We start from the raw sequence: 54,654 nt of genomic DNA on the forward strand, positions 1-54,654 counted from the left end.
GCCATACCAGCCCTGAAGGTATTTCTTCACCTCGTTCGTGATGGACTCGTAGCGCTTGCCGGCAAGCACGTTGATCACCGCCTGGGTACCCACAATCTGGGAGGTGGGTGTTACCAGTGGCGGGTAACCGAGATCCTTCCGCACCCGGGGAATTTCCTCGAATACGTCCTGGATGCGATCCAGCGCGCCCTGCTCCTTCAACTGGTTGGCGAGGTTGGACATCATGCCACCGGGCACCTGGGACAGCAGCACCGAGGTATCAACACCGTTATACGCACTCTCGAACTGGTGATACTTCTTGCGCACTTCCCGGAAATGGCGTGTGGCCTTGTCCAGCAGCTCCAGGTTCAGCCCGGTCTCCAGACCGGCATCGTGCAACGCCGCCACCAGGGATTCCGTGGGCGGATGGCTGGTGCCGCCGGCAAAGGCCGACAGCGCGGTATCGATATGATCAACGCCGGCTTCCATGGCCGCCCACTGGCACATGGGCGCCATGCCCGAGGTGGCGTGGGAGTGCAGGAACACCGGCAAATCCAGGGTCTGCTTCAGTTTACCGACCAGCTCGGCGGTTACCGCCGGCGTCAGCAGCCCGGCCATGTCCTTGATCGCGATACTGTCCGCGCCCATGTCGGCCATGGCTTTGGCCTGTTCCAGATAGGCATCGGTGCCATGCACCGGACTCACGGTGTAGCAGATGGTGCCCTGTGCATGCTTGCCAGCCTTCTTGACCGCCTTGATGCTGGTCTCGAGATTGCGCACATCGTTCAGGGCATCAAAAATGCGGAACACATCCATGCCATTCTCGGCGGCCTTGGCGACAAACGCCTCAACCACGTCATCGCCATAATGGCGATAGCCCAGAAGATTCTGGCCACGCAGCAACATCTGCAGGCGGGTGTTCGGCAGGGCCTTTCTCAGCGTACGCAGACGCTCCCAGGGATCTTCCTTCAGAAAGCGCACGCAGGCGTCGAAGGTGGCACCGCCCCAGCACTCCAGAGACCAGTAGCCAGCCTGGTCCAGCCATTCACAGGCAGGGAGCATGTCTTCGGTACGCATGCGGGTGGCAATCAGGGACTGGTGGGCGTCCCTGAGAATAACGTCGGTAATATGAATCTTGCGCTTGGTCATTGGGATCTCTCCGATGTTCTTTTACAGGCCCGCCTGGGCTGCGATGGCAGCCGCTATGGCAGTGGCGATGGATTCAGGGCGGGTCTTGGTGCTGTACTCAAGCAGTTGGGGATTGCTCTCCACGAAGCCGGTGTTGAAGTTGGCGGCCTGGAAATCCGGGTGCTCCAGAATCTGCTTGTAGTAGGGAATGGTGGTCTGCACGCCGTAAATGCCCATGTCCCCGAGAGCGCGCCGGGAGCGGGCAATCAGCTCGTCCCAGTCCATGGCCCAGACAATCAGCTTGGCGCACATGGAATCGTAATAGGGCGGAATCTCATAGCCCGTATACATGTTGGCATCGGTGCGCACGCCCGGGCCGCCGGCGGAATAGTAGCGGCTGATGCGGCCAAAGCTGGGCAGAAAGCCGTTCTTCGGATCTTCAGCGTTGATCCGGAACTGGGCAGCAAAGCCCCGGTAGGATATGTCTTCCTGCCTGAGGCCCAGTGGTTCGCCGGCAGCGATCCGTATCTGGGCCTTGATGATGTCCACCCCGGTAATTTCCTCGGTGATGGTGTGTTCCACCTGCACCCGGGTGTTCATTTCCATGAAGTAAAAGCTGCCGTCGTGGTCCAGCAGGAACTCGACGGTGCCGGCATTCACATAACCACACTGCTTCGCCACCCGTTTGGCCAGATCGCCGATGTATTCGCGCTGGCTTTCCTCAAGTTGCGGCGACGGCGCCAGCTCAATCAGCTTCTGGTTGCGGCGCTGGATGGAGCAGTCCCGCTCGTAGAGATGCACTACGTTGCCGTGGGTATCGGCAAGAATCTGGACCTCAATGTGTCGGGGCTCGATGATGCATTTCTCCAGGAACACCTCGGCACTGCCGAAGGCTTTGGTGGCCTCGGAAATGACCCGCTCGTAGTTCTGCCGAAGCTCCTTTTCGTTGTCGCATCGGCGGATACCCCGGCCGCCCCCGCCGGAGGTGGCCTTCAGCATCACCGGATAGCCGATATCCGCGGCCTGGGCCACAGCATCTTCCACATCTTCAAGGTTGCCATCCGATCCGGGAGTCACCGGCACGCCCGCAGCAACGGCGGTCTGGCGCGCCTGGGTCTTGTCTCCCATGGATGAAATCGCGTTTGCAGAAGGGCCCACAAAAGTGATCCCCCGCTGCTCGCAGATGGCTGCAAGCTCGGCATTCTCGGACAGAAATCCGTAACCGGGATGCAGCGCATCGCAGCCGGTTTCCACTGCCATATTCACAATATGGTGGGGGTTCAGGTACCCCGACAGGGGGTCCTTGCTGATCTGATAGGCTTCGTCGGCTTTCTTGACGTGCAGGGAATACTCGTCAGCCTCCGAATGAATGGCAACTGAGCGGATGCCCAGTTCGCTGCAGGCCCGGGCAATCCTGACCGCAATCTCTCCGCGATTGGCGATCAGCAGCTTCCGTATAGCCATGGAAAATCCTCCAGGTGATGGAAGTCGTTTGAGTCGAAAAGTTGGTGCTAAGGGCAGACACGCCCTCTTGGCTTGGGGGCTCAGGTGGCAGGTGGCGCCTGCGGCAAGATCGGAAAGCTGGCGCAATGCACTAATCCCGAGAAGCCACTGGCTCCTGAGAGGGTGCTGTTCTGGTGCAGACTGAAATCCCGCAAGCGGTTGCCATGGGAAAGTCCTCCCTCCTGACCACCGTCGTTTGTCACATCCGACAATAACGGGCAGAAAGCCGACTCACAGAACAGGGGTGCTGGCGCAGTGTCCGAGGAATGGGCCGGCAATGAAACCAGGGCCAATGCCAGAATCATGAAAAGGCTTAACACCCGTGTCCGGCATTTTTGTTGGGCGTCCTGCATGGGCGTCCTTTGGTGTGACTAAAGTCGCAATGAGTGTCACGTGATTGCAGCATCGATTCAATACGGTTTTCTGGGCCGAAAGCATCGATTTTTTCGAGCAATGACTCGCTACAGGTAGCTTTATTATTTCGCCTAGCGGTACCGACTTTTGCATTTATGTTGACATGTACCGCTGCTATCTCCGAATATGGAGATATTCTGCCACGCGGTATATGTTTTCGCTTTCTAGCAAGAGAGGCTATTCATGAACTTGAATTACACCACCGAGGAACTCGCGTTCCGTGATGAGGTCCGCGCGTTCCTGGAAAAAAAGCTGCCCGAGGATATCGCCGCCAAGGTGAAGGGGTTCCGCAGGCTCTCAAAGGAGGACCACCAGCGCTGGCAGAAAATCCTCAGCGAACAGGGTTGGTACGCCACCCACTGGCCGGAAGAATACGGCGGTGTGAACTGGAGCCCGGTTCAGAAACACATCTGGGATGAAGAGTCCTCTCGCTACGGGGCACCGCGTTCCGTGCCATTCGGCGTCAACATGGTGGCGCCGGTGATTATCAAGTTTGGCACCGAAGAGCAGAAGCAGAGATACCTGCCCAGAATCCTCAGCGGCGAAGACTGGTGGTGTCAGGGCTATTCCGAGCCCGGTGCCGGTTCAGACCTGGCGTCACTCAAGACCCGGGCCGTGCGCGAAGGCGACCACTATATTGTGAATGGCCAGAAGACCTGGACCACCCTGGGCCAGCACGCCAACATGATTTTCTGCCTGGTGCGCACCAACACCGAAGTGAAGGCCCAGGAGGGCATCTCCTTCCTGCTGATCGACATGAACACGCCAGGGATTACCGTACGCCCAATCATCACCCTGGATGGCGAGCACGAGGTCAATGAAGTCTTTTTCGAGGACGTAAAGGTCCCTGCTGAAAACCTGGTAGGCGAGGAAGACAAGGGTTGGACCTACGCCAAGTACCTACTGACGTACGAGCGCACTGGCCTGGCCGGCATTGGCATTTCCAAAGCTGCTCTCGAGCACTTGAAAGGGTTGGCGAGCCGTCGTCTGAAGAACGGCAAGCCCCTGATCGAAGACGCAACCTTCGGCCAGCGCATCGCCCAGGTTGAAATCGATCTGATGGCCGCGGCGATCAGTAACCTGCGGATCATTGCATCCGTAGAAGGCGGCGGTATGCCGGGAGCGGAAAGCTCCATGCTGAAAGTCCGCGGCACCGAGATTCGCCAGACGATCAATGATCTGGCTCGCCGGGCCATTGGCCCCTACGCCATTCCCTTCGTGGAAGAGGAACTGGATCTGGGTTATGACGGCGATTTCCTCTCTGACGAGAACGCTGCGCCGGTGGCCCCCCAGTACTTCAACAACCGCAAGCTGTCGATTTTCGGCGGGTCCAATGAGATCCAGAAGAACATCGTGTCGAAAATGATTCTCGGGCTTTAAGGAGGCGACCATGGATTTCCGACTGAATGAAGAGCAGCAGATGCTGCAGGACACCGTGGCCCGCCTGGTGCGCGGTGAATACAGCTTTGAGAAACGCCTGGAATACAGCGAATCCGAGCTGGGTTTCAGTGCCGATTTCTGGAAGCAGCTGGGTGAGCTGGGCCTGACGGCTGTGCCCTTCCCGGAAGAACTGGGCGGCTTTGGCGGAACGGGCGTTGAAGTACAGAGCGTGATGACCGAGCTGGGTCGCGGCCTGTGCATTGAACCCTACCTGCAATCGGTGGTTCTGGGCGGCGGGCTGATCAGCCAGGCCGGCAACAGCGAGCAGAAGGAACAGTGGCTTGGCGGCATCGCCACCGGCGAGGTGCGTGCGGCTGTTGGCCTCCAGGAGCCTCAGAGCTTCTATAATCTGAACGATGTCGAAACCCGTGCCGAGAAGTCTGGTGACGGCTATGTGCTGAACGGTCGAAAGGCCGTGGTGATCGGTGGCCATTGCGCCGATGTTCTGGTGGTATCTGCCCGGACTTCTGGCGACAGCCGCGATGCCGATGGCATCAGCCTGTTCCTGATTCCCGCTGACGCGGAAGGCATCGAGCGCCGGACTTATCCGACGATTGATGGCTTCAAAGGCTGCGACCTGTTCCTGAACAACGTCCAACTGGGCCCCGACGCCCTGCTTGGAGACGAAGGCAAGGCAGCCGAAGTGATTGAATATCAGACCGGGCGCGCCATTTCCGCCCTGTGCGGCGAAGCCGTGGGCGCCATGGAAGTGGCCTGTGACCTGACTCTGGAATACCTGAAGCAGCGCAAGCAGTTTGGTGTGCCCATCGGCAGGTTCCAGGTGCTACAGCACCGGATGGTGGACATGATGTCCGAGCTGGAACAGGCCCGCTCCATGGCCATCCTGGCCGCGAGTGTTGCCGACGAGCCCCAGAGCGACGAACGGCGCCGGATTCTCGCTGCCGCCAAGAACGTAATTGGCCGCAGCGGCCAGTTCATCTCCGAACAGGGTATCCAGTCCCACGGTGGCATCGGCATGACCTGGGAGTACAACTTCGCCCACTACGCCAAGCGACTGGTGATGATCAACCATCAGCTCGGCGATGACGACTTCCATCTTGAGCGCTACGCAGCGATGCTGCAGGCGAGCTAACGGGCTTGTCGAGTCACCGGCCCCGCTATCCAAAGGGGCCGGTGACCCGATGCGCCTCAGGTCGTCGAGGCCCCCTTCTTCCACTCCTCTTCCTGCAGCGCACGCCACATCAGTTTCCCCGTGGGCGACTTCGGTAACTGATCTACAAAGTCGATCATAGTCGGCACCTTGTAGGTCGCCATCTGTTCCTTGCACCAGGCAATGATGTCTTCGGCGCTGGTCTGGCCCTCGGCTTCCGGTGTCAAAACAATGCAGGCCTTTACCGTCTCGCCCCGCTTGGGGTCCGGCGCGGAAATGATACACACCTCATGGATTGCCGGATGCCGGTACATCAATCCCTCGACTTCCGATGGCCAGACCTTGTAGCCGGAAGCGTTGATCATCCGCTTGACGCGATCAACCATGAAGAAATAGCCGTCCTCGTCGTAATAGCCCAGATCGCCGGTGCGGAAGAATCGCTTGCCGTCGATTTCCACAAACGCCGCTTCGGTTTCTGCAGGACGGTTCCAATAGCCCTGGGTAACCTGGGGCCCACAGGAAACAATCTCCCCGGTTTCGCCCGGACCCTTTTCCTCAAGCGTGTCGACATCAATGATCCGGCTATCGACATCGAACACAGGAATGCCCAGGCACTGGGATTTCGGGTGGGCGTTGGGATTGATGTGGGTGGCCGCCATGGTTTCGGAAAGGCCGTAGCCCTCGATGTAGTCCAGCCCGGTCATCCGCTTGAGCTTTTCGGCCACGGCAGAGGGCATGGTGGCACCGCCGCCACCAATCATGTTGAGGCTGCTCAGATCGTATTGGCCGATATCGGGATTGGAGAGAAAGTCCACCGCCATGGTGACGATGTTGGTCCAGCCAGTGACTTTGTAGCGCTCGATCAGCCTTGATGCAGTGGTCCGGTCCCAGCGTGTCATAATCACTGAGGCCGCGCCCGCCGCAATGGGTCCATTCATGGAACCGGTCATGCCGGTAACGTGGAAGAACGGCAGGGTGGCGAGCTGAACGCTGTCCGGTGTGGTCAGGTTCCAGAATATCCGGTGGATGGCCGTGGCCATCACCGACCGGTGGGTGTGCATGCAGCCCTTGGGCGCACCGGTAGTACCGGAACTGTAGGGAATCACCGCCAGATCATCCGGCGTGGCCGTGTGGGGGCCCGGCGTGTGTCCGGCGGCCATCGCCGCTTCCCAGGTAATAACCCCAGGCATTTCCTGTGACCAGGCCGGTGCCGCCACTTCAGCCGGAAGGTCCAGATCCGTCTCGGGATCGATGTAGGTGCTGTAAGAAGCCACCACCACCTGTTCAAGATTGCTGTCGCCAATCATCGGTGCAATGAAACCCGCCAGTTCCTGGCCGGCCAGGCAAACCGAGGCGCCGGTATCGGCTATGAAATGTTCCAGCTCCGCCGCCCGGTTCATCGGATTGACCGGTATCACGACAGCATCGGCCCGCAGGATGGCGTAATAGGAGATCACATACTGGGGAGAGTTCTGCATATACAGCAGCACCCGATCGCCCTTCTTCACGCCCTGCGCCTGCAGGTAGCCCGCCATCGTCTCGACTTCCTCGTTGAGACGCCGGTAGGTTATCGGCGCATCGTAGAAGATGATGGCGGTATGGTCCGGATAGCGCCGCGCCGAAATCTCCAGGTTGGTGTAAACGCTGGTTTTCGGAAGCGTCATGGTTTTCGGCAGTTCTTTGGGCCAGACCTTGTAGTGACGATCAAACATCTTGTTATTCTCCAGGGTAAATCTGAACTCTCAGTGCTTCGAACCTTCGCAGGCAATCTTCCACCCGGTATCCGCCAGCAAGCTTGCCCGCTTGCCGACTTCCAGGGCGTTGGCATTGGCGGCATTGCCATCCAGCGCCCGCTTGTAGACGCCCTGCAAAATCGCCGCGAGGCGGAATAACGAGAACGCCAGAAACACATGCCAGTCCCCAATGCCTTCCCGGCCCGTCTTCTCGCAGTAGCGGCGGATAATGGCCTGCTCGTCCGGAAGACCCAGCGCCTCAAGGTTTTCACCCTGTAATCCGCGCATCCCCTCCATGTCGGCGGGCAGGTAAAAGGGCAGGCAAAAATAGGCCAGGTCTGCCAGGGGATGACCCAGTGTGGACAGTTCCCAATCCAGAATGGCGATCACCTCCGGTCGATCCGCAGCCAGCATCAGGTTTCCGAAGCGGTAATCACCGTGGGCGATGGCGGTTTCGTCCTGTGCTGGCAGATGTTCCGGCAACCAGGCCATCAGTTTGTCCATGGCCGGCAGATCATCGGTTTTAGAGGCCAGGTACTGCTTGCTCCAGCGCGCAACCTGGCGCTCCACATAGCCCTCGGGCCGGCCGTAGTCGCCCAGGCCAACGGCGTTCACATCCACTTTATGAAGCGCTGCCAGGGTATCGATGGCGGAATGGTAAGCCGGCAGACGGTCCTCACGATCAAGATCCCGCAGCGCCGAATGGGTGATGATCCGCCCCTCCAGAAAGTCCATGACGTAAAAGGGCGTACCAATCACACCGGCGTCTTCACACAGCACCCGAACGTTGGGCACTGGTACCTCTGTATGTTCGCCCAGCGCCCGCATGACCTTGTATTCCCGCTCGACCATGTGAGCTGACGGCAAGGTTTTCCCCGGCGGCTTTTTGCGCAGCACATAGCTTCCGCTTTCGGTTTCCAGCAGGAATGTGGGGTTGGACTGGCCACCCTGGAATTGCCTGACCTCCATTCGGCTACCAAATTCCGGCAGCGAATTCTGTAGCCATGCCAGAAGTCGGGTTTCGTCGAACTTGTGGGCCGGGAGAACATCGACCAATTCTGGGGTCATACTCATTTTTATTTTAAGCCTTCAGTCATCTCTGAAATTCGCTGGCCGACGGGTGGGGGTGCCTTTGTGCAGGGAACAAAGGTGTCTGAGCGCAGCGAGTTCTTTTTCCCGGAACAAAGGCACCCCCACCTGTCGTGCCTCCCCATTGCATATGTCAAACCTCAGCAAATAGTCTCCCCGCCATCAGCGACGATTACCTGTCCGGTGATGTAGGCACTGGCTTTAGTAGACAAAAACACGGCCAGGCCGGCGATATCCACCGGATCACCAATCCTACGTAGCGGAGTTTTGTCTTCCGCCTGCTTTGCACGGACCGGGTCGTCCCAGAGCGCTTTGGCAAAGTCGGTTTTGATCAGGCCAGGAGCAATGCTGTTGATCCGGATACCTTTTGGTCCCCACTCAACCGCCAGATTACGGGCCAGAGCGGCTTCGGCGGCTTTGGAGACGCCGTAGGTGCCGATCACCGTGTTGCCTCGAAGGCCTGCAATGCTGGAGAGCAGAACGACCGCACCCTCGCCTTTTTCCGCCATCTGGGGCAGCACCATGTTGGTCAGCCAGAAGGTGCTTTTGACGTTGGTGTCCATGATCTTGTCCCAGGCGTCGTCGGTCATTTCTGCCGTGGGTCCGTAGACCGGGTTGGTGGCGGCGTTGCACACCAGTACATCGATGCTGCCCCAGGCTTTGTTGGTTTTCTCTACCAGGTTCTGCAGGTCTTCTTTCCTGCCCACGTGACAGGGAACGGCCATGGCCTCGAAGCCCTGCGCCTTGAGTTCCTCCGCCACCTGCTCACAGGCCTCGGCCTTTCGGCTGGAGATAACCACTTTCGCGCCACAGACGGCCATTTCCCCGGCGATGGCGCGGCCGATTCCTTTGGTGGAACCGGTAATCACCGCGACTTTGCCGGTCATATCAAACAGTGGATTGTTCATCGTCAGGTCCTCGCGCACTGTCTCAGAGGTGATCGATTCAGCGATACTGCCGAAGCTCCATCTTGGCGATGGAATCCATGTGCACTTCGTCCGGCCCGTCCGCCAGGCGCAGTGTCCGAACCTTGGCCCAGGCCTCGGCCAGGAAGGTGTCCTGGGAAACCCCTGCACCACCGTGCACCTGAATGGCCCGATCGATGACCTTCAAGGCCATGCTCGGTGCAATCACCTTGATCATGGCGATTTCCTGACGGGCCACCTTGTTGCCGACGGTGTCCATCATGTGCGCAGCTTTCAGGGTCATCAGGCGGGCCTGCTCAATCTCCATACGGCTACGGGCGATGTCCTTGCGAATGGAGTCAAACTCCGAGAGCTTCCGGCCAAAGGCCTCACGGGCGTTGGCGCGTTTGCACATGAGCTCCAGGGCACGCTCCGCAACGCCGATGGTGCGCATGCAGTGATGGATCCGGCCCGGCCCGAGCCGGCCCTGGGCAATCTCGAAACCACGGCCCTCGCCAAGGAGCATGTTGCTAGCCGGCACCCGCACGTTGTCGTAGTGAATTTCCGCGTGGCCGTGTGGCGCATGATCGTAGCCGAACACATGCAGCGGGCGGATCATCTTCACACCGGGCGCATCCAGAGGCACCAGAATCATGGACTGCTGCTTGTGTTTTTCGGCATCAGGATCGGTTTTGCCCATGACAATGGCGATTTTCGAGTTTCGGGTCATGGCGCCGGAAGACCACCATTTACGACCGTTGACCACGTACTCGTCGCCCTCGCGGCGGATTTCGCAGGCGATGTTGGTGGCGTCTGAAGATGCCACGTCCGGCTCGGTCATGGAGAAGCAGGAGCGGATTTCGCCATCAAGGAGCGGCTTCAGCCACTGCTCCTGCTGCTGGGCGTTGCCGTAGCGGGCAATCGTCTCCATGTTGCCGGTGTCGGGGGCCGAGCAGTTGAATACCTCGGGGGCCATGGCCGAACGGCCCATGATTTCGCAGAGGTGGGCGTACTCGAAGTTGCTGAGGCCTGCACCGAATTCGCTGTCAGGCAGAAACAGGTTCCACAGGCCGGCGGCTTTGGCCTTCTGCTTCAGTTCTTCAATAATGGGGACCGGCGCCCACCGGTCCTCGGCATCTTCGATCTGTCGATGATGAGCCTCTTCGTTCGGGTAGATGTGGGCAGCCATGAATTCGTTTAACTCAGACTGCAGCTGTTTCGCCCTGTCAGACAGCTCGAACATTGCCGTTTCCTCTTGTTGTTTTGGTTCGCGACCGCCATCAAACCGGCAATCACCTGTTCCGATCACGCCAATCAGATCGGCACGCCCTCCGGCTTCTCGCTGCCGGAGCGAATGCGAAACGTGGCCTCGGCAATAGCCAGAAGGTTGCCCTGATCGTCATGTACTTCGCCCGTGCTGTTGAAGATCCGGCTTCCTCCGGCGCGTTTACGACCGGTTACCCGGATCACACCTTCAGAACACTGGCCGGTAAACGTGGTGGTGAGGGACAGGGTGATAGCCTTGCGCATCCTGCCCGGATACGGGCAGTAAGTGCCCGCTAGCGCCATGGCAATGTCCAGCAGGGAGGTCAGTACGCCACCATGAATAACGCCGCCCAGATTCAGATGCCCGGGCCGAAGCTCCAGCTCAATGACCGCTTCGTTTTCTTCCCAGGAAGCCTGACGGTAGCCAAGAAGACTGTGGAAGCCAGGCAGATCCTGCCCGTGGGTGGTGTGGCGGTTTTCCTCATTCATCAGACAATCATTCCTGGTGGGCCAGTGCTCTTGTTGTCTTTGTAATTTGTCACGCCTTACGGTTTTGAGTCAATATATTTGAAAGGTTGTTTCGACTAGCAAAACACAGCCCGCCAGGACCAACGAAAAATGAAAGATACAATGGATAGCAGACCGATGTTTCTGTCTGCCATTGCCGCTGAACACATCGGTTGGGCTGGCGTGAGGCGTTGATATCGCGCCTTCCCGGGTCAGAAGAAGCTGGCCTGATGAACTACCCTTGAGTGAAGGACAGCTGCAAACCCGAACCACAAACATCCTATTGCAAAGCCCCGATGTTGTGATAGATTCAGAGAATAAAATTCACCCTGCAGTTACGAGTTCTGCACAGTGAAACACGAAGCAAAGCCACTACAACAATGAACGAGGCACGCTCATGAAACTCTTTGCTACTGCTCGCAAGACTCTGACGGTGTATGCGTCAGCCCTTACTCTCGGTATTACCGCTGCGCTCTCGGCGGCACCCGCTGCGGCCCAGGACACTTTTACCTGGAAGGTGCAGTCCCACTGGCCGGGTTCCAGCAGCTCCTACACAGACAGCCTTGGCCGGATCAAGCGGGTTCTGGAAGAGCGCACCGATGGCCGCCTGAAACTGCAGCTCTACGAGGCTGGCGCCCTGTTCAAGGCTACGGATACTTTCAACGCGGTGAGTCGTGGCATCCTGGAAATGGGCACCATCTCCCCGGCCTATGCCCAGGACAAGATCTCCCTCGCCGGCATTGCCTCTGGCCTGCCGTTTGCCTTCCGCAACGTCTGGGAGGCCGCCTACTTCCACCAGAACCTTGGGTTCGAACAGATGCTGCGAGATGAAGCGGCAGAGCATGACGTTTACTGGGCCACGGACAAAGTCTACCCGACTGAAATGGTGGTCAAGGAGCCGATTGAAAGCGTTGAGGACTTCAACAGCCTGAAGATCCGTTCCTCCGGCGCCCTGCAAACCTTCCTGACCGAAGCCGGAGCCGCCGCCTCCTACATTCCTGGCAGTGAACTCTACTCAGCGCTGGATTCCGGCATCGTGGACGGCGCCCACTGGGGTGCAGCCCAGGGTGCCTACAGCATGGGCCTGTATGAAGTGGCCAAGTACCATGTGCAGCCCGCCCTGAACATTGCTGGCACCGACGTGATCATCGTCAGCCAGAAGGCTCTGAACAAGCTGCCGGAAGACATGCAGAAGATCGTGAAGGATGCCCTCAGCGAACAGTTCTGGATCCGCACCAACGAGTACCAGTACAAGGAACGTATCACCCTGGCCAAGGCCATCGAGGAACAGGGTGTGCAACTGAATGTCCTTCCGGATGAAGTCCAGGACAAGCTGGTTGCTACCGCCCAGGCCATGTGGGACGAGGAAGGCAAACGCAGCGAAAATGCCAAGAAGGCGCTGGATATGCTGAAAGGCTATCTGGCCGATCTCGGCTACCTCTGATCAGCCTTTGCTCTGACCCGGGCCGGAGTCACCGACTCCGGCCTTTCCACCCCCGAAGCCAACCTGCATACAGTGGGAGACTGCCATGAGCGCGATGATCGCCGCCTTCATGAGAGGGGTTACCCGCCTCAATGATTTCGTTGGCCGGTGGGTGGCCCTGCTGATTTTCGCGATGTTCGTGTTCCTTCTGCTCGAGGTCGGCTTCCGCTACCTGCTCAATTCTCCGACGGTCTGGACCAACGAACTGACTCAGATGCTTTTCGGCATCTACGCGGTGATGTCCGGTGGTTACATCATGGCTCATCGCGGCCACGTCAACGTAGACCTGCTGCATTCGCACCTGAGGCCTCGGAAGCGCGCAGCACTGGACATTGTCACCTCTGCGGTCTTTTTCATTTTCACCCTCGCCCTGCTGTGGTTCGGGATCGACATGGCCCGGGAATCCATGTCCAGCTGGGAGACATCCTACTCGGCCTGGAACCCGCCCATCTGGCCGGTGAAACTGGCCATCCCGATCGGTACCGCACTGCTGGTTCTGCAAGGGTTGGTCAAACTGCTTGAAGACATTGCCGTGGCCTTCAACCTGGATTACTACACACCCGAAGAGACGGGCCCTGAAGGAGAGCAGCTGTGAGTATTGAAGCCCTGACTCTCCTGTTTTTCGGTTCGCTGCTGTTTTTCCTGCTGCTGGGCCTGCCACTGGCGTTTGTTCTGGGTGGCGTCTCGGTGGTGTTCCTGTATTTCACCTGGGGGTTTGATTCCTTCTATATGGTTGCCTCCCAGATCTGGGGCACCATGGAAAGCTTCACCCTGGTGGCCATTCCCCTTTTTGTATTCATGGCCATGATTCTGGAGCGAACCGGGGTGGCCCGGGATCTTTACCGGATGATGCATCTCTGGTGTGGTGGTTTGAGGGGCGGCCTGGCCCTGGGCACCCTTGGCATCTGTGCGGTGTTTGCCGCCATGGTGGGCATCAGCGGTGCGGCGGTGGTAGCCATGGGCACCATCGCGCTGCCCTCCATGCTTGAGCGGGGCTACGACCGCAAAATGGCCCTGGGTGTGATCAACACCGGCGGTGGCTGGGGCATTCTGATTCCGCCCAGCATCCTGATGATTCTCTACGCCCTGATCACCGGCGTTTCCGTCGGCCAGATGTTCGCCGCGGGCATTATGCCCGGCATCCTGCTGATGGTGCTGACTGCCATCTACATCCTTGTGCGCTGCCACCTGCAGCCCGAGCTGGCACCGGCGCTGCCAAAAGAAGACCGGGGTACCTGGCCAGAGAAGCTCCGGGCTTTGCGGGCAGTGCTTCTGCCAATTGGCGTGGTGGTCATGGTACTGGGCTCAATTATCGGCGGTATCACCACCCCGACTGAAGCGGCTGCCATGGGCGTTCTGGGCGCCCTGATCTCGGCCGCAGTGTACAAGCAATTCAAATGGAGCATCCTGAAAGAAGCCGCCATCCGCACCTTCAAGCTCACCGGCATGATCATGTGGATCCTGTTTGCCGCCCACGCCTTCAGCGCCGCCTACCAGAGCATGGGCGCCCAGGAACTGATCGAGGGCCTGATGAACATGGTCCCCGGTGGCCCCTGGGGCATCATCATCGCCATGATGGTGATCGTGTTCCTGCTGGCCATGGTGCTGGACCCGGTGGGCATTATGTTGATCACCCTGCCGGTGTTCATGCCGATTGTCGAATCCCTGGGCTTTGATCCGATCTGGTTCGGTATCCTGTTCGTGATCAACATGGAAATCGGCTACATGACGCCCCCCTTCGGCTTCAACCTGTTCTACCTGAAGGGCATTGTGCCGCCGTCGATCACCATGAAGGATATCTACACGTCAGTGATTCCTTTTGTGTTGGTGGAGATCGTCGGCATTATTCTGATCATGATGTTTCCGGAGATTGCCACCTGGTTGCCCGATCTGTTGTTCTGAGACTGAGTGAACCCAAAATTTTGGCAGTGAATCCGTGAAAGCGCTAATCTCATAGGGCTCCCGGCACACGGAATCCGGGGCCCAACACAAGGAGAGACGCTTATGCACGGCCCATTTCCGGCATCCCTGCACACTGCAGTAATCACCTCACTGTTTACCCTGTTCGCGCTATTTTCCACGGGCACCCAGGCCCAGGGCCTGTCCGACCGGGTTATCTCATCGTTTATCGATAGTCTGAAAGCCGCAGAGCAACTGAGCTCCGAATTTGATGATCTGAGCGATGAGATGGACGCTCCAAACGATGGCTCAATGCCTGACTTTTCCAGCATGTTTTCAGATTCACTGAGTGAACTGGAAGGCCATCAGGCCTATGGCAAACTTGAAGACCTGGTTCAGGACCATGGTTTCGGAAGTCTTGAAGAGTGGGCCACAACCGGCGACCGGATTTTCCAGGCCTGGATGGCCATCGAGATGGAGCAGCAGAACCCGGCTGCTCGTCAGGAGATGGACGCAGCTATGGCGGAAATCGAGAACAGCCCCCACATGACAGCCGAGCAGAGAGCCCAGATGCGGGCCATGATGCAAAGTGCCATGGGCGCAATGGAAAGTGCGAGCAACGCGCCGCCAGCAGATGTAGAGGCAGTACGCCCCCACGTTGAAGCCCTGAGGGAAGCAGGCAACTACTGATATCTCGGGCCAGGAAAACAAAAGCCCGGCGGTAACCCGCCGGGCTTTCTTGTTTTGCTAAACAACCATCAGGCTGTCCAGGCAGCAGCCATCACGACATCAGGTTGTAAACAAACACAATAGCAACCGCGATGGGGGTAACAAACCGGATCAGGTTGTACCAGAGGGTGAAAGCACCGCCCTGAAGCGCCAGATCGGTTTTCAGTGACTCCTTCGCCACGAACCAGCCGACAAACACCGCGGTCAGCAGACCGGAAAGGGGAAGCAGCACGTTGGCCGTGAAGAAGTCCAGCAGGTCAAAGATGGTCTTGCCCTCAAAACGCTCGAACATGGCCAGCGGGGCCACATCGGCCCAGACGTTGAGCGACAGGATCGAGGCAATACCCAGCGCCCAGCAAAGCACACCCACCAGAACAGCACTGCCTGTGCGTGCGAAACTGGTTTTTTCCTCAACCCATTCAACCACCGGCTCCAGCAGGGAAATACCGGAGGTCCAGGCGGCGAACAACAGCAGGATAAAGAACAGGGTGCCAAACAGGCCGCCCATGGGCATATTGCCGAAGGCCAGCGGCAGGGTCTGGAAGATCAGGCCGGGGCCGGCACCGGCTTCCAGGCCGTTGGCAAACACCACCGGGAAGATGGCCAGGCCGGCCAGCAGCGCCACAACGGTATCCATGATGGCGACGCCTACGGCGGTACGGCCAATGGACACATCCCGGCCCAGGTAGGAGCCGTAGGCCATCATGATCGCCATACCCAGGCTCAGGGTAAAGAAGGCGTGACCGAGGGCGATCAACACGCCGTTAATGGTCAAAGCCCCAAAATTCGGCGTGAACAGGAAGCTGACGGCCTCTCCGAAATGGCCCGTTGTGGTGGCATAGCCAACGGCCACCAGCAAGAGGATAAACAGGGCCGGCATCAGGATGGTAACAGCCCGCTCCAGACCGCCTTTCAGTCCCTGGGAAACCACCAGGATAACCAGTGCCATAAAGACGGTGTGCCAGAGCAGCAACTGACCGGGGCTGGCCAGAAGGCCACCGAACAACTCACCAATGGAGTCTGCCGTGCCACCGGTAAAATCACCCATGGCGGCATGTCCTACGTAGGACGCGGCCCAGCCACCAATCACCGAATAAAAGGAGAGGATCACAAAGGCCGCAATCATCCCGATGATGGCAGAGATCCGCCAGCCCGGGGCGCTGAGATTGCGCTCGGCTACCAGGCGCATGCTGGTAATGGGGTTGTGGCGACCATTACGGCCGATAAATACTTCCGCCATCATGATGGGAATACCGATTACTGCAATACACAGCAGGTAAACCAGCACAAAGGCGCCACCACCATTTTCGCCGGTAACGTAGGGGAACTTCCAGATATTACCAAGACCGACGGCCGAACCGGTTGCCGCCAGAATAAACGCCAACCGGGAGGACCAGAGACCACGGGCGGCCCCTGAACCGTTGCCCGAAACCGAGTTGGACTGAGTCATGTTGTGTTCCTGTGCTTTTGGCTGAGGAATGTCTTGAAAAAGGATAGCCGCGGCGTTGCCGGGGCAATTGGGGCGGGATTCTGCCAGCACTGGCGCGTTGATGCCAGTGCTGGCGCCCTCCCGGGCCGGGTTGATCCGGCGGGAAGAAAGGAAAGTAAAAGCTAACTAGCCGTTTTTGCTGATAAACCTGGCGATCAGGTCTTTCAGGCCACGGGACATGGCGCTGAGCCGGTCACTGCTTTGCTTGGCGGAGTCGGCCTGGGCATCACTGTGATCAGCCAGCTCGGCAATGTTGGTGATCTGACGATTGATCTCATCGGACACCTGGCTTTGCTCTTCAAAGGCCGCAGACATGCTGATAAAGCTGTCGGAAATGGTCTCGATCGATGTCACGATATCCTTCAGGGAGTTTTCGGCTTCGCGCACCTTTTCAAGCCCCTTGCCAGCCACTGCCTCGCCGTCACGGGTTGCCTGAACCGCCGAGTCCACCTGCTGCCGGAAGTCGTCGATAACGTTCTGGATCCGCACGGTGGATTCCCTCGTGCGGCGAGCAAGAGAGCGCACCTCGTCCGCCACCACAGCAAAACCGCGACCCTGTTCACCCGCCCGGGCGGCTTCAATAGCTGCGTTCAGAGCCAGCAGATTGGTCTGCTCGGCAATCTCGGAAATCAGGTTGGCGGCCTCACCAATGCTGTTGGTGGACTCACCCAGCTTGCTGATGGTCGAACCAATACCGTTCACCCGGGTTACCAGCTCCTCGATGGCCACCAGTGCCTCGGCGCTCCGGTCGCTGCCCACCCCCGCCAGGCGATTGGCTTCTTCGGCTTCACGGGCATTGCTGTTAACTGACTCGGCCACTTCCTGGATTGACGCGGTCATTTCATTGATGGCCGAAGCGGTCTGGTCGGTTTCCGCCCGCTGCCGGGCGATCGCCGCTGCGCCATCGCTGATATAGCCATGGGAAGCCCTTGCCTGCTCGTAGAGCAGTTCCGCCTGGTCATCAATACGGGCCAGAGCCGTACGAACCCGGGCTTCTTCACTGACCAGCAACAACGACAGCTGCGAGAACAGACCCCGCTCGTCACTGTAGGTACGGGCGACGATGGGATCGCGGAAGGCATCCGGGCGAAGGTCCAGCAGCTTACGCAAGCGAGCGGCCAGGGAATTGAAGACCAGGCCGAACCCAAGCGCATGACCCACAACAATCAGGCCTGCGGCCAACCAGGGTTGATTGATCTGGAGGGCACCGAGGCTGAGTATCAGCGACACCAGAAACGGCCAGCCGGAACGAAGCATCGACAACGCACGGTTACTGAAGGATGAGGTCAGTTTGCCGGCAGAAATCTTGCCATAAAGACGCTCAGCACGGGCGATCTGCTCGCGGGTTGGCTCGACCCGCACCGACTCGTAGCCCACCATCTGGCCATTCTCACGAATCGGTGTGACGTAGGCGCTGACCCAGTAATGGTCGCCACTCTTGGCCCGGTTCTTGACCACGCCCATCCAGGCCTTGCCGGCCTTCAGGTAGTCCCACATATCCTTGAACACGGCCTGGGGCATGTCCGGATGGCGGATGATGTTGTGGGCCTGGCCCACCAGCTCTTCCTGGGAGAATCCGCTGATTTCCACGAACTCATCGTTGCAGTAGGTGATTACGCCCTTCAAATCCGTGGTGCTGATCAACCGCCCGCCTTTACGCATCTTGATTTCACGTTGGGTAACCGGGAGATTCTTGCGCATAAACGGACCTTCTGACTGGAGCTGACCACAGGAATAAAACAGGCAGCAAGGGTAAACCCCAATGAACATCAATGATATTCATCAACGGTTACCCTGCGTATGAGGAGTGTAACGGCAGCCCTTAAGAGAACCTTAGTCCGTGCAGATACTTATGCCGAAACGGCCAGCCGCGCCCGGGGATGGAAACGGGCATTGACCCAGAGGGAGAAGACAATCACGCCACCGCCGATCGCCAGCCTCAGTAAATCGGCATCGCGGTTCCAGATCAGCAGGTTCACGACAAGGCCCGCCGGCACCAGGGCATTGTTCATGATGGCCAGGGTACCGGCATCAACCACACAGGCACCGCGATTCCAGAGGAACAGGCCGAGGCCGGAGGCCGCAAGGCCCAGCCATGCCAGAATGCCCCATTGCACCGGCGTGGTTGGCAGCTTGTCGGCATTGCCAAAAATCAGGAAGGAAGGCAGCGCGATAATCAGGGCACCGAAGAAGAAATAGCCGAAGGTGCGGTAAGCAGGCATGCCGGTAGGGTAATGCTGCATCACATGCTTGTAACCTACCTGGCCGGCAGCAAACGTGAAGTTCGCCACCTGGAGCAACAGAAAACCGGTGATGAAGTCCTCACTGAGGCCGTCATAGCGTATGATACCTGCCCCGACCGTTGCGATGGCTGCGGCCAGAAGCGCCACCGGTGAAAACCGGCGGAAAAGCGCGTCATCGAGCAGGGTCACGTACAGCGGGGTGAAAATCGTGAACAGCAGCACTTCCGGCACGGTCAGGTAGCTGAAAGACCGGTAAAGGCACAGATAGGTAATACCGAACTGCAGCATGCCGGTTACCAGGATGCCCAGCTTCTGTCCTGACGCCACGCCACGCCAGCGGGTGAACGGCAGAAACACCAGGGCACCCAGCAGAACACGGCTGAGTACCGCAAAATCACTGTCTACCTGGCCGGCCAGAAATTCGCCAATCAGACTGAATGAAAACGCCCACAGAACGGTAACAAAAACCAGAAGTCCCATCGCCACTGCCATCTGTTGTGATCAAGGCGCGTACTTTAACGGTTTTGGGAGAAACTTGCAGTGCAGAAGCATCGGATAGCGCTCAATGGATGAGATTCACCAGCCATTACCGGAACCCAGGCAACCTCTGGTAGCCAGAACCCTCACCGAGTGGCGTACGCTCGCGGTTCTGGGCGGGCCGATCCTGATTGCCCAGGTTGCCCAGATGGCCAACGGTGTGATCGATACCATCATGGCCGGCCACGCGAGTGCCGAGGATCTTGCGGCAGTGGGTATTGGTAGCAGCCTGTGGATGCCCTTGTTCCTGTTTTTCATGGGCATGCTGGGGGCGCTGCAACCCATAATCTCCGGCTACAACGGTGCCCGGGAGGTCGGGAAAATCATGCCCGCCACCTGGCAGGGACTGTATCTGGCCGCTGCCGGGTCCGTGATCATGATCCTGTTGCTGACCCACGTACACCCGGTGCTGGCGCTTCTGAACCTGGAGGCCAACACCGCGCGCATTACCCAGGGCTACCTTAATGCCTTCGCCTGGGGTATTCCTGCCCTGCTGTTACTGACAGCACTTCGGGGCCTGACCGATGGCCTCGGGCACACACGCGTGATCATGGCCTTCTCCGTGCTCAGCACACTGATCAACCTTCCGATGAACTACATCTTCATCTACGGCAAACTGGGGCTGCCGGCGTTTGGTGGCGTTGGCTGTGGCTGGGCGACCTCCATCTCCAACGGTGTCGCGGCAGCGGCATTGCTCGTATACCTGAACCTCAGCCGGGTTTACCGTCAGTTCCACCTTATTTCCGACTGGGTCAAGCCGGATCTGGCAGGCATTCGCTACATCCTCGGTATCGGCGTGCCCATTGGCTTTACCATCTTCGTTGAGGCCAGCCTGTTCTCGGTGATCGCCCTGTTTCTGGCACCCCTCGGCCCGGTTGTGGTGGCCGGGCACCAGATTGCCCTGAACGTGGTGTCTTTACTGTTCATGCTGCCACTGAGCATAGGCATGGCGCTGACGCTGCGCGTCAGCTTCCTGATGGGCGCCCGGGCGCCGGCTACCGCGCGGCTGATCTCCCGCAGTTCGCTGATTCTCGCTGCCGCTACGGCGCTGGTTTTCGCAATACTGCTGTTCGTGTTCTCCCGGGAGATCGCAGCACTCTACACCAGCGATACCGAGGTTCAGGCGGTCACCGTCAGGCTCCTGATGTTCGCGGCCCTGTTCCAGATTGCCGACGTTATCCAGGTAACCTGCATCAGCGCCCTGCGCGGTTACAAGGACACCCGCATTCCGATGTTCATCATGCTGTTTTCATTCTGGGGCGTGGGCATGCCCCTAGGATATCTGCTGACCTTCACCGACTGGCTGGTGCCGGCTATGGGCGCTGCCGGCTTCTGGGTAGGCCTGACCGGTGGGCTGGCATCGGCCAGCATTCTGTTGGGATGGCGACTTTTCCTGTATGCGCCGGATAACCGTCAGACGGCATTGGCTGCCGGTTCCGGCGACTCCTGAAGATCCGCAAAAACAATCCGGTCCCGACCGGTTTCCTTGGCTTCGTATAGCGCGGTGTCGGCCCGGGCCAGCCAGCTATCGACGCCCTCACCATGCCGGAGCAAGGCCACACCAAACGAAGCGGTGACCGATCCACCGGGGTGCTTCATGTACTTGCGCAGAACCTGCTGTAAATTGTTCATTACCGCCTTGAGGCCAATGCCATCAACTCCCGGCAAGAGCAGCACAAACTCCTCACCACCGTACCGGAACAGCTGGTCTGATTTGCGCGTGTTCTGTTTGAGCAAGGCAACCAGCTCGGTAAGCACATCATCGCCGACACCGTGGCCATGCTCATCGTTGATTCTCTTGAAATGATCGATATCCAGCAGAACCAGGGCATAGGGCAGGCCGGTACGCTCGGCATCTGCCGCGGCCAGATCCAGCTCCTGATCCATTGACCGCCGGTTCTTGATACCGGTGAGCGGATCAATGGTTGCCAGGTGCTCCAGGCGCTCCCGCTGATCGTGGTTTCTGTGAGCGAATACATAGGCGCAGGCGCTGACCACAAAGGCGGTTGAGGCGAACGACCACATCTGTACGTCCGAGCGGAAGGCGCCGCCATGAACAATCAGGGCAACGACCGAAGCAATGTTCAGAAACACTGCGATACGGGGATTTGCGAGGAAGAAGGTGGTTACCAGACAGGGGTATAGCCAGAATAGCCCGGGCTCTCCCACCACAGTACCCACCGCCACCGCACCGGAACAGGCAATGACCGCAGACGCCAGACCGCTTCTGCGGGTATCTCCGGTAATCCAGGCATAGACCACGGCACCCAGGATACCCAGGAGAATCGAGCTATCCACCAGTCCAGCCAACACATTACCCTGCATGAAGCGCATGACCGCAAAGGGCGTGATGCCCAGAATGGCGGAGGCCCCGAGCAGGGTAATAATGGACAGCCTGAAATCCGTTCTGAGCCGATAGAGCATTTAGCTTATTCGTCCGATCAAAGTACTATTTTTAATTCCAGAATAGCGCAAGCAACTTGAATGATCGTTACAGGGCAACGATTCTTTACACATTCTCCCTCAAAAAAGACAAAGTGTGAACGCCTGCTCATTTTTTTGTATCAAAGAACAGCACAAGCCGTAAAATCAGGTAAAACCACGCCATTCCATGGCCACAGGCATGCTCACTTCAGTGGAGCCCCAAAGGCATTCGGGGTTACACTTGCTATGCTAAGTAACTAACCTGTACACGAGACACCTGATTTGACCGAACTCGTCCGAATCGCACCCGGCGCGCTGACCATCGGCCGGCCTCTGCCCTTTAACGTCTACGACGCAGACGGCAATGTCCTTCTGCGCCAGGGCTATGTGATTCAGACCAATTCCCAGCTGGAACAACTGTTCGAACGGGGCCGGTTCAAGCCCCGCAAGATCGAGCGTCCCCAGGAAGAAGTCTTCGAGGACAACCGGGAGCGCAATCCCTTTGCCGACTACCCGGACCTGCTCCACTCCCTCGAAGCAACCCTGAACGCCATCACCGAATCCGACCCCTCGGCACAGAAACGCCTGCTGGGCCTGGCCCGGATGATCGAGCGCACCTGCAGCGAATCACCGGACGCCAGCCTGGCCCTGGTCCATCTCTATTCGATCGGGCCGGTCATTCATGAACAGATCCTGTTCTACGCCATTCTGTGCCAGTTCATCGGCCGGCAGTTCGGGCTGGAAGAGAACCGGGTTTCTGTTCTCACCGCAGCCGCGCTCACGGCCAATCTTGCCCTTGTGCCGATTGCCGACAAGCTCAACGCCTCCAATACGGTCCTGAACGACGAGCAACGGAGCGTGATTCGCAAGCACCCCCAGCGCAGTATCCAGGCTCTCAGGGCCGCAGGCATTGATAACAAGCTACTGCTCACCATCATCGCCCAGCATCATGAACAGGCCGACGGCACTGGCTATCCGAAGGGGCTCAGCGGCACCGAAATACGGCCGGAAGCGGAAATTCTTGCGCTGGCGGAGCGCTACGTGGCGATGATCACCAAACGGGCCTACCGACAGCGCATGAACGTGGCCAACGCCAGAAAGCTGATTGCAAATCTTGCCGATGGCAAGTTCCGCCCGGCCATACCCAAGGCCCTGCTACAGGTGCTGGGCGAGTTCCCGCCCGGCATTCTGGTGCGTCTGGAAAACAACGAAGTGGGCGTGGTCACCCGCCGGCCGGTGCGGGCCCGGGGGCCTTTCGTGAAAGCCATCTTCGGCCCCCGGGGCAATCGCTACACCGGCACCTTCGAGCGGGACACCAGCGAGCCCGATTTCGGTATCCAGTCCCTGGAAGAGCCCGAGATCATGCCCTCCATGGACTTCAGTCTGGTCTGGGGCTTTCGCTCCTGAACATCCTTATCTCGCTATAGACCCAGTGCTTTGGCGTGATGATCGAGGTGATCATCAATGAACGAGGCAATGAAGAAATAGCTGTGGTCGTAGCCCCGATGCATGCGCAGGTTGATGTGATGGTGGAACTTCTCACAGGTATCCGCCAGTACATCCGGGTTCAACTGGCTGTCCAGAAACTCGTCTGCAGTGCCCTGATCAACCAGTAGCGGCAGGCGTTCCCGGGCGGTCGGGATCAGCAGTGTGGCATCCCATTCTTCCCAGCTACGCGGATTATCGCCGAGATAGCCCTTGAACGCTTTCTGGCCCCAGGGACATTCAGTGGGGTTGGCGATGGGTGCGAACGCCGATACCGAGGCATAGCGGCCGGGGTTCTTCAGGGCGCAAATCAGGGCGCCGTGGCCGCCCATGGAATGGCCACTGACAGACCGTTTGTCTGTTACAGGCAATTCGTTCTCGATCAACTGCGGCAATTCCTTCACCACATAGTCATACATCCGGTAATGCGGCGCCCAGGGCTGTTGGGTGGCGTTAATGTAGAAACCGGCCCCGGAGCCAAAGTCGTAACTGTCGTCTTCACCCGGCAGGTTCAAACCCCGGGGGCTGGTGTCCGGGCAAACAATCGCCATTCCCAGTTTCGCAGCCTTCTTCAGGGCAGCGGCCTTTTGCATGAAATTCTGGTCGGTACAGGTCAGCCCCGATAGCCAATAGAGGACCGGCACCTTGCCCGGGTTGGAGCCCACGGCCACGGGCGGCAGGTACACCGCAAATTCCATGTCGCATTCGAGGGTCGCGGAGGTATGCCGGTACCGGCGGTGCTCGCCTTCGAAACAGACGTTCGTGGATAGGAGTTCCATAGTGTCCTCAATTCAGAAAATAAGTGTGTTTCAGTCCAGGGCACTGGCGTGCTTCGGCGGCTCCAGACCAAAACCGGTGCGCGCCAGCTCGGCCAGGATAGCTGTACGCGTGACTATACCAATCAGTTTGTCGTGATCCACAACAGGGTAAACTTTTGGCTTACCCGCACCGAGGTTCTGGGCGAGATCCACAACGGCCATCTCTGCCGAAATCGTTACCGGTTTCCGGAACATGACATCGTCAACCAGCGGGTCGCCCTCGCGGTGATAGCCGCTGACCAGCAGAGCGTGGATGCAGTCCTGCTCGGAGATAAAACCGATGACATGGCGCTGGTCATCAACTACCGGCAGGCCGGTTACGTGGTTGTGGAGCAGTGTCTTAACCACTTTGGTGAGCTGCGTGCCGCAACGGATCGGCTCGATGTGGTTCCACATGACATCTGACACTTTCAGTGAACGCATGGGCAGAATCCCTCCCCTTGTTGGATGGTCGCCATTGCTATGAGCATAGGCAATCACACCCGAATCCACCACTTTTCCCGGGCCATCGGTTTACACCGGAAAATATCTGACTAAACTCAACCGGTTATACCCAATCCGGGTCAAAAATCCAAACCAATCCATGGCATACAGAGGGAGATCCCATGGAAGCTATTTCTGAATTCGTAGGGCAGATAAACGGACTGGTCTGGGGCCCTCCCATGCTGGTCCTGATACTTGGCGTCGGGCTGTTCCTCAGTCTGGGGCTCAAGCTGATGCCGGTGCTGAAGCTGGGCGCCGGGTTCCGGCTGATGTGGAAGGGCCGCACCGCCGCCGGTGCCGAGTCCCAAGGTGAAATCCCGCCGTTCCAGGCATTGATGACAGCGCTCTCCGCCACCGTGGGCACCGGCAACATTGCCGGGGTTGCCACGGCGGTGTTCCTGGGCGGCCCCGGGGCCCTGTTCTGGATGTGGCTCACGGCCCTGGTGGGCATGGCCACCAAGTACTCTGAAGCAGTGCTGGCCGTGCGCTACCGGGAAGTGGACGAGCGCGGTGATCACGTCGGTGGCCCCATGTACTACATCCGCAACGGGCTGGGGCGCAAGTGGGCCTGGCTTGGCGTGCTGTTTGCGGTCTTTGCCGCCATCGCCGGGTTTGGCATCGGCAACACGGTGCAGGCCAACTCGGTGGCCGATGTCATGGAGACCAATTTCGGGCTGCCACACTGGCTGACCGGCCTGGTTCTCATGGTTCTGGTGGGCATGGTCCTGATTGGCGGTATTCGCAGGATTGGCCACGTAGCCAGCGCTCTGGTGCCCCTGATGGCGGTTTCCTATCTGATTGCCGGGCTGGTCGTGCTGGCTATCAACGCCGCCGATATTCCTGCCGCCATTACCCTGGTGATCAAGCATGCCTTCAGCCCCATCGCCGCCGAAGGTGGCTTTGCCGGTGCAGCAGTCTGGGCAGCGATCCGCTTTGGTGTGGCCCGGGGTATCTTTTCCAATGAAGCTGGCCTGGGCTCCGCCCCCATCGCCCACGCCGCGGCGCAAACCCGTAACCCGATCAACCAGGGCATGGTGGCCATGCTCGGCACCTTCATCGATACCATCATTATCTGCACCATCACCGGTCTGGTGATCATCACCTCCGGCACCTGGACCTCTGGCGAATCCGGCGCCGCACTGACTTCAATGGCGTTTCAGGAGGCACTACCCGGCGTTGGCAACTATCTTGTAGCTATTGCCCTGGCAGTATTCGCCTTCACCACCATCCTTGGCTGGTCATTCTACGGGGAGCGCTGTATCGAATTCCTGTTCGGCGTAAAGGCCATAGTGCCGTACCGTGTTGCATGGATTCTGGCCATCCCCGTGGGCGCGACTCTGAACCTAGGTTTTGTGTGGCTGGTGGCAGACACCCTGAACGCCATGATGGCGCTGCCAAACCTGATAGCTCTGCTCATGCTGAGCCCGGTAGTATTCAAACTCACCCGGGAGCACTTTGAGAAAGAGAAGGCTCTGGGGGTTTGAACCCCTTGTAATTGCCTCATCCTGCACCAAGGTTTGTCGTATACACTCAGAACATAACCCGGCAGTTTTCGGGCCGGAATAACTAACGAAATTGTCACTAACATGATCGAAGGAGAGTACACATGACTTTACGTCTCGGAGATACCGCACCCGATTTTGAGCAGGACTCCAGTGAAGGGAAGATTTCGTTTTACGACTGGCTGGGCGACAGCTGGGGCGTGCTGTTTTCACACCCGGCGGATTTTACCCCGGTCTGCACCACGGAACTGGGCCTGACAGCCAAGCTGAAGGATGAATTCGCCAAGCGCGGCGTGAAGGCCATCGCCCTGAGTGTTGACCCGGTCGATTCCCACCACGAGTGGATCAAGGACATCAACGAAACCCAGGGCTGCTCGGTGAACTTCCCGATCATCGCGGACCATGATCGTAAGGTGTCGCAGCTGTACGACATGATTCACCCCAACGCCGACAGCAGCCTCACCGTGCGTTCGCTGTTCGTGATTGATCCGAACAAGAAAGTGCGGCTGATGATTACCTACCCGGCCAGCACCGGTCGTAACTTCAACGAAGTTCTGCGGGTAATCGATTCGCTGCAGCTGACCGACGAGCACAAGGTTGCCACACCGGGCAACTGGGAGCGTGGCGGCGATGTAGTGATCGTTCCGTCCCTGCAGGACGAGGATGAAATCAAGCAGCGCTTCCCGAAAGGCTACAAGGCCGTGAAGTCCTACCTGCGGATGACACCGGACCCGAAAGCCAACTGGAGCGGTGACTGATCACCAGCCTCCAACGCAAATAGAAAGGCCGGGCAGCTTGCGCTGTCCGGCCTTTTTTGTGCGACTGAGGTCAGGTGAATACCTTCACCTGACCTCGATACCTCAACGATCAGAATGCCGGAACAACGGCACCCTCATACTTCTCCATGATGAAGTCGCGAACCGCGTCAGACTTCAGCGCGGCAGCCAGTTTCTGCATGGCTTCGCTATCCTTGTTATCCGGACGGGCAACCAGGATGTTCACGTAGGGTGACTCGGATCCCTCGATCACCAGCGCGTCTTCAGACGGGTTCAATCCGGCTTCCAGCGCATAGTTGGTGTTGATCAGCGCCAGGTCCACCTGGTTCAGGATACGGGGCAGGGTGGCTGCTTCCAGCTCCTTGAAGTCCAGGTCTTTCGGGTTCTCGGCAATATCACGGGGTGTGGCTGTGATCTTGCTTTCATCCTTCAGGGTAATCACGCCGGCCTTCTGCAGGAGCAGCAGTGCACGGCCACCGTTGGTGGGGTCGTTCGGAATGGCAACCACCGCACCTTCTTTCAGCTCGTCCAGCGAATCGATCTTGCTGGAGTAGGCGCCAAACGGCTCAACGTGAACACCGGTCACGGTTACCAGGTTGGTGCCACGGCCTTCGTTGAACTCGTCCAGGTACGGCTGGTGCTGGAAGAAATTGGCGTCCATCCGCTTCTGGTCCACCTGGATGTTTGGCTGGATGTAGTCAGTGAATACCTTCACGTCCAGTTCCACGCCCTGCTCAGCCAACTGGGGCTTCACGAATTCCAGGATTTCCGCGTGGGGAACCGGTGTGGCTGCTACAGAGAGTTCTTCGGCAGCAACGGCGCCGGAGAAAGTAGCTGCGGCAGCCAGTGCTGCGAGTGTTTTCTTCAGATTCATAGAGCGATTCTCCTGTTGGACATCTTGAACGAATGAATTCGGGTTGGGAGTACGGCCCGCAGTCGGTCGGAAACCCCTTCCGAAAAACGCCCGTGAATACGTCCATGTAGGGCTCGGTCGCGCCATCCCTGGCGCTCCACGTTTTCGGAAGGGGTTTCCAACCGCCCGCCGGCCTATGCCCAGCTTTTCTATTTTCTGCTGAAGTACAGAACCAGACGGTCGCCGACCATCTGCAGCACCTGTACGAAAATAACCAGTAGGGCGACTGTAATGACCATTACATCGGTCTGGAATCGTTGATAGCCGAAGCGGATGGCCAGGTCGCCGAGGCCGCCGCCACCGATCACACCGGACATGGCCGCGTAGGACACCAGCGTTATTGCAGTAACAGTAATGCCGGCGATGATGCCCGGAAGCGCTTCCGGTAACAGAGCACCGAAGATAATCTGTTTAACGCTGGCGCCCATGGCCTGGGTGGCTTCGATGATGCCCCGGTCCACTTCCCTAAGGGAGGTTTCTACCAACCGTGCAAAGAACGGTGCACCGCCAGCCACCAGGGGCGGAATCGCTCCGGCCACGCCCAGAGACGTGCCGATCAGCATTACGGTGAAGGGAATCATAACGATCAGCAGGATGATAAACGGCACGGAACGGAGTACGTTCACCACGAACGACAGCACCGCATAGGCTACCGGCTGTTCCAGCAGCTGGCGTTTGCCGAAAAGGAACAGCAGGACACCGATGGGCAGGCCGATCAGAACACTGAATAGCAGGGACATGCCCACCATCACCAGGGTGTCCCAGCTGGCCCAGCCGATTTCGGTCCAGTCTACATTGCTCAACAGGGCTTCCATCAGCGCAGTACCTCCACGTGAACGTCGGCGGCTTTCAGCGCCTCCATGGCCACCTGCAGATCACCGCCCACCAGAGACAGGGTCAGCTGGCCGTAGGGGGTGTCCTTGATGTGGTCGATGCGGCCGGAGAGGATGCTGAAATCCACGCCAGATTCCCGGGCGACGCTGCCCAGCAGCGGCTTGTAGGTGGATTCGCCCTTGAAGGTCAGGCGCAGGATGCGGCCGTCGGCCTTGCTCAGGTCTTCCTGCAGTTCTTCCCGGTCAATGCTTTCACTCTCGAATACGAAGTCCCGGGTGGTCGGATGCTTCGGGTGCAGGAACACTTCGCTGACCGGGCCCATTTCCACCACTTCACCGGCGTCCATCACCGCCACCCGGTCGCAGACGCGGCGTACCACGTCCATTTCGTGGGTGATCAGGACGATGGTGAGGCCTAGTTCGCGGTTGATATCCGCCAGAAGCTTCAGCACCGACTGGGTGGTTTGCGGGTCCAGGGCGCTGGTGGCTTCGTCGCAGAGCAGGATCGTGGGCCGGCAGGCGAGGGCGCGGGCAATGCCCACTCGCTGTTTCTGACCGCCGGAGAGCTGCGACGGGTATTTGTTGGCGTGGTCGGTGAGGCTGACACGGGCCAGCAGTTCTTCAACGCGATCCCGGATTTCAGCCTTGGAGTAAATGCCTGCCAGCTTCATGGGGAAAGCAATGTTGTCCGCCACGGTTTTCGACGACAGCAGGTTGAAATGCTGGAAGATCATGCCGACCTTGCGCCGGAACGCACGCAACTCGGCGGCGTCGTAGTCGGTGATGTTTTCGTCATCGATCAGGATGCGGCCACCGGTGGGCGGCTCCAGCAGGTTGATCAGACGCACCAGCGTCGATTTGCCGGCGCCGGAATGGCCAACGATGCCGAATACCTCTCCGGTTTCAATGGTCATATCGGTGGGATGCAGCGCGGGGATCGCCCGGCCGCCTACCTGATACGACTTCTGTACCTGGTCAAATACAATCACGGTCAGCGCCTTGTGGGTGCAGCGTTAAAACCGGCGATTATAGCCCAAACGGCGGGCAAACCCGAATTCCGGAATGATTCTCAGTGTGGGTAGATATCCCTACACAAACGGTTACCTGACACCGGACAGCCCGGTGAACTAAACTTGGATAACAAAAGAACCTTACACTTGCCAGAGGCGCGCTGCCCAGAGACTCACCAACGTGACCAACGAAAAACAACCAACGCCCTCAAGGATGAATTCTACCCAGGCATGGGTTACCTATCTCAGCAAAGTCGAGCTACCAGTACTGGCCAATACGCTGCGACGCATCAACGAACTGACCGACAGCAAAAACAGCACGGTTAATGAGCTGGCAAACGTGATTCTCAACGATGCCCAGCTCACCTCACAGGTGCTGCGGCTGTCCAATACCGTGTTTTATAACCAGACCCGGACCCAGGTCAGCACCGTAAGCCGAGCCATCACCCTGATTGGTTTTGACGCCGTGAAATCCATGGCCATCTCCTCACTGATCGTCGACACCCTGTTGAAACGCAACGATCGCCCTCACCTGTTGCGCTGTCTGGCCCGGGCCATTCACGCCGCTGTCCAGGCCCGGTGCCTGATGCCAAAACGCAACGAGACGGCGCTTGAAGAGGTGTTTATCGGGGCGTTGCTGATGAATATCGGCGAATTGGCCTTCTGGTCCTGTGAAACCGATCAGGCCAGGGAACTGGAAGAACGCCTGCGACTCGATGAGCCGCCGGTTGAGGCGCAAAAGGCTGTGCTGCATTCGACTTTTACCGAAATCACCCGCGGCCTTGTGGATGCCTGGTCTCTTGGACCGTTCATCAAGGATGTGGTCTCTCCGGGACAGGCCAACTCCATGGCCTCTAGCCTGGTGCGGAATTCCGTGGATATGGCGCGCTTGTCCGAACAGGGCTGGAGCGGCCCGGACATGGACAAGGTACTGGAACGTCTGGGCAAAGACATTGGCGAAAGCCCGGCCGTAGTACGCGACCAGCTCAAGGTGAACGCCTCTGAGGCGACCCGGGTGGCCGTTTCCCTGGGCATTCCCCAGGTCACCGCCATGATGCCCGGCGCGGAGGGCAAGCCCGGTGACATCGGGGCAAAGGCCCCCGACATGGATCCGGAATTACAACTGGAAATCCTGCGTGAACTGAGCCAGTGCCTGGCCGAGAAACCGGACATCAACGAAGTTTGTCAGCTGGTCATCGAGGGTATCCACAGGGCAATTGGTATGCAGCGGGTGGCCCTGTTGATGGGCGACCGCACCGGCAACGAGCTGGTGCCCCGCAAACTGGGTGGCCGTGGCACCGAGGAATGGCGCCAGCACTTCGTGATCCGCAAGGACGGCACTGGTCCGCTGGGCCCGTTATTGCCCCATGCACACTGCAGCATCTACGAGCCCAAACCAAACGCCGAAGGGGTCCCCTACGATCGCTGGCTCGGCAAAGTACCTGCGCTGATTGGTCCGATCAAGGCCAATGGACGCCTTATTGGCCTGTTCTACGCGGACAATGCGGCCGGCACCTACACGCCCTCGAAAGAGCAGCTGTCCGCATTCGGCCACTTCATCCAGAACGCGCAGCTGTGCCTGACGCTGTTATCAACACACTGACAGCCAGAACGAGAGGGTTCCGGCTGTCAGTCGTTTCCTAGTGCAGAGCTCGCATTTGGCGCGGATAGAGCGCTGCACTGACTTCCGGCTCTTCCAACAGGTCTGCCAGCTCGCGGTCTACGGTGGTCTCTTCACCTTCTTCCGGCAGTGGCTCGAACAGGGTGCTGAGCCAGGAGGCAACGGAAGGGGCTTCATCCCGTTTGTAATCGGTGGACAGCGCCTTGATGCGGCGGAAGCCGATAATGCGCTGGTGCTTGGGATCCCGAATCTGTTCAAACCCCCGCCAATACACGTGATCCCGGGTGTGCAATTGAACGAACAGGGTGTCGATAGGGCCGTCTGAATCATCGGCACTCACTGCACTCTCGGCACCCTCGGCTTCTTCCTCGACGGCTTCCTGGGCCGCTTCGGCTTCCACTTCAGGTTTTTTGTGGCGGATTGTGGTCCAGGCCGGGTAGAGCACGGCCACGGCATCCGCTTCAACATGCTCGCGGGCGGCGCGGAGGATCAACCCCCAGCGGGCCTTGTCGGCATCGGTTTCAAGGGAATTTATGGGCAAGTCGTAGCTTTGCTCGCTGGACAGAACGATGGCCATCATCGGGGCGTCTAACTCCCCCATGGCCTCGGCCTGTGCTACTGATACCAGTTCATCGATTGCCATCGGTTGGTTCATAATACGCTCGCCTCCTCGATGCCATCAGGGTCGTTCAGGAAGAAGGTTCTTCCTGACTGACAGCATAGCCTGTTCCAGCTACAAAGATAAACGTGGAGTTTCACCCGCCGGATCACAACCCCCGAATTCATCAAAACGCGTCATCGAGCTTCTCATAGTTACTGAACCAGGGATTCGCCTCCTCCAGCTGAGCAGCCAGCTGAAGCAAGGTCGCCTCGGCGCCATGGGGGGCAACGAACTGCACCCCTACCGGTAAACCGTCGGCCGTCCAATGCATGGGCACCGACATGGCTGGCGTCCCGGTGAGATTGGCCAACTGGGTAAACGGGGTCCGCGCCAGGCTTTCCAGGGCCATCTGGTCCACCTGGCCCGAGCGATGCACCAGTTTACCGGCCTTGAGCTTCAACATCAGGCGTGCTGCAAATTTGAGATGGGCCGGCGTTTCCAGCTCGCCGATGGCCGCAGGTAACTGCCCGGTGGTCGGGCTGAGGTAGAGATCGTAACTCCCGAAGAACGCCCCCAGCGATCTGGCAAACTCGTTCCACTGCTGGCGTCGGCGGACATAATCGGAAAGCGGCATGGTCTCTCCAAGCATGCCGATCAGCCGGGTATCCAGTTCGAAATCACCGTCCGTGGCGCCGAACTGCTCTTTCGCCTTCGCCATCAGGGCGGAAACCTCGCCGAAATACAGGCCCAGATAGCAACGCGCCAGAGCCATGCCGTCGAATTCCGGCGCAGCATACTCAACCCTGTGACCGAGGTTCTCAAGAATCCGGGCCGTTTCCTCCACGGCAGCGACGCACTCCGGCGCAACCTCCGTATTGTAGGGTGACGACGTGAACACGCCGATTCTCAGGCTGCCCGGAGACCGCTGCATCAGCTCTGCATAGGCCGCGGAGGGAGCGGGAATCTCGAATGGATCGCCTGGCGCCGGCCCGCTGAGCACATCCAGCATCGTTGCACTGTCCCTGACCGTTCGGCTAACCACATGATCGGTGGAGGCACCGGTCCAGGCTTCGCCCATAAAGGGCCCTGAAGAAATTCGACCACGGGACGGCTTCAATCCGAACAGCCCGTTGTAGGCTGCGGGAATACGGATAGAACCGCCACCATCGTTGGCGCCCGCCATGGGCACGATGCCCGCTGCAACCGCCGCACCCGAGCCACCGCTGGAGCCCCCGGGGGTGAGTTCCGTATTCCAGGGGTTACGCGTTGGCCCCCAGAGTTCAGACTCGGTAACCGCTTTCAGACCAAACTCCGGCGTGGCAGTTCGCCCGAGGAACACCAGGCCGGCATGCCGTGCCCGGCGGACGAACTCCGAATCCTGGGGCGCAATGTTCTTTCTCAATCCCCGGCTGCCATAGGTACACGGGTGGCCAGCCTGTTCCTGGGCGAGGTCCTTGAGCAGCAGGGGCACTCCGGCAAACACGGCCTGCTCCGGGAAACCCTGGGCCGGCGCTTCGGAAAACTGGGGATAGCAGATCGCATTCAGCGTGCCGTTTACGTGGGTTGCCCGCTCTACAGCCGCCTCGCATACTTCCCTTGAAGTGACCTCGCGCCGACGAACAAGATCAGCAAGTGCGGTAGCATCGTAACGAAGGTATTCGGATTGCTTCATGGCAGGTTCCATTTGTTATTCTGTTTTGAGGAAGGTCACGGGTATAACGTCTATGGTCCGATTTCTCAAGAGCTTACGCCAGCTTGCCGTGATTTTCATCCTGGCAGCCCCGGCGTCCGTTGCCGCCCAGGAGGCACCGGCTGCGACCAGCGACGACAGCGACTGGACCCGCGTTGTACGGTCCTCGCCCTATTGGGTCAGCCAGGGGGTGTTTGAAAACATTCTCACTATACGGCGTTGGGTGCTCAAGGAATCCGGCTACTGCGCCAATGCCGATCGCCACGTTCTGTACGACATGCGCGGCCGGTTCCTGGCCTGGATCAGTGACGGTGAAGACCGCGAGGCCACCCAGAGCCTATTGAATGCAACCCGGAAATCATTGTTTGAGAATGGCAAGGTGGAAGACTGGGTTGCCGGAGAGACCGGCCAGACCGGCTATCCATTCGCCCTGTCCTGCGACCAGCCCCATGTCAACGTCGATGAAGCCGTTGCCCGTTATCTTGGCACTTTGCCTGCTGACCGCATCTGGGGGGCCTGGGACGACCTCAATTTTGCCGACAGCAGTGCTCCGGAAAGCCTCCATGACGCACTGATCTACGTGTACGAACACCGCAGCAGCCAGAACCGCCTGACCCTGCCACAAGCCTTGCCGCGGTATCTGGCCGGCCAGATCCTGATTGAGAGTGGGGCACAGGCACGCGCCCATTCCCGTGCGAACGCCAGGGGCATCCTGCAGTTGTCTCCTGCGGCTCTCTCGGACTGCGAAATTGCCCCCGACAATTTCTGGCACCGGCTGGCGCAGATCGACTGCGCCCTGCGATTGATGAACCAGAATGCCCGCAATCTGGCACCGGTTTTCCAGCAACGGTTTGGCCACCTGCCGGAGGCCAAAAGGGACCGATTGTTCACTCTGTTGCTGGTTCAGGCGTATCATGGCGGCGCCGGACGGGTCCAGGCGCTGTTGGACGATCCGGTTCTGGCACAGCCAGCCGAGTATTTTGCCGCCAACCATGAACGCTTTACCGCCGGCGACATTGCCTTCGGCCTGATTTTTCACAACCTTGGGCGGGACCGTCTCGGTCTTGCCTCGCTCTACTATGTGGCAGACGTTCAGCTGGCAACCGAGGCCCTGTGTCGCACGGCCAAACTGACCTCAACGGAATTCTGTGAATGGAAGTACTCAACCAACTGATACCCGAAAGCCTGAGCCTTCCAGTCGCCGTTTTCCTGCTAGCCAGCTCCACCATTACTTCGATGATCACCGCCAGCCTCGGCGCAGGTGGTGGCGTTCTACTGCTGGTACTGATGGCCAGCTGGATGCCGCCCGCGGCTATCATCCCGGTCCACGGCATGATCCAGCTGGGCTCCAATGTTGGTCGGGCGGCACTGACCTGGCGGCACATAGACTGGCGGGTAATTGCGGCGTTCCTGCCCGGCGTGATCGCAGGCGCAGCGCTGGGAGCCTGGTTACTGGTGAATCTTCCAGCACACATCTGGCAGCTGACCATTGCCCTGTTCGTGCTCTATCTTTGCTGGGGGCCGGCACTGCCGAAGGGTGCCTTTGGTGCCCCCGGAGTGTTTCTGGCGTCGGCGTTCACCAGTTTTGTCAGCCTGTTCGTGGGCGCCACCGGGCCGCTGGTTGCGGCGTTTATCAAACAGATTCATACCGACCGGTTCAAAACCGTGGCCACCTTCGCCATGGCCATGACTCTGCAGCACGCCCCGAAGGCGCTGGTATTCGGAGTTGCCGGATTCATGTTCTTTGAATGGCTGCCATTCATACTCGCCATGATTGCCTGCGGCTTTGCCGGCACCTGGATCGGGCTGCACGTGCTGAGGTCCCTGAGCAACCGGAAGTTCACACTGATCTTCAACCTGGTGCTGACCGCGCTTGCAATCCGCCTGCTATGGCAGGCCAGCCTCTCAGCCGGCTGGTGGTGACGGCACCACAACAACCCTGTTACGCCCCCGGGATTTGGCGATGTAGCTGCCCTCGTCTGCCCGGGCCATGACCTCTCTGGGGCCGCTGTCTTCCGGTGTCAGTTCCGTCAGGCCAATGCTCGTGGTAACACCGAATGAGCGGCCATCATGCTCGATACGAAGCGCCTCAACAGCGGCACGGATCCGTTCCGCCAGCGCCTCGGCCCTGTCCATGCCGCAGGCAGGCAAAATAATGCCGAACTCATCCCCGCCGAGCCTGGCTACGGTATCGGACTGGCGAACCGATTCCCTGAACAATTCTGCCAGCCGTTTAAGCAAGTCATCACCAACCAGGTGGCCGCCTTCATCGTTTACCGGCTTGAAGTAGTCGAGATCGATCAGCATCAGTACTGAGCGGACTTCCTGCCGACCGGCCTCGCCGAGGCACCGGACCAGCGAGGCATTGAACGCGCGGCGGTTCAGCAACTGGGTCAGGCTGTCGTGCGTCGCTTCCCAGGACAGCCTCTCCTCCTGCTGACGTCGGTCGCTGTCGTCCCGCAGCACAAACACCAGGCGTTCATCGTCGCGCCCCTGACGAATATGCAGCATGGTCAGATCAATGGGGAAGGAAACACCCAGCGAGTTCCGCAAGGTCACATAAAGGCTGTCCAGGTCCTCCCCGGCCAGAAACTCCTGTGCCGTCAGTTCCCGCTGTTCCGTTTCGATGGTAACCAACTGGAAGAAGTTTCTGAGCAGGCATTCACCCTCCGTGCCCAGCAGGCGGCAGGCAGCATCGTTGGCAAACCGGATAACACCCTCCACATCGACCATCAGGACGCCTTCCTGAAGAACGCGGAGTATCGTCTCTGCGCGCTGCTGCTCGGTCTTGAGTGCCTCTTCCACCTCCAGTTCATGGGATATATCCCGAACGACCGTGATGGTGCCGAGGGCTTTTTCCGAGGTCTGGATTGCTGCGGTCATGACGTCTGCCCAGATCACCCGGTCCGGAGCAGGAGTTTCCAGTCTCAACCGCCCCCGCAAAATGCTCTGATTCCTGATCGCGTCTTTCCAGCCTGCAATCGCTCCCGGCCGGTCCGCCTCATGTATGCGATTGGTCAGGTAATCAGAGGTAAGTTCTTCCGCAGGCTTGCCGACGATAGCCTCGAAGGCCGGATTGGCAAATTCGATGCGGCCAAGAACGTCAGTCTGGACGATACCGATGGGGGCACTCTGAGTGAGAGAACGGAAAAACGCTTCTCTTTCGGCCAGAGATACCAGCACCTCGTCCCGCTCATCGGTCACCGTGTTGAATATCTCTGCAACACGACGGATTTCCTTGCCTCCCGAAACATCCACCGGATCGGAACGCATACCCAGATGACGTTCACGGATCTGGATACCCAATGTCTTGAGCGGCGCCATCAGACGCCGGAAACGCCACAGCGCCAGGGGCGCAATCAACAGAATGACCAGCAAGAGTATCCATACGAAAGCATCCACCGTGCGGGTAATCGGCGCGAGAGCTTCGCGAGCCGGCCATGACGCCGACACGAACCAGGGCACCTGGGTCAGCTGCTGCACCGACATAATGGTCTTTTCGCCACTGCTGTTGACGGTATCCAATGTCCCCTCAAAGCCTTCCATAGCATCCCGAAGCACAGGATTGGCCACCCTCACTGGCGACATGGCCTCAGCCCCTCGCTGGTTAACAACCACAAAGCCACCCCGGGTTGCCACTTCAAGGTAGCCCGTAGTACCTATCCGGATATTGATAAACTGATCCAGAAAATTGTTTCCATCCAGCGCAATGGCACCGCCAATCACGCCAATGAAGCGTTGGCGATGGTCGAAGATCGGCGCAGCCACCATGATGGCCGGCTTTTCCTGATAATGAGAGATGTAGGGCTCGCTGATCACCGGGGTGAGCGTGGAGGAAATCCGGCGGAAATACTCCCGCTTGCTGACATTCAGGCCCGCCTGCCGATAATCCTGCGGATGCTCGGCAATCACCAGGCCGTTTTCATCCATCAGGTAGACAGCATCAAACAGATGCTCAAGGGCGGTTTGCCGGCGAATCAGAACACGTGCCCTTGCGTCCAGTACATCGCTGGACATGGTCAGGTTCTGGGCCACGTGGTTGAGTGCTTCAAGACGCAAGGCGAGCTTGTCATCCAGCTCCCCGGCAATCAGTGTGGCAATTGTTTCCACCTGGTTGCGGGCCTGCTGTTCCAGCTCAGAACGGCTCAGCAGGAAACCGGCAACGGTTACCAGCAAAGCCGTCAGGATGATCGCAACAACCACCAGAGCAACAGCCCTATTCGCAAGGCTACCCAACCATTGCTTTATCAGCATGGCATCCAGGCTCCCCAAGGGGTTCGACAACCAGTGATGATCTAACCTCCGTTCTTTGCTCTTCTTGCGTCTCTCATGTCTGACTTAAGTCTATCAGAGGGGGATTCAATGTCAGATAACCTGCTTGCAAATTAACTGATAATCGTTATTATTTAGGTCCAAATTTGCACATTGAGAAACCTTCTCATGACGGACCTCACTTTGCCCCTGAATACCGGCCCGCTCGCCCAACTTATTGATATGGGTGGCCCTGTGATGATCGTTCTGGTAGTCCTCGCTGTCATTGGCCTGGTTACCTTCGTGTATCTGGTGCTTCTCGGGGCCCTGTATGCGCCGCGTTTGTCTGGCCGGCTTAAAAAAACCGTAATGCAGTGTCAGAACGATCCGGCGTCGGTGCGACCATCTGATGTGCGACAACAGGCCGGCCGTTGGGGACGGATGAATCCGCTGCAGCGACTTGTATCCGATACGATTGAGGCCATTCAGCACGGCCAGGATGATCGTCAGATTCGTGAAACCGCCGCGCGGGATGCGCAACATTCTCTCGAGCCGTTCGAGGCGCCCCTGAAAATTATCGAAGTAATCGCAGCCCTGGCGCCACTGCTCGGTCTGCTGGGAACCGTACTGGGCATGATGGAAGCCTTCAGCGCCATGGCGGCTACCGAAGGCCGGGCCAACGCCACCCAGCTCAGTGGCGGCATTTACGAGGCCCTGACCACTACCGCTGCGGGCCTGGTGGTGGCCATACCCTTTGCCGCGCTGGCTGCCTGGATAGAATTCCGGCTGCGCCGCATCCACAAGACCATCAACAGCACCCTGGTTTCGATTCTCCATATTGTGCCGGAACAGACTCTGGACGCCGTTGAAGCCGACTACCGGTCACCGGAACGCCTGCACAACGCCAAAGCACCCGACGAAGAGCCCGAACGTTACTCAACTAACCGGGGTCAGCGATTCGCCCATGCAACTGGTTGAACCAAGGCCGAGTCGCCCGATACCGATCCGGATCACGCCCCTGATCGATGTGGTCTTCATACTTCTGGTGTTCTTCATGCTGACCACCCGGCTGCTGCCCGTGGACTACCTGGAACTTGCAAATAATACCTCCAGCCGCAGCCCGGTCACTGGCGAGCCGCTGCCCGAGCTGACCGTTACTGCCAATGGCAGCGTGCAATGGCAGGGACAATCCATGGCCATCGACCAGCTTGTGAGCGAGCTGGGAGACGCCGGTATCACCGAAGTAAACCTCGCGACAACTGGCGACACGCCTCTGGGAGCCTTCACCAGAGTGCTCAGCGGCTTGACTGAGCAGAATATCGACACCCACTGGAAGCGGGCGAACGCACAGACACCATGAGCGATCTGGTTCCACCTCCCTTCACCTCCGGCAAAACCCTGATGGAACGCGTGGAAGATGCACTTCTGCCGTTGATCAACCTGGTGTTCCTGCTGCTGATGTTTTTCATCGTGGCCGGCCAGTTAACCGACGACCCGCTGCCGGAACTGCCCGCCACGAGTCAGGCAGAGGACCAGCAGTCGCCCCATGCGGACATGATTGTCAGCGCAGAAGGCGAGTGGAAGGTGAATGGCGAGCTACTCGACAGGGAATCTCTGGTTGCCAGACTGCCAAAGCCTGTCGAAGAGCAACCCCTGAAAATCGCCGCCGCCGAGAGCATCACCATGGCAGATCTGGAGGCACTCTTCCGGTTGCTTGAGGAAGCCGGATACCGGGACATCCTCCTGTTGACGGAGCCCGGCCAATGATGCGGCAACAACCGCCTTTCCGGTGGGCACTTCTGCTGCTGGCATTCGTGATCACCTTTGTTGCTCTGGTCTTCGCAGCTCCGGAAAAGAGGGTGGAGCTAAACACCCTGGGCGAATCCGCGGTAAACACCGCACCGGCCATCCGAATCAAGCTGGCCGGCGAACCAGCGCCGAAACCCGAGGCTGCGCCAGAACCGGAGCCAAAGCCGGAACCCGAACCTGAACCTGAACCTGAACCTGAACCTGAACCTGAACCTGAACCTGAGCCGAAGCCCGAACCAGAGCCGGTAACGGAACCAACGCCCGAGCCAGAGGTCGCCGAAGACGTAAAGGAAGCGGAAACACCGACCGGTGAGCCGGCAGAGACGGCAACAGAGGAGCAATCACAGGCGACCGTTCCGCTGCAAAACGCTGGTGTCAGATCAGAAGTGGATAACTACCTGTCCAGGCTCAGTCGCCATCTTGCCAAATACTATGAGTATCCCCGCAGGGCGAGGCGCCTGGGCCAGGAGGGCACCCCCGTGATTGTATTCGAGTTTAGAAGGGACGGATCCCTGGTGGCCCACAGCCTGAGAACCAGCTCCGGCCATCAGCTACTGGACGAGTCGGCGCTGGCTATGCTGGAGCAGGCGGCGCCTCTGCCCTCAGTGCCAGAAGCGATTGCGGGACAGAAATTCCGCTACGCCTTGCCCGTGCGCTTCAGGCTTCGCTGAACCGTGGCCGCGCTGCGCCAGGTTGCAGCAACGGTTGATGGTCACGCACCGATCGGGTGCGCAAGACCATAGATCGCCTTTTCTGCCGAGCCAGGCAATCACTCTTTGCGAAATCCTACCCTTCTGATTTAGATACTGTTTTTTGGCAGCCCGCCAATCTGGCACAGTCTCTGCACTTTCACAGACAGCGGAACCAATGTCGGTTCTGTTCACAGCGACAGATTCATTCAGACGACGGCGTCTACCTGTTCCTGCAGATTGCAGGCATCAGGTAACGCCGTTTTTTTGTGGCCGTTTCAAAAGCCTGGCCATCCGATAGAAGTCAGAGGAAAAATTATGTCTTACATCGTGCCTTCGGAATTCGTCACCAAAATGGTCGACGCCGGCGAATCCAAGATCTATATGTCAACCCGGGACACACTGATCCGGGCGTTCATGGCCGGCGCAATCCTCGCTCTTGCAGCGGTTTTTGCCATAACCGTCGCGGTGCAGACCGGCAGCCTGCTGGTCGGCGCCATTCTTTTCCCAGTGGGCTTCTGCATGCTCTACCTGATGGGCTTCGACCTGTTAACCGGCGTGTTCATGCTCACGCCACTGGCGCTGCTGGATAAACGCCCCGGGGTTACGGCGAAAGGCATCCTCCGGAACTGGGGCTGGGTATTCCTCGGCAACTTCGGCGGCGCACTCACCGTAGCCCTGATCATGGCCTGGGTCTTCACCTACGGTTTCAACACCGACCCGGGCGCCGTGGGCGACAAGATTGCCAGTGTTGGCAAGGAACGAACCCTGGGCTACGCCGAGTACGGCGCCGCCGGCTGGATGACCATCTTCCTGCGGGGCATGCTGTGCAACTGGATGGTGTCCATGGGCGTGGTTGGCGCCATGATTTCCACCACCGTACCCGGCAAGGTTCTGGCCATGTGGATGCCGATCATGCTGTTCTTCTTCATGGGGTTCGAGCACTCCATCGTGAACATGTTCCTGTTCCCCTTTGCAATCATGATGGGCGGTGAATTCTCGATCATGGACTACTTCATCTGGAACGAGATTCCCACAGTGCTCGGCAACCTGGTAGGAGGTCTTTCCTTTACCGGGCTGACACTTTACGCAACCCATGTGCGCACCGCACCCAAGCGCAAGATTGCAGAGGCCTACAACGACGCTGCCCTGGCCCGCACCAACTAAGTCGGGTCTTCCCGCAACTCCGGCTGCCGCACCCGCCGGAGTTGCTTTTTCATTTCTCGCGAAGACGATACTGCTCGATGGCCAGATCCCTTTCCATAACTGCCGGCCAGTACTCCGACGCCGGCACCAAGCCGGTGAACCAGGACTTCCACGGTCTATTGGCGCCAAAGGGCCACCAGCTGGTGACCAAGGGCATCGCCGTTGCCATCGCCGACGGCATCAGCTCCAGCGATGTCAGCCAGATTGCCAGCGAATCCGCCGTTGCCGGCTTTTTCAGCGACTATTTTTCCACCCCAGAAAGCTGGTCGGTGAAACACTCCGCCCAACGGGTACTGAGAGCCACCAACGCCTGGCTGTATGCCCAGACCCGGCAAAGTCAGTATCGCTATGACCGCGACCGCGGCTATGTCTGCACCCTGAGCGTTATGGTGCTCAGGTCTGCTACCGCGCATCTGTTTCATATTGGCGATACCCGCATCTACCGGCTTCATTCCAACCAACTTGAGCAGCTCAGTACCGATCACCGGCTCTGGCTCGCCCGGGACGAGAGCTGCCTGACCCGTGCAATGGGGATCGGCGAGCAGCTGGACATTGATTATCAGAGCCTGCCAATACAACCCGGCGACACGTTTCTGCTGACCACCGACGGCATCCATGAACACCTGGACGAGAGAACCATGGCCGACATCATTCGGGAATCCATGGATGATCTGGACGCGGCCGCTCGCCGGTTGGCTATGGCGGCGCTTGAGCAGGGCAGCGACGATAACCTGACGGCCCAGATCATTCGGGTCGACTCGGTGCCCTCGATGCGGGAAAGCAGCGAGTTGTTTCATGAGTTGGCAGGGCTGCCATTTGCGCCGGAACTGCAACCGGGACAACGCCTGGATGGCTACCGGATTCTGAGACAGATTCACGCCAGCAGCCGTAGCCACGTCTACCTGGCCGTGGATGAGGAAACCGAAATCCGGGTCGTGCTGAAGATGCCATCAATCGAACAGCGGCACGATCCGGTCTATCTGGAACAGTTCTCCGCCGAGCAGTGGATTGCCCGGCGAATCAACAGCTCCCACGTTGCACGGCCGTTCCGGTCAGACCGACAACCGAGCTTTCTCTACCAGGCCACCGAATTCGTGGAAGGCTGCACCTTGCGGCAATGGATGCTGGATAACCCGGCGCCTGCCCTCGAAACCGTGCGAAATCTCGTTGAACAGATCGGTAAAGGATTGCGGGCATTTCACCGGCTTGAAATGGTGCACCAGGACCTGAAACCGGAAAACGTGCTGGTGGATACCCATGGCACCGTCACGCTGATTGATTTCGGTGCCACGCGGGTTGTCGGGCTGGAGGACTATGATAACGGTGAGCAGACCGTTCCCCGGGGAGCAGCGCTTTACAGTGCACCAGAGACCTTTCTCGGAGAGCCGGGCAGTTGGTTATCGGACCAGTTCTCCCTGGGGGTGATCACCTACCAGCTGCTCACCGGCCAGCTACCCTATGGCCCGGACGTGCCCAAAATCCATAGTCGAAACCAGCTTCGGAACCTCAAATATCAACCGGTTCAACAGTTCCGGGAGAACCTGCCCCGCTGGGTCGATTGTGCCATCGAAAAAGCGGTTCTCCCCCAGGCCCACAGGCGCTATCCCGCGCTCTCGGAATACCTGTACAACCTGCGACACCCGCCCGCCGACTGGCACAGGCGTCAGCGGCCGCCTCTGATAGAGCGTAATCCTGTGGCCTTCTGGCAGGGTGTATCCGCGTTATTGCTCGTGGCATTGCTGGCAGCCCTCGGCCTCGGCTAAAGCGGGCATTGCCCGAGCAATTTCTTGCCCCGCCAGCAATCCCTCGCCTGGCATTCGGGCGCGAGATTGCCTGGCACGCCCCGAGCAGCCCCGAGAAAAACCATAGGCTACTGTTTTAAAAGGCATTAATTCTTCTGGCACAACCTTTGTAATGAAAGTCGGCGTCCAGGGAACACCCCGGGGACACGATTCATTCACAAGTCATGGAGCAGACTATGCCAACTCCTTGTTATATCAGTATCGAAGGCCAAACCCAGGGTAACATCACTGCCGGTGCATTCACTTCCGACTCCGTCGGCAACATCTACGTGGAAGGCCACGAAGACGAAGTGCTGGTGCAGGAATTCAGTCACGTTGTTACCGTACCGACCGATCCCCAGTCCGGTCAGCCATCCGGTCAGCGCGTGCACAAGCCGTTCAAGTTCACCTCCGCCCTGAACAAGGCCACCCCGCTGATGTATAACGCCCTGGCCTCCGGCGAGATGCTGCCCAAGGTCGAGCTCAAGTGGTACCGCACCTCCGTTGAGGGCAAGCAGGAGCACTTCTTCTCTACCATCCTCGAAGATGCCACCATCATCGACATCAACTGCAACATGCCCCACTGCCAGGACGCCGGCAACGCCGACTTCACCCAGCTGGTCACCGTTTCCCTGTCCTACCGCAAGGTAACCTGGGAGCACGCGGTTGCTGGCACTTCCGGTGCTGACGACTGGCGTTCGCCGATCGAAGCCTGATAGGCCGGTGCTTTCCAATCAACGGCCGGTTTTACCGGCCGTTGCTGTTTTTACCCCAGCCCGAGCAAGAGGTATCATCGCAACAGTCCTCACCCTTACTGTGCGATCCATGGACAACAACGACATTCTGCAACTTGGCAAACTGATGTGCACCGTCACCCGGAACTGGCTCTGGCAACCGGCAGAGCAGTGGGTCCGGGAACGTAATCCGGGCAGCGTCCTGCGTTGCCGGGTTGGATCGGGCCAGGCCACCTACCACCGTTACGATTCACGCGATCGGCAGCACCTGATTACCTACGGCGCCCGTATGATTGCCGCCAAGCATCAGCCGGAGACGGCCAGCGGTTGGCTGTCGGGCCGGGAAATACGGAAACGGGGGTACTTCGGTGGGGAACTGAGCACTCTGAACCTGCTGGCACACACCTGCTGCCACGAATTTGCCCATCTCCTGCAGCAAAGTGCCGGACAGCGATATCGGGGATCAGTGCACAACCGCCATTTCTACACCATTCTCGATGAGTTACACGAGAGCGGGGCCGCGCAAGCGACCCGTGAGGCCCTGGCAGAGGGAGCAGAGGAACAGGGCCTGGCACTAGCCGATACGCCTTTCGAGCCTGTGGATACAAGGCAACAGATGGCCCACTGGCAGGTGGGCGATACCGTACGATTCGGTACCGGCCGGCGGGAACTGCACGGCCAGATTATCCGGGTCAATCGCAAGACCTGCACTGTGGACGGTATCGGGCACTCACGAGGGGTTCGTTACAGGGTGCCCGTGCAGATGCTGAGCCCGCTTACACCGCCTCGGTAGCCGAATCGAGGAGGCTCCGAATCTCCGGCACACAAGACCCACAGTTGGTGCCGCATTTGAGCTCACGGCCGAGGGCATCGACGCTTTTGGCACCCCGCCCAATCGCCTGCTGAATCTGCCGGTCCCCGACCTGGAAACAGCTGCAAACCAGGTTGCCGGCATCATCCCCATCAACGGCCTTAGCCGCCAGCAGGCCGCGCCGGCTTGCCTCGTCGAGCTCTGGCTGGCCGAAGCAGCTGACCAGCCAGTCCACGGATGGCAAGGCAGCCGGGTCACGATCCACCATTATGACCGCCTCTAACTGGCCATTGCGCAATCGAGCGGCCCGGAAACGGCCTTCGCGGACATCCTCCATCACCAGCTGCGGCTGGCCGCCGAGCCAGTCCGGCACAGCACTTTTCCAATCCATGTTGCACTGCCCTGCAACGATCCAGCTATCGCAATCGGGCAGGACCTGTTTGGCCCAGTAGTCCGCCTTCCAGCGTTTCGGACGATCCCGTCGCACCAGCAAACGTCCATGCCAGCGGGCAGGCCAGTGGGTGAGGGTAGCACGACCGTGCTTGGCCTCCGGTTGCCCGGATATCGGGTCCACCAGGCTGTCAGTCAGAGCTGTAGCCAGACCCTGCCCGGTGAACTGATCGTTCCAGTGGATCGGCACAAACACCTCGCCACGACGCTGCTCCGGCGCACTGCGCACCCGGCCGACAAAGTGCCCATGGGCACTGTTCAGTGTCGCCAATGCCTCGGGCTTGAGGGAAAGCGCCCGAATATCCTCGGGATGTACCTCAATGAACGGTTCGGGGCGGTGGGCCAGCAACCGGCTGGACCGGGCTGTGCGGGTCATGGTGTGCCACTGGTCCCGGATACGGCCCGTATTCACGATCAGCGGAAACACTTCATTCGGATTTCCGGCCGGTAATCGAGAGGCAATCGGGATCAGGCGGGCTCGACCGTTGGCGCTCGCAAACCGACCGTCAGTGAACAGTCGCCTGGAATCGGAGGTTGACCCGGTAACCGGCCATTGCACAGGCTCCAGAGCCTCGTATTGTTCGTCGGTCAGGTCCGCCAACCCGGATATATTGAAGAAACGTTGACCGGCGTTCTCGAACCCCGACAACCGGCCATGTTCCCGGAAAATGTCCGCGGGCCTCTCATAGTCGAAGCCCGCCTGGTGTCCCAGGGCCCGGGCCACCGCACTGACGATCCACCAGTCGGGCCGGGCCTCTCCGGGCAATGGCAGAAAGCGCCGCTGACGGGAAATGCAGCGTTCGGAATTGGTAACCGTGCCGTCTTTCTCTCCCCAACCCGCCGCCGGCAGCAGGATGTCTGCATGGCTCGCAGTGTCTGTGTCCCTGACGCAATCAGACACAATAACAGTCGGGCACAGGTCCAGGGCCCGCCGGATACGATGGGTCTCCGGCAAACTGACCGCAGGGTTGGTGGCCATGATCCACAACACCTTGATGTCACCCCGCTCAACCGCATCGAACAGGTCGACAGCTTTCATGCCCGGCCCATCCGCGACCGCCTCAGTCTCCCAGAACCGGGCCACCCGGCCCCGGGCACCCGGACTGTCGTAATCCATATGGGCAGCAAGGGTATTGGCCAGCCCTCCCACTTCCCGGCCCCCCATGGCGTTGGGTTGGCCGGTCAGGGACAATGGACTGGCGCCAGGCTTGCCTACCCGACCCGTAGCCAGGTGACAGTTGATAATGGCGTTGCCTTTATCGGTGCCGGCCGAGGACTGATTGATGCCCTGGGAGAACGCCGTCACCGTTTTCGACTCCTCCGCGAACCAATGGAAAAAGGTAATAACATCCGCCACCGGCAGCTCACAGATCCGCGCCACTGCCTCGGGCGAAGGTACCTCGGATCTGGCAGCACTGAGACTGTCATCAAACCCCTCACAATGGTCTTCCAGGTAACCTTGATCGACAGCCTGGTGATCCGCCAGCCAGACCAGCAGACCGTTGAACAGTGCCGTATCGGTCCCGGGACGGATGGCCAGGTGTAAATCCGCCAGATCGCTGGTTGCGGTCTTACGCGGATCAATCACCACTACCCGGCGACCGGGTCGGGCCGAAGCCTGCATTCGCTGATAGAGTACCGGATGCGCCCAGGCGGCATTGCTACCCGCCAGCACCAACAGGTTGGCCAACTCCAGGTCTTCATAACAGCCGGGAACCAGATCCCCGCCAAAGGCCCGTTTGTGGGCAGCGACGGCGGATGACATGCACAGGCGGGAATTGGTATCCACGTTGGGCGTGCGGATAAACCCCTTGGCCAGCTTGTTGGCCACGTAATAGTCCTCCGTCAATAACTGACCGGAGAGGTAAAAGGCCACAGACCCGGGGCCATACAGAGCCACTGATTCACGAATCCGGCGGGCCACTTCCTCCACCGCCTCTGGCCAGGTGCACTCACGACCATTAACAACGGGCCTCAATAGTCGTCCATCCGGGGTCAGTGTTTCGTGCAAGGCGGACCCCTTCACGCACAGGCGACCAAGATTCGCCGGATGAGCCTCATCCCCTCGGGTTGCAGATGGCGTCGCATTCACTCCACAACCCACACCGCAATACGGACAGGTGGTTTGAACCGTCGCCGGTCTCTGGTTGATACCGGTCACAGCACCTCCTCACGTTTCATAAAAAAAGCCCGCCAATCCGGATGCCTTGGAGGGGCACCCGGGGCGGGCTTCTTTGCCAATAGAATTAGGTTGTCTTGAAAAGTCCTGTAACCGGCTGCAATAACAGGGCCACTCTGATTGAAAGCGACTTCGGGCTCTGCCAGACGCCGTATATGGCGGCTCTGAGGGATTTCATAACTACACCGTGGTGCCAAGGCTCCGATCCAGCCACCGAGTCCGGTATCAAAGTGGTGCAAATCCGCCCTTCCACGCACTAAAACCAGACGTATACCCGCTTACCATTCCCGCCGCCTCTTTGAAGAACTCCCCTAACTCATTGTTTTATAGTGGCTGGCCGATATGGCACGCCCCGTGCAAGACCTGAAACAGAGACGCGCGTTACGACTCAACAGAAAACTGATCCCCAGGCACAGGCGCCTGCTTTCCGGCAACGGAGAGCAGGCGTTTTTGCGTTTGGGCCAAACAGAATGAGGACTATCCATGTACACGCTCACACGACAAACCACCCGCTGGCTGACTCGAATTCTGCTGACAGCCACTTTCTGGGCGGTCAGCACGATGGCTCAGGCAGAGATTGGTCCTGCCGAGAAGCCGGACCTAAAGCTCGGCTTTATCAAGCTGACCGATATGGCACCGCTGGCGATTGCCTGGGAACAGGGCTTCTTTATGGACGAGGGCCTGTTTGTTGAACTGGAAGCGCAGGCAAACTGGAAAGTACTGCTGGACCGGGTGATTACCGGAGAACTGGATGGCGCCCATATGCTCGCCGGCCAGCCCCTGGGCGCCTCCATTGGCTACGGCACCCGGGCCGATATCATCACGGCCTTCAGCATGGACCTGAACGGTAACGGTATAACGGTCTCCAATGATGTCTGGGACACCATGAGCCAGCATATCCCCGAGAATGCCGACGGCAAGCCCGAGCACCCGATCAGCGCCAGTGCACTTCTGCCCGTGGTGGAAGCGGCCCGGGATCGGGGCGAAAGGTTCCGCATGGGCATGGTGTTTCCGGTGTCCACCCATAACTACGAGCTCCGTTACTGGCTGGCAGCCGGTGGACTGAATCCCGGCTACTACGCGCCCCAACGAGGCGACACCAGCGGCACGCTGGAAGCGGACGTACACCTGTCGGTAACGCCACCGCCGCAGATGCCCGCCACCATGGAAGCGGGCACCATACAGGGCTATTGCGTGGGCGAGCCCTGGAACCAGCAGGCTGTTTTCATGGGCATCGGCGTGCCGGTGATCACCGATTATGAGATCTGGCCGAATAACCCGGAAAAGGTCTTTGGCGTTACCCGTCAGTGGGCCGAAGACTACCCCAACACCCACCTGCGACTTCTGCGGGCCATGATTCGCGCCGCACATTGGCTGGATGAGAACAACAACGCCAACCGGGACGAGGCGGTGAAGATCCTGGCCCGGCCCAGCTATGTGGGTGCTGATAAGGCAGTGATCGCCAACTCCATGACCGGCACCTTCGAGTATGAAAAAGGCGATGTTCGCGAGGTTCCGGACTTCAATGTCTTCTTCCGGTATCACGCCACCTACCCCTATCCGTCCGATGCCATCTGGTACCTCACCCAGATGCGCCGTTGGGGCCAGATACCCGAGGCCAAGCCGGACGACTGGTATATGGAAACCGCAGCCAGGGTTTACCGGGCCGATATCTACGAGCAGGCGGCCCGTTCACTCATTGAAGACGGCACCCTGGAGGCATCGGACTTCCCGGATTTCGAGACCGAAAACTTCCAGCGGCCCCAACAGGGCGAGCTGATTGACGGTGTCGCCTTCACCCCCCGAACACCCAACGCCTACATCGACAGCTTCGACATCGGCCTGAAAGGTACGCAAACCCCATAACCGGGTTTGCAAGGAGGTTTTATAACCATGACTACGCTTACTTCGGCCAAAAGCACCCCCCAGTCACCGCGCTGGCTGCGCCAGAGACTCAAGTCCCTCGGTGAGTCGCTGGCTCCCGCTCAGCTCGCCACTACCGGGCGCCAGATGTTGCTGCCATTGATAGGTATTCTGGTGTTTGTCGGCTTCTGGCATATGGCTGCACCGCAGGTGGATACCTCCCTGGGAAGTTTTCCGGGCCCGGCACAGGTCTGGGAACAATCGGGACAACTCTGGCAGGAGCACGCCAACCAGCGCGAGCGGGCCGACAAGTTCATTGCCATGCAGGAAGAGCGAAACGCCCGCATTCTGGCGGACAATCCAGAGGCTGAGGTCAGGATCCGGAACTACCCCGGTGCGCCCACCTTTCCCGACCAGATACTGACCAGTCTGGTTACGGTGCTCGCCGGATTCATCCTGGCGACCGCTATCGCGGTGCCTTTGGGCATCGTGGTTGGCCTGAACCGGCACTTCCAGGCGGCGGTCAACCCGCTGATCCAGGTGTTCAAGCCGGTGTCACCACTGGCCTGGCTGCCCCTGGTAACCATGGTGGTCTCAGCAACCTATGTGAGCGATGACCCGATGTTCGAGAAGTCGTTCCTGACTTCCATGATAACGGTCACCCTGTGCAGTCTCTGGCCCACCTTGATCAATACCAGCGTTGGTGTGGCGGCGGTCAATCCTGATCTGCTGAATGTCTCCCGGGTGCTGCGCCTGTCGTTCTGGACCCATGTCCGCAAGGTGGTTCTGCCTTCTTCGGTGCCGATGATTTTCACTGGTCTTCGGGTGTCGCTGGGCATTGCCTGGATGGTGCTGATTGCCGCCGAGATGCTGGCCCAGAGCCCTGGGTTGGGCAAGTTCGTCTGGGATGAATTCCAGAACGGCAGCAGCCAGTCATTGAGCAGGATCATGGTGGCGGTTCTGGCCATCGGGTTTATCGGATTTGTGCTGGACCGGGTGATGCTGTTGATTCAGCGCAAGGTTGCCTGGAATGAGTGACCGAACCACATCGGGCTTTCGGGTCCCATGCGTGTTCTTAAGTCACTGAGCATGCCGCACCGGGTGGGTCACGCCTCCCGAAACACGCGGCGAGTACATCCCTGTACGCTCCGCAAAAACATCCATGTTTTTGAGGGTTTCGGGAGGCGTGACCCACCCGGTGCTCCGTTTACTGAGAGGTGCTTTCCATGAGTAAGTCTCATCTTGAATTAACCGGTGTTGAAATGGCGTTTGATACGCCAAAGGGTCCCTTTGTGGCTCTGGACAACATTAATCTAAAAATCCAGAAAGGCGAATTCGTGTCCCTGATCGGGCATTCCGGTTGTGGCAAGTCGACGGTGCTGAACATTGTCGCCGGCTTGTTGCAGGCGACCAAAGGCGGATGTGTACTGGATGGCCATGAGGTGAATTCGCCGGGGCCGGAGCGGGCGGTGGTGTTTCAGAACCATGCGCTGATGCCCTGGCTGACAGTGTACGAGAATGTTGAGCTGGCAGTGCAGCAGGTGTTCCGCAAGTCCATGGGCAAGCAGGAGCGGCGTGACTGGATTCATCACAATCTGGAACTGGTGAACATGGCCCACGCGGCGGATAAGCGACCGGGTGAGGTATCCGGTGGCATGGCCCAGCGGGTGGGCATTGCCCGTGCCCTGGCCATGAAACCCAGTGTTCTGCTGATGGACGAGCCGTTCGGCGCGCTGGACGCACTGACCCGGGCCCACCTACAGGATTCACTGATGGAGATTCAGCAGGAGTTGAACAACACCGTCATCATGATCACCCACGATGTGGACGAGGCGGTGTTGCTGTCAGACCGGATCATCATGATGACCAACGGGCCAGAGGCTACCGTGGGTGAGGATCTGTACATTGATCTGCCCCGGCCGCGCAACAGGGTGACTCTAGCCGATAACCCGGAGTATGTTCATTACCGGCAGGAAGTGCTGCGCTTCCTGTACGAGAAACAGCGCAAGCTGGAACACATCTCGCCACGTCGTTCCGGGAAACCGGAGGCCTCTAAAAGCAAGCAATCAGAGGCTCAGGCCGCGAGGGCTTGAGACGGCCGGGTTATTTCAGCACATCCGCCATGGACACCAGGGCCCGGGCTACCTCGGGCAATTTTCGGCCCTGGTCCATGGCCAGTTTCCTTAATACCCGGTGGGCTTCGTCGTTGCTGATCCTGCGATGCTCCATCAGCAGCAGCACGGCTTTTTCCTGGGTTTTGCGGTCTTCCAGCGCTTCCCTGGCACTCTGCAACTCATCAGTCATCTGTTGCAGGCGCCGGGTTTGCTCCTGAACCAGATCAAAGATGGAGCGGCCAAACTGCTGACCAATACCATCGCTGGCCCAGGATTCACCGGCCTGTTGTTCGTTTGCGGAATCGCACAGCACCAACATGGGTTGAGACGAAGGCTCCCGGGCATCCAGGGAAGTTATCAGGGTTTCCTGGTGGGCCAGCGAGTTTCGGGCGTCGGCAAAACGCTCGGTGCAACGGGCATGAAAACTGCCCTCCACGGAATCCTCTATCGTTTTGAGTTCATCCATTCGCTCAGACATGAGACTGAACCATTCATCCGCCAGGGCCGGATCCAGATCTTTATAACGACCAATAGCAGTGCCTCGCTGGCGAAGCTTTTCAATTTCGGCTTCACGCGGGTTTTCACGCAGTTTTTCCCACAGGTCCAGGGAACCATCATCGGCAAAGCTGTTAAACACGTCGAAACAGCGCTCCTGCGCCTCAATCAGGTGCGCCATGCGCTCTGACAGTGCACGATCAAACCGGCCACTGGAAAAGCCCGCCGAACCGACAGCCCGCTCCTGTCCACAGAATTCCTTGCCGTTCATCAAGTGCACCATCGCCACCAGAAGCCCGGCGATAGTGGGGTCAACGGCGGTATCCGCAGCCTCAAACACCACCGCAATCAGGTTGTGGATCAGGGTACTGTAATCCTCGGTGGCAGAGGACGCAGTTACTTTTCGGGCCACCACGCACTGTCGTAGTTCGGGCAGGCCCTCAAGGCCGTGAAGGGCACTCGCAAGCTGGTTAAGCAGGCGGCTACTGACAGGATGCGCCGTCAGTTCCTGGTGAATCTCGGCAAGGGCCTGCTCGAACTCCGAACGGAGCCGATCCGACGTCGCAACCAGCTGTTTTCGCTCCTGGGCAAATTTTTCACCGGAAGAACCAAGAAACACGTTGGACGCACCCCGCTCGCATTGCAGCGCATGCACCAAATTGCTGATGCACTGCACCAATTTGCCCATCTGCAAGAAGTACTGGAGATTCATCAACTCGCAGCTTTTCGAGGCAATCAGATAGTCGCCCGCTGTTGGCGATTTATGGGCAGTGGCGCGTTTGGTGTTCATGACAGACTCCGGAAGCACGATGGCTTCGAATGCAACGATCAAGTTCAGGTCAGTTGCTCACGCGACCAACCTCTGACCTGTCCGCAGCAATTACCGCGCCACCGCATCCGGCCCAAAACCGTGCAATCCGCCCCGTCGCGGGGCAGCTTTCCCGTGTTCTTTCTGGTAAGAGCCACCCCGGCAATTGCTAACCATCTGATTTTAAATAACTCTCAGAACTGGCACGAAGATCGCTTTGCAAGAAGCAAGGACGAATGTCCCGGCCAAGGATCAGGCCGGACCATCAGATCATTGTTGTTGGCATTGGCGCCGGACCATCGATTTCCCCCCTGGGGGAATAGATGCTCCGGCTTTTTTTGTTTGGTCGGAAAAGCACGGGTTCGAGCGAAATGACAGGAAACACTGAATCGACACTGGTGATCTGCGGGCACGGCATGGTTTCGCAACGCTTGCTGGAAGCTCTCTGCCGTGAACGAGTCAGACCGTTTACCCGCATCATCGTGTTCAACGGCGAGACATCCGCTGCCTACAACCGGATACAACTCTCCCTGCTGCTGGCCGGGGAAACAACCGAAGCTTCTCTGGCGTTGCAGCAGGACGAGTGGTTTAGAAACAACGGTATTGAAGTGTGCAACGGAGAACCAGTGGTCACCATTAACAGGGAAGATCAGACGGTGACCACCACAACCGGCCGGGTACAGCCCTATACCCATCTGGTGCTGGCCACCGGATCCCGGCCCGCAAAACCCGGGCTGCCGGGCGAAGATCTTCCGGGCGTCATGACCTTCCGGGACCTTGAGGACACCAGGATCCTGATTGAGTCTGCTGGCCGCCATCGCCGGGCGGTGGTTGTCGGCGGAGGCTTTCTTGGCCTGGAAGCCGCTGAAGGTCTCCGTCAGCGAGGCATGGCGGTGACTCTGCTGCACCGCAGCAGCCATCTCCTGAACCGTCAACTGGACAGGATCGGGGGTCAGATCCTGCAACAGCACATGGAAAAGCGTGGCGTAAACATTCGCACCGGTACGGCTCCCAAAGCCCTGCTCGGGCGATCGACGGTCCGGGCCGTCCAGCTGGATGATGAAACCCTGATCAGCACGGATCTGGTGCTGTTCGCAACCGGCATCGCGCCGTCTGCTGAGCTTGCGCGAACTGCGGGCCTTGAATGCGATCGCGGGATTCTGGTGGACGGACAGCTACGTACCAGCGACCCGGCAATCTCCGCGCTGGGTGAATGTTGTCAGCTGGAAACCACCACTTTCGGGCTGGTGGAACCCGGGTATCAGCAGGCGGAGGTTCTGGCAGGCATTCTCAGCGGAAGCACGGCCGAGGCCGAGTATCGGCCAGCAGATACTCCAACCCGCCTGAAAATCAGCGGCGTTCCGATTTTCTCCTGCGGCCAGGTGGGCGCCGAAGGCGACACCGAATCCGTGGTCTGGCAGGACCATGAACAGAATCACTATTGCCGGCTGCTGATCCGGAATCAGCGGCTGACCGGCGCCGTCCTGCTGGGCGATACCCGGGACGGGCCCTGGTACAGCGAACGAATCCTGCAACAGGACGACATTTCCCAATACCGGGACTTCATTGCATTCGGCAAGAACTACTGCGAAGCGGCGGCATGAGCCCTCAGCTAATAGAAGGCCTTCAGCCAATAGAGAGCCAGTCGCCCGAAAAGAGGACAGACCCATGAGCAAGAAAACCCTGATCGTCGTCGGCAACGGCATGGTTGGCCATCACTTCCTGGAACAATTCTGCGCCAGCCCGGCCGCTGCCGATTTCGAGATCATCGTATTCGGCGAGGAAAAGCAGCTGGCCTATGACCGGGTTCACCTGTCGGAGTATTTCGGTGGCTCTACCCACGCGGATCTCGC

General features: G+C 58.9%; 48 protein-coding genes. 26 read left to right on the forward strand and 22 right to left on the reverse strand.

What is annotated here, in order from left to right; genetic code table 11:
* The 3 genes from QZ534_RS14915 to QZ534_RS14925 all read right to left on the reverse strand — a co-directional run.
* On the reverse strand, positions 1-1,128 hold a 1,128-nt coding region (locus tag QZ534_RS14915), incomplete at its 3' end, for a pyruvate carboxylase subunit B (protein WP_296935447.1).
* A gap of 21 nt (positions 1,129-1,149) precedes the next feature.
* Positions 1,150-2,571 carry an acetyl-CoA carboxylase biotin carboxylase subunit gene (locus QZ534_RS14920; RefSeq protein ID WP_296935449.1) on the reverse strand — a complete coding sequence of 474 codons (1,422 nt, stop codon included), beginning with the start codon at positions 2,569-2,571 and terminating at the stop codon, positions 1,150-1,152.
* Positions 2,572-2,651: 80 nt separating this feature from the next.
* Positions 2,652-2,915 (reverse strand): hypothetical protein, encoded by a 264-nt coding sequence (locus QZ534_RS14925; RefSeq protein WP_296935451.1) that lies wholly within the window; start codon positions 2,913-2,915, stop codon positions 2,652-2,654.
* A 292-nt stretch (positions 2,916-3,207) separates the two neighbouring features.
* Between QZ534_RS14925 and QZ534_RS14930 the strand changes: the two genes are divergently transcribed.
* Together QZ534_RS14930 and QZ534_RS14935 are read left to right on the forward strand one after the other, a co-directional pair.
* Positions 3,208-4,404 (forward strand): acyl-CoA dehydrogenase family protein, encoded by a 1,197-nt coding sequence (locus tag QZ534_RS14930; protein ID WP_296935453.1) that lies wholly within the window; start codon positions 3,208-3,210, stop codon positions 4,402-4,404.
* 10 nt (positions 4,405-4,414) lie between these two features.
* On the forward strand, positions 4,415-5,557 hold the full coding sequence (locus tag QZ534_RS14935; RefSeq protein ID WP_296935455.1) for an acyl-CoA dehydrogenase: 1,143 nt from the start codon (positions 4,415-4,417) through the stop codon (positions 5,555-5,557).
* A gap of 56 nt (positions 5,558-5,613) precedes the next feature.
* Here QZ534_RS14935 and QZ534_RS14940 read toward each other — a convergent pair whose 3' ends face one another.
* From QZ534_RS14940 to QZ534_RS14960, 5 genes are all read right to left on the reverse strand, one after another.
* Complete coding sequence (locus tag QZ534_RS14940; protein WP_296935457.1) at positions 5,614-7,287, reverse strand: long-chain fatty acid--CoA ligase; 1,674 nt, start codon at positions 7,285-7,287, stop codon at positions 5,614-5,616.
* A gap of 30 nt (positions 7,288-7,317) precedes the next feature.
* Positions 7,318-8,382 (reverse strand): phosphotransferase, encoded by a 1,065-nt coding sequence (locus QZ534_RS14945; RefSeq protein WP_296935459.1) that lies wholly within the window; start codon positions 8,380-8,382, stop codon positions 7,318-7,320.
* A gap of 155 nt (positions 8,383-8,537) precedes the next feature.
* Positions 8,538-9,305 carry an SDR family NAD(P)-dependent oxidoreductase gene (locus QZ534_RS14950; RefSeq protein ID WP_296935461.1) on the reverse strand — a complete coding sequence of 256 codons (768 nt, stop codon included), beginning with the start codon at positions 9,303-9,305 and terminating at the stop codon, positions 8,538-8,540.
* Between the two features lie 37 nt (positions 9,306-9,342).
* Positions 9,343-10,545, reverse strand: coding sequence for an acyl-CoA dehydrogenase family protein (locus QZ534_RS14955; protein WP_296935464.1), 1,203 nt, complete (start codon positions 10,543-10,545; stop codon positions 9,343-9,345).
* Between the two features lie 71 nt (positions 10,546-10,616).
* Positions 10,617-11,057 (reverse strand): PaaI family thioesterase, encoded by a 441-nt coding sequence (locus QZ534_RS14960; protein ID WP_296935465.1) that lies wholly within the window; start codon positions 11,055-11,057, stop codon positions 10,617-10,619.
* Positions 11,058-11,472: 415 nt separating this feature from the next.
* Here QZ534_RS14960 and dctP point away from each other — a divergent pair, with 415 nt between their 5' ends.
* From dctP to QZ534_RS14980, 4 genes are all read left to right on the forward strand, one after another.
* Positions 11,473-12,519, forward strand: coding sequence for a TRAP transporter substrate-binding protein DctP (dctP, locus tag QZ534_RS14965; protein ID WP_296935466.1), 1,047 nt, complete (start codon positions 11,473-11,475; stop codon positions 12,517-12,519).
* An 85-nt stretch (positions 12,520-12,604) separates the two neighbouring features.
* On the forward strand, positions 12,605-13,153 hold the full coding sequence (locus tag QZ534_RS14970; protein WP_296935467.1) for a TRAP transporter small permease subunit: 549 nt from the start codon (positions 12,605-12,607) through the stop codon (positions 13,151-13,153).
* Entirely contained in the window at positions 13,150-14,460 is a 1,311-nt protein-coding gene (locus QZ534_RS14975) for a TRAP transporter large permease subunit (protein ID WP_296935469.1), read from the forward strand. Before QZ534_RS14970 ends, QZ534_RS14975 begins: the two co-directional genes overlap by 4 nt.
* A gap of 102 nt (positions 14,461-14,562) precedes the next feature.
* Complete coding sequence (locus QZ534_RS14980; protein ID WP_296935471.1) at positions 14,563-15,147, forward strand: hypothetical protein; 585 nt, start codon at positions 14,563-14,565, stop codon at positions 15,145-15,147.
* Positions 15,148-15,238: 91 nt separating this feature from the next.
* On the opposite strand, the gene QZ534_RS14985 is transcribed toward QZ534_RS14980, so the two are convergent.
* The 3 genes from QZ534_RS14985 to QZ534_RS14995 all read right to left on the reverse strand — a co-directional run bounded on the left by QZ534_RS14985 (position 15,239) and on the right by QZ534_RS14995 (position 19,398).
* The gene (locus QZ534_RS14985) at positions 15,239-16,636 is read right to left on the reverse strand and encodes a sodium-dependent transporter (protein WP_296935473.1); all 1,398 of its coding nucleotides are present in this window, start codon (positions 16,634-16,636) and stop codon (positions 15,239-15,241) included.
* 165 nt (positions 16,637-16,801) lie between these two features.
* The gene (locus QZ534_RS14990; RefSeq protein WP_296935475.1) at positions 16,802-18,376 is read right to left on the reverse strand and encodes a PAS domain-containing methyl-accepting chemotaxis protein; all 1,575 of its coding nucleotides are present in this window, start codon (positions 18,374-18,376) and stop codon (positions 16,802-16,804) included.
* Positions 18,377-18,525: 149 nt separating this feature from the next.
* Positions 18,526-19,398: a carboxylate/amino acid/amine transporter gene (locus tag QZ534_RS14995; protein WP_296935477.1), complete on the reverse strand. Its 873-nt coding sequence runs from the start codon at positions 19,396-19,398 to the stop codon at positions 18,526-18,528.
* Between the two features lie 85 nt (positions 19,399-19,483).
* Here QZ534_RS14995 and QZ534_RS15000 point away from each other — a divergent pair, with 85 nt between their 5' ends.
* The gene (locus QZ534_RS15000) at positions 19,484-20,905 is read left to right on the forward strand and encodes an MATE family efflux transporter (protein WP_296935479.1); all 1,422 of its coding nucleotides are present in this window, start codon (positions 19,484-19,486) and stop codon (positions 20,903-20,905) included.
* Here the strand turns inward: QZ534_RS15000 and QZ534_RS15005 are convergent.
* On the reverse strand, positions 20,869-21,879 hold the full coding sequence (locus QZ534_RS15005) for a GGDEF domain-containing protein (protein ID WP_296935481.1): 1,011 nt from the start codon (positions 21,877-21,879) through the stop codon (positions 20,869-20,871). The genes QZ534_RS15000 and QZ534_RS15005 overlap by 37 nt on opposite strands.
* A 282-nt stretch (positions 21,880-22,161) precedes the next feature.
* On the opposite strand from QZ534_RS15005, the gene QZ534_RS15010 reads away from it, so the two are divergent.
* Positions 22,162-23,286: an HD domain-containing phosphohydrolase gene (locus QZ534_RS15010; protein WP_296935482.1), complete on the forward strand. Its 1,125-nt coding sequence runs from the start codon at positions 22,162-22,164 to the stop codon at positions 23,284-23,286.
* A gap of 14 nt (positions 23,287-23,300) precedes the next feature.
* Here QZ534_RS15010 and fghA read toward each other — a convergent pair whose 3' ends face one another.
* Both fghA and QZ534_RS15020 read right to left on the reverse strand, forming a co-directional pair.
* Positions 23,301-24,143, reverse strand: a complete 843-nt coding sequence (gene fghA / locus QZ534_RS15015; RefSeq protein ID WP_296935484.1) for an S-formylglutathione hydrolase — start codon at positions 24,141-24,143, stop codon at positions 23,301-23,303.
* A gap of 30 nt (positions 24,144-24,173) precedes the next feature.
* Complete coding sequence (locus tag QZ534_RS15020; protein ID WP_296935485.1) at positions 24,174-24,605, reverse strand: CBS domain-containing protein; 432 nt, start codon at positions 24,603-24,605, stop codon at positions 24,174-24,176.
* A gap of 182 nt (positions 24,606-24,787) precedes the next feature.
* Between QZ534_RS15020 and QZ534_RS15025 the strand changes: the two genes are divergently transcribed.
* Positions 24,788-26,149, forward strand: a complete 1,362-nt coding sequence (locus QZ534_RS15025; RefSeq protein ID WP_296935486.1) for a sodium:alanine symporter family protein — start codon at positions 24,788-24,790, stop codon at positions 26,147-26,149.
* A 122-nt stretch (positions 26,150-26,271) separates the two neighbouring features.
* The gene (locus QZ534_RS15030; RefSeq protein ID WP_064229279.1) at positions 26,272-26,925 is read left to right on the forward strand and encodes a peroxiredoxin; all 654 of its coding nucleotides are present in this window, start codon (positions 26,272-26,274) and stop codon (positions 26,923-26,925) included.
* A 109-nt stretch (positions 26,926-27,034) separates the two neighbouring features.
* On the opposite strand, the gene QZ534_RS15035 is transcribed toward QZ534_RS15030, so the two are convergent.
* The 3 genes from QZ534_RS15035 to QZ534_RS15045 all read right to left on the reverse strand — a co-directional run bounded on the left by QZ534_RS15035 (position 27,035) and on the right by QZ534_RS15045 (position 29,678).
* Complete coding sequence (locus QZ534_RS15035; RefSeq protein ID WP_296935487.1) at positions 27,035-27,817, reverse strand: MetQ/NlpA family ABC transporter substrate-binding protein; 783 nt, start codon at positions 27,815-27,817, stop codon at positions 27,035-27,037.
* Positions 27,818-28,005: 188 nt separating this feature from the next.
* Entirely contained in the window at positions 28,006-28,671 is a 666-nt protein-coding gene (locus QZ534_RS15040; protein WP_104320885.1) for a methionine ABC transporter permease, read from the reverse strand.
* Positions 28,671-29,678: a methionine ABC transporter ATP-binding protein gene (locus QZ534_RS15045; protein WP_296935490.1), complete on the reverse strand. Its 1,008-nt coding sequence runs from the start codon at positions 29,676-29,678 to the stop codon at positions 28,671-28,673. The genes QZ534_RS15040 and QZ534_RS15045 overlap by 1 nt, the downstream gene beginning before the upstream one ends.
* A gap of 202 nt (positions 29,679-29,880) precedes the next feature.
* On the opposite strand from QZ534_RS15045, the gene QZ534_RS15050 reads away from it, so the two are divergent.
* Complete coding sequence (locus QZ534_RS15050) at positions 29,881-31,302, forward strand: HDOD domain-containing protein (RefSeq protein ID WP_296935492.1); 1,422 nt, start codon at positions 29,881-29,883, stop codon at positions 31,300-31,302.
* A 37-nt stretch (positions 31,303-31,339) separates the two neighbouring features.
* On the opposite strand, the gene QZ534_RS15055 is transcribed toward QZ534_RS15050, so the two are convergent.
* Both QZ534_RS15055 and QZ534_RS15060 read right to left on the reverse strand, forming a co-directional pair.
* On the reverse strand, positions 31,340-31,975 hold the full coding sequence (locus QZ534_RS15055) for a hypothetical protein (RefSeq protein ID WP_296935493.1): 636 nt from the start codon (positions 31,973-31,975) through the stop codon (positions 31,340-31,342).
* A gap of 130 nt (positions 31,976-32,105) precedes the next feature.
* On the reverse strand, positions 32,106-33,593 hold the full coding sequence (locus tag QZ534_RS15060; RefSeq protein ID WP_296935495.1) for an amidase: 1,488 nt from the start codon (positions 33,591-33,593) through the stop codon (positions 32,106-32,108).
* 52 nt (positions 33,594-33,645) lie between these two features.
* Between QZ534_RS15060 and QZ534_RS15065 the strand changes: the two genes are divergently transcribed.
* Both QZ534_RS15065 and QZ534_RS15070 read left to right on the forward strand, forming a co-directional pair.
* The gene (locus QZ534_RS15065) at positions 33,646-34,785 is read left to right on the forward strand and encodes a hypothetical protein (protein ID WP_296935497.1); all 1,140 of its coding nucleotides are present in this window, start codon (positions 33,646-33,648) and stop codon (positions 34,783-34,785) included.
* On the forward strand, positions 34,764-35,534 hold the full coding sequence (locus QZ534_RS15070; protein WP_296935499.1) for a sulfite exporter TauE/SafE family protein: 771 nt from the start codon (positions 34,764-34,766) through the stop codon (positions 35,532-35,534). The genes QZ534_RS15065 and QZ534_RS15070 overlap by 22 nt, the downstream gene beginning before the upstream one ends.
* Here QZ534_RS15070 and QZ534_RS15075 read toward each other — a convergent pair.
* Positions 35,517-37,865, reverse strand: a complete 2,349-nt coding sequence (locus QZ534_RS15075) for a diguanylate cyclase (RefSeq protein ID WP_296935502.1) — start codon at positions 37,863-37,865, stop codon at positions 35,517-35,519. The genes QZ534_RS15070 and QZ534_RS15075 overlap by 18 nt on opposite strands.
* Positions 37,866-38,051: 186 nt before the next feature.
* On the opposite strand from QZ534_RS15075, the gene QZ534_RS15080 reads away from it, so the two are divergent.
* The 8 genes from QZ534_RS15080 (at position 38,052) to QZ534_RS15115 (ending at position 44,874) form a co-directional block, all read left to right on the forward strand.
* Positions 38,052-38,840 carry a MotA/TolQ/ExbB proton channel family protein gene (locus QZ534_RS15080; RefSeq protein ID WP_296935504.1) on the forward strand — a complete coding sequence of 263 codons (789 nt, stop codon included), beginning with the start codon at positions 38,052-38,054 and terminating at the stop codon, positions 38,838-38,840.
* A complete protein-coding gene (locus tag QZ534_RS15085) occupies positions 38,827-39,222 on the forward strand; it encodes a biopolymer transporter ExbD (protein ID WP_296935506.1) in 396 nt (131 codons plus the stop codon). Before QZ534_RS15080 ends, QZ534_RS15085 begins: the two co-directional genes overlap by 14 nt.
* A complete protein-coding gene (locus tag QZ534_RS15090; protein ID WP_296935507.1) occupies positions 39,219-39,629 on the forward strand; it encodes a biopolymer transporter ExbD in 411 nt (136 codons plus the stop codon). Before QZ534_RS15085 ends, QZ534_RS15090 begins: the two co-directional genes overlap by 4 nt.
* A complete protein-coding gene (locus tag QZ534_RS15095) occupies positions 39,626-40,342 on the forward strand; it encodes an energy transducer TonB (RefSeq protein ID WP_296935508.1) in 717 nt (238 codons plus the stop codon). Before QZ534_RS15090 ends, QZ534_RS15095 begins: the two co-directional genes overlap by 4 nt.
* A 336-nt stretch (positions 40,343-40,678) precedes the next feature.
* Positions 40,679-41,527, forward strand: coding sequence for a formate/nitrite transporter family protein (locus tag QZ534_RS15100; protein ID WP_296935510.1), 849 nt, complete (start codon positions 40,679-40,681; stop codon positions 41,525-41,527).
* Between the two features lie 77 nt (positions 41,528-41,604).
* Entirely contained in the window at positions 41,605-43,329 is a 1,725-nt protein-coding gene (locus tag QZ534_RS15105; RefSeq protein WP_296935513.1) for a bifunctional protein-serine/threonine kinase/phosphatase, read from the forward strand.
* A 215-nt stretch (positions 43,330-43,544) separates the two neighbouring features.
* The gene (locus QZ534_RS15110) at positions 43,545-44,063 is read left to right on the forward strand and encodes an Hcp family type VI secretion system effector (RefSeq protein WP_008176957.1); all 519 of its coding nucleotides are present in this window, start codon (positions 43,545-43,547) and stop codon (positions 44,061-44,063) included.
* Between the two features lie 109 nt (positions 44,064-44,172).
* A complete protein-coding gene (locus tag QZ534_RS15115) occupies positions 44,173-44,874 on the forward strand; it encodes a hypothetical protein (RefSeq protein WP_296935515.1) in 702 nt (233 codons plus the stop codon).
* Here the strand turns inward: QZ534_RS15115 and QZ534_RS15120 are convergent.
* Entirely contained in the window at positions 44,858-47,503 is a 2,646-nt protein-coding gene (locus QZ534_RS15120) for a nitrate reductase (RefSeq protein ID WP_296935517.1), read from the reverse strand. The genes QZ534_RS15115 and QZ534_RS15120 overlap by 17 nt on opposite strands.
* A 501-nt stretch (positions 47,504-48,004) precedes the next feature.
* Between QZ534_RS15120 and QZ534_RS15125 the strand changes: the two genes are divergently transcribed.
* The 3 genes from QZ534_RS15125 (at position 48,005) to QZ534_RS15135 (ending at position 51,477) form a co-directional block, all read left to right on the forward strand.
* The gene (locus tag QZ534_RS15125; RefSeq protein ID WP_296935519.1) at positions 48,005-49,387 is read left to right on the forward strand and encodes a CmpA/NrtA family ABC transporter substrate-binding protein; all 1,383 of its coding nucleotides are present in this window, start codon (positions 48,005-48,007) and stop codon (positions 49,385-49,387) included.
* A gap of 27 nt (positions 49,388-49,414) precedes the next feature.
* The gene (locus QZ534_RS15130; protein WP_296935521.1) at positions 49,415-50,422 is read left to right on the forward strand and encodes an ABC transporter permease; all 1,008 of its coding nucleotides are present in this window, start codon (positions 49,415-49,417) and stop codon (positions 50,420-50,422) included.
* A 188-nt stretch (positions 50,423-50,610) separates the two neighbouring features.
* Positions 50,611-51,477, forward strand: a complete 867-nt coding sequence (locus QZ534_RS15135; RefSeq protein ID WP_296935523.1) for an ABC transporter ATP-binding protein — start codon at positions 50,611-50,613, stop codon at positions 51,475-51,477.
* A 10-nt stretch (positions 51,478-51,487) separates the two neighbouring features.
* Here the strand turns inward: QZ534_RS15135 and QZ534_RS15140 are convergent, their stop codons facing one another.
* Entirely contained in the window at positions 51,488-52,783 is a 1,296-nt protein-coding gene (locus QZ534_RS15140) for a nitrate- and nitrite sensing domain-containing protein (protein ID WP_296935525.1), read from the reverse strand.
* A gap of 389 nt (positions 52,784-53,172) precedes the next feature.
* Between QZ534_RS15140 and QZ534_RS15145 the strand changes: the two genes are divergently transcribed.
* Together QZ534_RS15145 and QZ534_RS15150 are read left to right on the forward strand one after the other, a co-directional pair.
* Entirely contained in the window at positions 53,173-54,405 is a 1,233-nt protein-coding gene (locus tag QZ534_RS15145) for an FAD-dependent oxidoreductase (RefSeq protein ID WP_296935528.1), read from the forward strand.
* Positions 54,406-54,469: 64 nt separating this feature from the next.
* Positions 54,470-54,654, forward strand: a 185-nt coding sequence (locus QZ534_RS15150) for a hypothetical protein (RefSeq protein ID WP_296935530.1), incomplete at its 3' end; no start/stop codon positions are given.

Origin of the sequence: uncultured Marinobacter sp., from assembly GCF_913055835.1 — a bacterium.
GTDB lineage: Bacteria > Pseudomonadota > Gammaproteobacteria > Pseudomonadales > Oleiphilaceae > Marinobacter.

Bases quoted from the DNA above. Each gene is read 5' to 3' on its own strand.
- fghA (WP_296935484.1), bottom strand. From the start codon at position 24,143: ATGGAACTCCTATCCACGAACGTCTGTTTCGAAGGCGAGCACCGCCGG.
- QZ534_RS14930 (WP_296935453.1), top strand. From the start codon at position 3,208: ATGAACTTGAATTACACCACCGAGGAACTCGCGTTCCGTGATGAGGTC.
- QZ534_RS15055 (WP_296935493.1), bottom strand. From the start codon at position 31,975: ATGAACCAACCGATGGCAATCGATGAACTGGTATCAGTAGCACAGGCC.
- QZ534_RS15095 (WP_296935508.1), top strand. From the start codon at position 39,626: ATGATGCGGCAACAACCGCCTTTCCGGTGGGCACTTCTGCTGCTGGCA.
- QZ534_RS15040 (WP_104320885.1), bottom strand. From the start codon at position 28,671: ATGGAAGCCCTGTTGAGCAATGTAGACTGGACCGAAATCGGCTGGGCC.
- QZ534_RS15085 (WP_296935506.1), top strand. From the start codon at position 38,827: ATGCAACTGGTTGAACCAAGGCCGAGTCGCCCGATACCGATCCGGATC.
- QZ534_RS15060 (WP_296935495.1), bottom strand. From the start codon at position 33,593: ATGAAGCAATCCGAATACCTTCGTTACGATGCTACCGCACTTGCTGAT.
- QZ534_RS15135 (WP_296935523.1), top strand. From the start codon at position 50,611: ATGAGTAAGTCTCATCTTGAATTAACCGGTGTTGAAATGGCGTTTGAT.
- QZ534_RS14990 (WP_296935475.1), bottom strand. From the start codon at position 18,376: ATGCGCAAGAATCTCCCGGTTACCCAACGTGAAATCAAGATGCGTAAA.
- QZ534_RS15130 (WP_296935521.1), top strand. From the start codon at position 49,415: ATGACTACGCTTACTTCGGCCAAAAGCACCCCCCAGTCACCGCGCTGG.
- QZ534_RS15070 (WP_296935499.1), top strand. From the start codon at position 34,764: ATGGAAGTACTCAACCAACTGATACCCGAAAGCCTGAGCCTTCCAGTC.
- QZ534_RS15105 (WP_296935513.1), top strand. From the start codon at position 41,605: ATGGCCAGATCCCTTTCCATAACTGCCGGCCAGTACTCCGACGCCGGC.
- QZ534_RS14935 (WP_296935455.1), top strand. From the start codon at position 4,415: ATGGATTTCCGACTGAATGAAGAGCAGCAGATGCTGCAGGACACCGTG.
- QZ534_RS15100 (WP_296935510.1), top strand. From the start codon at position 40,679: ATGTCTTACATCGTGCCTTCGGAATTCGTCACCAAAATGGTCGACGCC.
- QZ534_RS14940 (WP_296935457.1), bottom strand. From the start codon at position 7,287: ATGTTTGATCGTCACTACAAGGTCTGGCCCAAAGAACTGCCGAAAACC.
- QZ534_RS15115 (WP_296935515.1), top strand. From the start codon at position 44,173: ATGGACAACAACGACATTCTGCAACTTGGCAAACTGATGTGCACCGTC.
- QZ534_RS15025 (WP_296935486.1), top strand. From the start codon at position 24,788: ATGGAAGCTATTTCTGAATTCGTAGGGCAGATAAACGGACTGGTCTGG.
- QZ534_RS15005 (WP_296935481.1), bottom strand. From the start codon at position 21,879: ATGCTCTATCGGCTCAGAACGGATTTCAGGCTGTCCATTATTACCCTG.
- QZ534_RS14920 (WP_296935449.1), bottom strand. From the start codon at position 2,571: ATGGCTATACGGAAGCTGCTGATCGCCAATCGCGGAGAGATTGCGGTC.
- dctP (WP_296935466.1), top strand. From the start codon at position 11,473: ATGAAACTCTTTGCTACTGCTCGCAAGACTCTGACGGTGTATGCGTCA.
- QZ534_RS15000 (WP_296935479.1), top strand. From the start codon at position 19,484: ATGGATGAGATTCACCAGCCATTACCGGAACCCAGGCAACCTCTGGTA.
- QZ534_RS14945 (WP_296935459.1), bottom strand. From the start codon at position 8,382: ATGAGTATGACCCCAGAATTGGTCGATGTTCTCCCGGCCCACAAGTTC.
- QZ534_RS14970 (WP_296935467.1), top strand. From the start codon at position 12,605: ATGAGCGCGATGATCGCCGCCTTCATGAGAGGGGTTACCCGCCTCAAT.
- QZ534_RS14955 (WP_296935464.1), bottom strand. From the start codon at position 10,545: ATGTTCGAGCTGTCTGACAGGGCGAAACAGCTGCAGTCTGAGTTAAAC.
- QZ534_RS15090 (WP_296935507.1), top strand. From the start codon at position 39,219: ATGAGCGATCTGGTTCCACCTCCCTTCACCTCCGGCAAAACCCTGATG.
- QZ534_RS15125 (WP_296935519.1), top strand. From the start codon at position 48,005: ATGTACACGCTCACACGACAAACCACCCGCTGGCTGACTCGAATTCTG.
- QZ534_RS15110 (WP_008176957.1), top strand. From the start codon at position 43,545: ATGCCAACTCCTTGTTATATCAGTATCGAAGGCCAAACCCAGGGTAAC.
- QZ534_RS15020 (WP_296935485.1), bottom strand. From the start codon at position 24,605: ATGCGTTCACTGAAAGTGTCAGATGTCATGTGGAACCACATCGAGCCG.
- QZ534_RS15080 (WP_296935504.1), top strand. From the start codon at position 38,052: ATGACGGACCTCACTTTGCCCCTGAATACCGGCCCGCTCGCCCAACTT.
- QZ534_RS14995 (WP_296935477.1), bottom strand. From the start codon at position 19,398: ATGGGACTTCTGGTTTTTGTTACCGTTCTGTGGGCGTTTTCATTCAGT.
- QZ534_RS14980 (WP_296935471.1), top strand. From the start codon at position 14,563: ATGCACGGCCCATTTCCGGCATCCCTGCACACTGCAGTAATCACCTCA.
- QZ534_RS14950 (WP_296935461.1), bottom strand. From the start codon at position 9,305: ATGAACAATCCACTGTTTGATATGACCGGCAAAGTCGCGGTGATTACC.
- QZ534_RS15065 (WP_296935497.1), top strand. From the start codon at position 33,646: ATGGTCCGATTTCTCAAGAGCTTACGCCAGCTTGCCGTGATTTTCATC.
- QZ534_RS15075 (WP_296935502.1), bottom strand. From the start codon at position 37,865: ATGCTGATAAAGCAATGGTTGGGTAGCCTTGCGAATAGGGCTGTTGCT.
- QZ534_RS14925 (WP_296935451.1), bottom strand. From the start codon at position 2,915: ATGATTCTGGCATTGGCCCTGGTTTCATTGCCGGCCCATTCCTCGGAC.
- QZ534_RS15140 (WP_296935525.1), bottom strand. From the start codon at position 52,783: ATGAACACCAAACGCGCCACTGCCCATAAATCGCCAACAGCGGGCGAC.
- QZ534_RS14960 (WP_296935465.1), bottom strand. From the start codon at position 11,057: ATGAATGAGGAAAACCGCCACACCACCCACGGGCAGGATCTGCCTGGC.
- QZ534_RS15030 (WP_064229279.1), top strand. From the start codon at position 26,272: ATGACTTTACGTCTCGGAGATACCGCACCCGATTTTGAGCAGGACTCC.
- QZ534_RS14985 (WP_296935473.1), bottom strand. From the start codon at position 16,636: ATGACTCAGTCCAACTCGGTTTCGGGCAACGGTTCAGGGGCCGCCCGT.
- QZ534_RS15145 (WP_296935528.1), top strand. From the start codon at position 53,173: ATGACAGGAAACACTGAATCGACACTGGTGATCTGCGGGCACGGCATG.
- QZ534_RS15035 (WP_296935487.1), bottom strand. From the start codon at position 27,817: ATGAATCTGAAGAAAACACTCGCAGCACTGGCTGCCGCAGCTACTTTC.